The organism is Enterobacter cloacae complex sp. EB5 (genome assembly GCF_031432835.1).
Taxonomy (GTDB): domain Bacteria; phylum Pseudomonadota; class Gammaproteobacteria; order Enterobacterales; family Enterobacteriaceae; genus Enterobacter; species Enterobacter hormaechei_C.
Map to the genome: position 1 here is coordinate 1 of NZ_CP133860.1, position 56,472 is coordinate 56,472.

Annotated in this window: 59 protein-coding genes, 2 tRNA genes and 3 pseudogenes; 42 read left to right on the top strand and 22 right to left on the bottom strand. The window is 51.9% G+C overall.

Features of this window, described 5'->3' with window-relative positions; translation table 11 throughout:
• Positions 1-47: 47 nt before the first annotated feature.
• On the top strand, positions 48-467 hold the full coding sequence (locus RHN82_RS00005; RefSeq protein WP_032646882.1) for a hypothetical protein: 420 nt from the start codon (positions 48-50) through the stop codon (positions 465-467).
• Positions 468-1,113: 646 nt separating this feature from the next.
• Here the strand turns inward: RHN82_RS00005 and RHN82_RS00010 are convergent.
• From RHN82_RS00010 to RHN82_RS00030, 5 genes and pseudogenes are all read right to left on the bottom strand, one after another.
• Complete coding sequence (locus tag RHN82_RS00010) at positions 1,114-2,265, bottom strand: response regulator (RefSeq protein ID WP_032646884.1); 1,152 nt, start codon at positions 2,263-2,265, stop codon at positions 1,114-1,116.
• Positions 2,262-2,726: a hypothetical protein gene (locus RHN82_RS00015; RefSeq protein ID WP_032646885.1), complete on the bottom strand. Its 465-nt coding sequence runs from the start codon at positions 2,724-2,726 to the stop codon at positions 2,262-2,264. Before RHN82_RS00015 ends, RHN82_RS00010 begins: the two co-directional genes overlap by 4 nt.
• Complete coding sequence (locus RHN82_RS00020; protein ID WP_310398601.1) at positions 2,727-3,995, bottom strand: GHKL domain-containing protein; 1,269 nt, start codon at positions 3,993-3,995, stop codon at positions 2,727-2,729. It lies immediately after the preceding gene.
• Between the two features lie 61 nt (positions 3,996-4,056).
• Positions 4,057-6,060 carry a hypothetical protein gene (locus tag RHN82_RS00025; RefSeq protein ID WP_310398602.1) on the bottom strand — a complete coding sequence of 668 codons (2,004 nt, stop codon included), beginning with the start codon at positions 6,058-6,060 and terminating at the stop codon, positions 4,057-4,059.
• A gap of 486 nt (positions 6,061-6,546) precedes the next feature.
• Positions 6,547-7,344 (bottom strand): annotated as a pseudogene (locus tag RHN82_RS00030) (IS5 family transposase).
• Positions 7,345-7,799: 455 nt separating this feature from the next.
• On the opposite strand from RHN82_RS00030, the gene RHN82_RS00035 reads away from it, so the two are divergent.
• The 11 genes and pseudogenes from RHN82_RS00035 (at position 7,800) to add (ending at position 15,091) form a co-directional block, all read left to right on the top strand.
• Positions 7,800-8,129, top strand: a complete 330-nt coding sequence (locus tag RHN82_RS00035) for a hypothetical protein (RefSeq protein ID WP_063153803.1) — start codon at positions 7,800-7,802, stop codon at positions 8,127-8,129.
• The gene (locus RHN82_RS00040; RefSeq protein ID WP_063160427.1) at positions 8,129-8,281 is read left to right on the top strand and encodes a DUF1317 family protein; all 153 of its coding nucleotides are present in this window, start codon (positions 8,129-8,131) and stop codon (positions 8,279-8,281) included. The genes RHN82_RS00035 and RHN82_RS00040 overlap by 1 nt, the downstream gene beginning before the upstream one ends.
• A gap of 206 nt (positions 8,282-8,487) precedes the next feature.
• Positions 8,488-8,703, top strand: a pseudogene (locus tag RHN82_RS00045) (TraR/DksA family transcriptional regulator).
• Positions 8,704-8,946: 243 nt separating this feature from the next.
• Positions 8,947-9,159 carry a phage protein NinX family protein gene (locus tag RHN82_RS00050; RefSeq protein WP_227788393.1) on the top strand — a complete coding sequence of 71 codons (213 nt, stop codon included), beginning with the start codon at positions 8,947-8,949 and terminating at the stop codon, positions 9,157-9,159.
• Positions 9,137-9,376, top strand: coding sequence for a DUF4222 domain-containing protein (locus tag RHN82_RS00055; protein WP_059347404.1), 240 nt, complete (start codon positions 9,137-9,139; stop codon positions 9,374-9,376). The genes RHN82_RS00050 and RHN82_RS00055 overlap by 23 nt, the downstream gene beginning before the upstream one ends.
• A 9-nt stretch (positions 9,377-9,385) precedes the next feature.
• On the top strand, positions 9,386-9,658 hold the full coding sequence (locus RHN82_RS00060; RefSeq protein WP_058685323.1) for a hypothetical protein: 273 nt from the start codon (positions 9,386-9,388) through the stop codon (positions 9,656-9,658).
• A gap of 103 nt (positions 9,659-9,761) precedes the next feature.
• The gene (locus RHN82_RS00065; RefSeq protein WP_022650951.1) at positions 9,762-10,010 is read left to right on the top strand and encodes an excisionase family protein; all 249 of its coding nucleotides are present in this window, start codon (positions 9,762-9,764) and stop codon (positions 10,008-10,010) included.
• Between the two features lie 32 nt (positions 10,011-10,042).
• Positions 10,043-11,323 carry a site-specific integrase gene (locus RHN82_RS00070; protein ID WP_045345348.1) on the top strand — a complete coding sequence of 427 codons (1,281 nt, stop codon included), beginning with the start codon at positions 10,043-10,045 and terminating at the stop codon, positions 11,321-11,323.
• Positions 11,324-11,367: 44 nt separating this feature from the next.
• Positions 11,368-12,774: pseudogene (gene malX, locus RHN82_RS00075) on the top strand (maltose/glucose-specific PTS transporter subunit IIBC); the annotation flags it as partial.
• Positions 12,775-12,823: 49 nt separating this feature from the next.
• A complete protein-coding gene (locus tag RHN82_RS00080; RefSeq protein WP_047051382.1) occupies positions 12,824-13,996 on the top strand; it encodes a MalY/PatB family protein in 1,173 nt (390 codons plus the stop codon).
• A gap of 96 nt (positions 13,997-14,092) precedes the next feature.
• On the top strand, positions 14,093-15,091 hold the full coding sequence (gene add / locus RHN82_RS00085; RefSeq protein ID WP_015570661.1) for an adenosine deaminase: 999 nt from the start codon (positions 14,093-14,095) through the stop codon (positions 15,089-15,091).
• Positions 15,092-15,147: 56 nt separating this feature from the next.
• Here add and RHN82_RS00090 read toward each other — a convergent pair whose 3' ends face one another.
• Positions 15,148-16,188: an oxidoreductase gene (locus tag RHN82_RS00090; protein ID WP_047051384.1), complete on the bottom strand. Its 1,041-nt coding sequence runs from the start codon at positions 16,186-16,188 to the stop codon at positions 15,148-15,150.
• A 239-nt stretch (positions 16,189-16,427) separates the two neighbouring features.
• On the opposite strand from RHN82_RS00090, the gene blr reads away from it, so the two are divergent.
• The 12 genes from blr to gstA all read left to right on the top strand — a co-directional run bounded on the left by blr (position 16,428) and on the right by gstA (position 26,612).
• Entirely contained in the window at positions 16,428-16,553 is a 126-nt protein-coding gene (blr, locus tag RHN82_RS00095) for a division septum protein Blr (RefSeq protein ID WP_151884424.1), read from the top strand.
• 229 nt (positions 16,554-16,782) lie between these two features.
• Entirely contained in the window at positions 16,783-16,998 is a 216-nt protein-coding gene (gene ydgT / locus RHN82_RS00100) for a transcription modulator YdgT (protein WP_000217941.1), read from the top strand.
• An 85-nt stretch (positions 16,999-17,083) separates the two neighbouring features.
• Positions 17,084-17,524 carry a DUF2569 domain-containing protein gene (locus RHN82_RS00105; RefSeq protein WP_015570663.1) on the top strand — a complete coding sequence of 147 codons (441 nt, stop codon included), beginning with the start codon at positions 17,084-17,086 and terminating at the stop codon, positions 17,522-17,524.
• Between the two features lie 76 nt (positions 17,525-17,600).
• On the top strand, positions 17,601-18,182 hold the full coding sequence (gene rsxA, locus RHN82_RS00110) for an electron transport complex subunit RsxA (protein WP_003857582.1): 582 nt from the start codon (positions 17,601-17,603) through the stop codon (positions 18,180-18,182).
• On the top strand, positions 18,182-18,760 hold the full coding sequence (gene rsxB, locus RHN82_RS00115) for an electron transport complex subunit RsxB (RefSeq protein ID WP_047051387.1): 579 nt from the start codon (positions 18,182-18,184) through the stop codon (positions 18,758-18,760). Before rsxA ends, rsxB begins: the two co-directional genes overlap by 1 nt.
• Positions 18,753-20,774 (top strand): electron transport complex subunit RsxC, encoded by a 2,022-nt coding sequence (rsxC, locus tag RHN82_RS00120; protein ID WP_047051388.1) that lies wholly within the window; start codon positions 18,753-18,755, stop codon positions 20,772-20,774. Before rsxB ends, rsxC begins: the two co-directional genes overlap by 8 nt.
• Positions 20,775-21,827, top strand: a complete 1,053-nt coding sequence (gene rsxD, locus RHN82_RS00125; protein ID WP_047051389.1) for an electron transport complex subunit RsxD — start codon at positions 20,775-20,777, stop codon at positions 21,825-21,827.
• Positions 21,828-21,837: 10 nt separating this feature from the next.
• On the top strand, positions 21,838-22,458 hold the full coding sequence (rsxG, locus tag RHN82_RS00130) for an electron transport complex subunit RsxG (protein WP_003857590.1): 621 nt from the start codon (positions 21,838-21,840) through the stop codon (positions 22,456-22,458).
• A gap of 2 nt (positions 22,459-22,460) precedes the next feature.
• Complete coding sequence (locus RHN82_RS00135) at positions 22,461-23,147, top strand: electron transport complex subunit E (protein ID WP_003857592.1); 687 nt, start codon at positions 22,461-22,463, stop codon at positions 23,145-23,147.
• A complete protein-coding gene (gene nth, locus RHN82_RS00140) occupies positions 23,144-23,779 on the top strand; it encodes an endonuclease III (protein WP_015570668.1) in 636 nt (211 codons plus the stop codon). Before RHN82_RS00135 ends, nth begins: the two co-directional genes overlap by 4 nt.
• Before the next feature lie 613 nt (positions 23,780-24,392).
• Positions 24,393-25,901: a dipeptide/tripeptide permease DtpA gene (dtpA, locus tag RHN82_RS00145; protein ID WP_003857596.1), complete on the top strand. Its 1,509-nt coding sequence runs from the start codon at positions 24,393-24,395 to the stop codon at positions 25,899-25,901.
• Positions 25,902-26,006: 105 nt separating this feature from the next.
• A complete protein-coding gene (gene gstA / locus RHN82_RS00150; protein ID WP_003857598.1) occupies positions 26,007-26,612 on the top strand; it encodes a glutathione transferase GstA in 606 nt (201 codons plus the stop codon).
• Between the two features lie 89 nt (positions 26,613-26,701).
• Here gstA and pdxY read toward each other — a convergent pair whose 3' ends face one another.
• The 5 genes from pdxY to anmK form a co-directional block, all read right to left on the bottom strand.
• A complete protein-coding gene (gene pdxY, locus RHN82_RS00155) occupies positions 26,702-27,562 on the bottom strand; it encodes a pyridoxal kinase PdxY (RefSeq protein WP_047051391.1) in 861 nt (286 codons plus the stop codon).
• Positions 27,563-27,628: 66 nt separating this feature from the next.
• Positions 27,629-28,903: a tyrosine--tRNA ligase gene (gene tyrS, locus RHN82_RS00160; RefSeq protein WP_017384594.1), complete on the bottom strand. Its 1,275-nt coding sequence runs from the start codon at positions 28,901-28,903 to the stop codon at positions 27,629-27,631.
• A 125-nt stretch (positions 28,904-29,028) separates the two neighbouring features.
• The gene (gene pdxH, locus RHN82_RS00165; RefSeq protein WP_047051394.1) at positions 29,029-29,685 is read right to left on the bottom strand and encodes a pyridoxamine 5'-phosphate oxidase; all 657 of its coding nucleotides are present in this window, start codon (positions 29,683-29,685) and stop codon (positions 29,029-29,031) included.
• 57 nt (positions 29,686-29,742) lie between these two features.
• A complete protein-coding gene (gene mliC / locus RHN82_RS00170; RefSeq protein ID WP_047051395.1) occupies positions 29,743-30,066 on the bottom strand; it encodes a C-type lysozyme inhibitor in 324 nt (107 codons plus the stop codon).
• 93 nt (positions 30,067-30,159) lie between these two features.
• A complete protein-coding gene (anmK, locus tag RHN82_RS00175; RefSeq protein ID WP_047051398.1) occupies positions 30,160-31,284 on the bottom strand; it encodes an anhydro-N-acetylmuramic acid kinase in 1,125 nt (374 codons plus the stop codon).
• A 255-nt stretch (positions 31,285-31,539) separates the two neighbouring features.
• Between anmK and slyB the strand changes: the two genes are divergently transcribed.
• Positions 31,540-32,007, top strand: coding sequence for an outer membrane lipoprotein SlyB (gene slyB, locus RHN82_RS00180; protein ID WP_003857604.1), 468 nt, complete (start codon positions 31,540-31,542; stop codon positions 32,005-32,007).
• Between the two features lie 192 nt (positions 32,008-32,199).
• Complete coding sequence (locus RHN82_RS00185) at positions 32,200-33,564, top strand: GGDEF domain-containing protein (protein ID WP_047051399.1); 1,365 nt, start codon at positions 32,200-32,202, stop codon at positions 33,562-33,564.
• Between the two features lie 35 nt (positions 33,565-33,599).
• Here RHN82_RS00185 and slyA read toward each other — a convergent pair whose 3' ends face one another.
• Entirely contained in the window at positions 33,600-34,040 is a 441-nt protein-coding gene (gene slyA / locus RHN82_RS00190; protein WP_006808997.1) for a transcriptional regulator SlyA, read from the bottom strand.
• A gap of 187 nt (positions 34,041-34,227) precedes the next feature.
• On the opposite strand from slyA, the gene RHN82_RS00195 reads away from it, so the two are divergent.
• From RHN82_RS00195 to RHN82_RS00205, 3 genes are read left to right on the top strand one after another with little or no spacing between them, the layout of a single operon-like run.
• Entirely contained in the window at positions 34,228-34,464 is a 237-nt protein-coding gene (locus RHN82_RS00195; protein WP_003857607.1) for a DUF1656 domain-containing protein, read from the top strand.
• Positions 34,465-34,466: 2 nt separating this feature from the next.
• On the top strand, positions 34,467-35,327 hold the full coding sequence (locus RHN82_RS00200; protein ID WP_047051522.1) for an HlyD family secretion protein: 861 nt from the start codon (positions 34,467-34,469) through the stop codon (positions 35,325-35,327).
• The gene (locus RHN82_RS00205) at positions 35,327-37,360 is read left to right on the top strand and encodes an FUSC family protein (RefSeq protein ID WP_047051524.1); all 2,034 of its coding nucleotides are present in this window, start codon (positions 35,327-35,329) and stop codon (positions 37,358-37,360) included. The genes RHN82_RS00200 and RHN82_RS00205 overlap by 1 nt, the downstream gene beginning before the upstream one ends.
• Here the strand turns inward: RHN82_RS00205 and sodC are convergent.
• From sodC to RHN82_RS00220, 3 genes are all read right to left on the bottom strand, one after another.
• Complete coding sequence (sodC, locus tag RHN82_RS00210; RefSeq protein ID WP_047051402.1) at positions 37,339-37,857, bottom strand: superoxide dismutase [Cu-Zn] SodC; 519 nt, start codon at positions 37,855-37,857, stop codon at positions 37,339-37,341. The genes RHN82_RS00205 and sodC overlap by 22 nt on opposite strands.
• Positions 37,858-37,938: 81 nt before the next feature.
• Entirely contained in the window at positions 37,939-38,835 is an 897-nt protein-coding gene (locus tag RHN82_RS00215; protein ID WP_047051404.1) for an aldo/keto reductase family oxidoreductase, read from the bottom strand.
• A 48-nt stretch (positions 38,836-38,883) separates the two neighbouring features.
• A complete protein-coding gene (locus RHN82_RS00220; protein WP_003857614.1) occupies positions 38,884-39,123 on the bottom strand; it encodes a DUF1289 domain-containing protein in 240 nt (79 codons plus the stop codon).
• Between the two features lie 147 nt (positions 39,124-39,270).
• Between RHN82_RS00220 and eptA the strand changes: the two genes are divergently transcribed.
• The 5 genes from eptA to rnt all read left to right on the top strand — a co-directional run bounded on the left by eptA (position 39,271) and on the right by rnt (position 43,951).
• On the top strand, positions 39,271-40,896 hold the full coding sequence (gene eptA, locus RHN82_RS00225; protein ID WP_047051405.1) for a phosphoethanolamine transferase EptA: 1,626 nt from the start codon (positions 39,271-39,273) through the stop codon (positions 40,894-40,896).
• A 41-nt stretch (positions 40,897-40,937) separates the two neighbouring features.
• Positions 40,938-41,537 (top strand): TetR/AcrR family transcriptional regulator, encoded by a 600-nt coding sequence (locus RHN82_RS00230; protein ID WP_047051408.1) that lies wholly within the window; start codon positions 40,938-40,940, stop codon positions 41,535-41,537.
• 53 nt (positions 41,538-41,590) lie between these two features.
• Entirely contained in the window at positions 41,591-42,688 is a 1,098-nt protein-coding gene (locus tag RHN82_RS00235; protein ID WP_015570682.1) for an alkene reductase, read from the top strand.
• A gap of 99 nt (positions 42,689-42,787) precedes the next feature.
• Positions 42,788-43,195, top strand: coding sequence for a lactoylglutathione lyase (gloA, locus tag RHN82_RS00240; RefSeq protein WP_003857623.1), 408 nt, complete (start codon positions 42,788-42,790; stop codon positions 43,193-43,195).
• A 96-nt stretch (positions 43,196-43,291) separates the two neighbouring features.
• Complete coding sequence (gene rnt, locus RHN82_RS00245; RefSeq protein WP_047051409.1) at positions 43,292-43,951, top strand: ribonuclease T; 660 nt, start codon at positions 43,292-43,294, stop codon at positions 43,949-43,951.
• A 78-nt stretch (positions 43,952-44,029) separates the two neighbouring features.
• Here rnt and grxD read toward each other — a convergent pair whose 3' ends face one another.
• Positions 44,030-44,377, bottom strand: a complete 348-nt coding sequence (grxD, locus tag RHN82_RS00250) for a monothiol glutaredoxin 4 (protein WP_003832760.1) — start codon at positions 44,375-44,377, stop codon at positions 44,030-44,032.
• Positions 44,378-44,715: 338 nt separating this feature from the next.
• On the opposite strand from grxD, the gene RHN82_RS00255 reads away from it, so the two are divergent.
• Together RHN82_RS00255 and sodB are read left to right on the top strand one after the other, a co-directional pair.
• Positions 44,716-45,474, top strand: coding sequence for a C40 family peptidase (locus RHN82_RS00255; RefSeq protein WP_047051413.1), 759 nt, complete (start codon positions 44,716-44,718; stop codon positions 45,472-45,474).
• Between the two features lie 122 nt (positions 45,475-45,596).
• Positions 45,597-46,178, top strand: a complete 582-nt coding sequence (gene sodB, locus RHN82_RS00260) for a superoxide dismutase [Fe] (protein ID WP_017384606.1) — start codon at positions 45,597-45,599, stop codon at positions 46,176-46,178.
• A 37-nt stretch (positions 46,179-46,215) separates the two neighbouring features.
• Here the strand turns inward: sodB and RHN82_RS00265 are convergent, their stop codons facing one another.
• Both RHN82_RS00265 and RHN82_RS00270 read right to left on the bottom strand, forming a co-directional pair.
• Positions 46,216-47,382: an MFS transporter gene (locus tag RHN82_RS00265; RefSeq protein ID WP_047051414.1), complete on the bottom strand. Its 1,167-nt coding sequence runs from the start codon at positions 47,380-47,382 to the stop codon at positions 46,216-46,218.
• A 161-nt stretch (positions 47,383-47,543) separates the two neighbouring features.
• Positions 47,544-47,633 carry a YnhF family membrane protein gene (locus RHN82_RS00270; protein ID WP_003857632.1) on the bottom strand — a complete coding sequence of 30 codons (90 nt, stop codon included), beginning with the start codon at positions 47,631-47,633 and terminating at the stop codon, positions 47,544-47,546.
• A 297-nt stretch (positions 47,634-47,930) separates the two neighbouring features.
• On the opposite strand from RHN82_RS00270, the gene purR reads away from it, so the two are divergent.
• Positions 47,931-48,956 (top strand): HTH-type transcriptional repressor PurR, encoded by a 1,026-nt coding sequence (gene purR, locus RHN82_RS00275; RefSeq protein ID WP_003857634.1) that lies wholly within the window; start codon positions 47,931-47,933, stop codon positions 48,954-48,956.
• A gap of 17 nt (positions 48,957-48,973) precedes the next feature.
• Here purR and punR read toward each other — a convergent pair whose 3' ends face one another.
• Positions 48,974-49,885: a DNA-binding transcriptional activator PunR gene (punR, locus tag RHN82_RS00280; protein WP_003857638.1), complete on the bottom strand. Its 912-nt coding sequence runs from the start codon at positions 49,883-49,885 to the stop codon at positions 48,974-48,976.
• A gap of 113 nt (positions 49,886-49,998) precedes the next feature.
• On the opposite strand from punR, the gene punC reads away from it, so the two are divergent.
• Positions 49,999-51,198 (top strand): purine nucleoside transporter PunC, encoded by a 1,200-nt coding sequence (gene punC, locus RHN82_RS00285; RefSeq protein WP_047051415.1) that lies wholly within the window; start codon positions 49,999-50,001, stop codon positions 51,196-51,198.
• 298 nt (positions 51,199-51,496) lie between these two features.
• On the top strand, positions 51,497-52,645 hold the full coding sequence (cfa, locus tag RHN82_RS00290) for a cyclopropane fatty acyl phospholipid synthase (protein ID WP_047051416.1): 1,149 nt from the start codon (positions 51,497-51,499) through the stop codon (positions 52,643-52,645).
• A gap of 30 nt (positions 52,646-52,675) precedes the next feature.
• Here cfa and RHN82_RS00295 read toward each other — a convergent pair whose 3' ends face one another.
• The gene (locus tag RHN82_RS00295) at positions 52,676-53,317 is read right to left on the bottom strand and encodes a riboflavin synthase (protein WP_017384610.1); all 642 of its coding nucleotides are present in this window, start codon (positions 53,315-53,317) and stop codon (positions 52,676-52,678) included.
• Positions 53,318-53,542: 225 nt separating this feature from the next.
• Between RHN82_RS00295 and mdtK the strand changes: the two genes are divergently transcribed.
• From mdtK to RHN82_RS00310, 3 genes are all read left to right on the top strand, one after another.
• Positions 53,543-54,916 carry an MdtK family multidrug efflux MATE transporter gene (gene mdtK / locus RHN82_RS00300; protein WP_047051417.1) on the top strand — a complete coding sequence of 458 codons (1,374 nt, stop codon included), beginning with the start codon at positions 53,543-53,545 and terminating at the stop codon, positions 54,914-54,916.
• Between the two features lie 153 nt (positions 54,917-55,069).
• Positions 55,070-55,146: transfer RNA gene (locus RHN82_RS00305), tRNA-Val, on the top strand.
• 4 nt (positions 55,147-55,150) lie between these two features.
• Positions 55,151-55,227 (top strand) — tRNA-Val (locus RHN82_RS00310).
• Positions 55,228-55,405: 178 nt separating this feature from the next.
• On the opposite strand, the gene RHN82_RS00315 is transcribed toward RHN82_RS00310, so the two are convergent.
• Both RHN82_RS00315 and glgS read right to left on the bottom strand, forming a co-directional pair.
• Positions 55,406-55,876: an Hsp20 family protein gene (locus RHN82_RS00315; protein WP_026080712.1), complete on the bottom strand. Its 471-nt coding sequence runs from the start codon at positions 55,874-55,876 to the stop codon at positions 55,406-55,408.
• Positions 55,877-56,047: 171 nt separating this feature from the next.
• Positions 56,048-56,248 carry a cell surface composition regulator GlgS gene (glgS, locus tag RHN82_RS00320; RefSeq protein ID WP_049019332.1) on the bottom strand — a complete coding sequence of 67 codons (201 nt, stop codon included), beginning with the start codon at positions 56,246-56,248 and terminating at the stop codon, positions 56,048-56,050.
• Between the last annotated feature and the right edge of the window lie 224 nt (positions 56,249-56,472).

Genomic DNA, 56,472 nt, shown 5'->3' on the forward strand with positions numbered 1-56,472 from the left:
GTCAGCTGTGATGTTAGATGATTTGACAACTTTGTTAGGAGGTGGCCTTGGCTAAGCATCTGGATAATAGAGACATTAACGCCATCGTGAATCTAATTCGAGGATGGCAGGAACCAAAACTGTCCTGGTCAGCAATTTGTGAGGCGGCAGAACCATTGGTCGGAAAGTTGCCGTCAAGACAGTCCCTTAATGCACATGAGGCAATAGTGACTGCCTATCAAACAAAGAAAGAGGCGCTTAAAGGCCGTGGCCCCAAAAATCCGCGTCCAGCTAGTTTGAACATTGCAGCCGCTAGGATTGTGAATCTTGAAAGCGAAATCGAAAAGCTTAAGGAAGAGAACCGGAGGTACAAACAACAGTTTGTGATCTGGCAATACAATGCATACAAACATGGAATGACAGAACATCAACTTAATGCGCAGCTGACAAAGATTGACCGTGAGCGTTCTGATGGAGAAAAAAGATAACTGTTAAGTCCGGTGACGAGTTTTGTGTTTTGTATAGGTTAATTTTTTTAGCTTAAGTAGAGGATGAGATAATTAAGACAATAAAGAGATAAGAAACAAAATGGTAAAATTGGGCTTTTAATAGGGAAGGATTTGTTCTTGGCTAGGGCTATACGCTACAAGGGATAGCTTGCTTAAATAACAAAGTTAGAATGAATATTTTATTTAAACATAGGCCCCTAACGTTGGAGCCTTTTAATAATCTATTAGCTTAAACTATAACAAGTCAATCAGTGAAAAGCAATGATGCTCTGTGCTCTTGAATGTTTATATCATGGTGTTTTCTTTGATTTCCGCACATAAAACAAGAACAAGCACAAGGTGTACGGTAAATTTTCCCTACAATTTTAGGTGCCTTAGCTATCGTACTTCTATATCTATTTCGCTGGGATTTTAAACGAAATAGGTGATGGCGACGCCAGGCCCGACTTCTAACCATTTAGATTTACTCCAATTTTCTAGCGCGGCGTCATACCGCGCCCTTATCAGTCTTTGGAGAGTGATATCAAACTGATTATTTACTAATGCCTCTAAATTTTTCAATGATATTAATCACTATCAAACAAAATTGATTATGCTTACATTATACATCTAACATTAATTTTTGTCATTGCAAATAAAGAATGAATATTAGAATTATTACAGGAATATATATAATCTTGACTAATGGAGCAATTAAATTCATCACGGAGTCAATGCTCTCAGCGAAGATATTAGTGCTCCTCATGTCAAATAGATCAACTTCTGAGTTCTCTATTGCATTAAACCAGCTGCGCAATATATTATTCTTTTCAGAAAAGAAAGTACTATGCCCACCTTTAAAAAAACGATTTACTAACTTCTCGTGATAGCCATTGAATCCTATTCTACCTGCATTACCGAGTCCAAAACAAAACATATTGCTAAATATAAGGGCTTTATCGTCATAGGCACAATCATTAATCAGTTTCAGAGTTTGCGTTTTATCTATAAAAGCAGAAATGTCGTAATCTTGTTTTAAAACGCTGCCACATAGAATTATATTGTTAATTGCTGGAGGGAACAAGAAATTAGCATTGTTCAAAGCTGTTATCGTCATGTATGTTCCAAAACTATGTGAAATGAAATTAAGTTCAGCAGTCGGGTGTTCTTGGCATGTTTTTATTACAAAATCCACATAGGCATCCAATATTTTTTTTCGAGTCTGCGGCAGAAGTATTTTAAAAGCTGAATAGTGAGGATATCTGAAAGGAATAATATCTTTGGCTGTATCTTTAAATATTTCGGTTACTTGTGATTGCCATTTCCCACTAGTCATAATCCCATGAGTCAATATGATGATTTTATCATGACCAGCTCTCTCTGCTACACTTGTAGTGTGTTTAAGTATCCATTTTAGTTTTTGCGATAGGACATCCTTCCAGATGTCGATATTATAATCATAAATGTTAAAATCAAATTTTTGGAACTTAGGTCTTTCATTGTCTGACAAATCTGAAAATTGTGTTAATCCAATGACATGGCTGGGCGTTAAAAAATATGGACTCGTCAAGTTGTATAAAATCTTGGAGCCACCATCTGGGATTGGATGGCCTGATTTTCGTAACGGCAAACTCAAATCAAGTAAGAGAATGTCATATTTTGTTTCCCTTAAGAGAGTAAGTGCATCATTAACATTATCAACAGTTTTAATACTTAATGACATGACACCTTCTTTGATTAAGAAGGTTATTATGTCCTGTGCTTTATTATCATCATCTTCAACAATGAGAATATTCATTTCAGTTCCATGTTTAAAATAAAGTTATCTAATTTTGACTTCCAGGAGTCTGATTGGAAATCAAATAAAACCGAGCCCTTTATAATATCTGGATAAAGTCCATTTATTTCATCAAATATATCATCGATTGAAGTTAGTTGATTGTGCCTTCCAAAAACTTCAAATTGAGTAACTAGTATGACGGGCGAGTAAAGTTTTCTATAGGCCATAGAAGAAATTATTTCCTTACCAGCTAAAGGCCTGTTTCTGCTTTCACTAACTGTAGCGGACTTGTCATTTGAATCAAAAGTAGGCATGGTCATATCTAAGAGGATTAATGAGAAGACATTCTCAAATATTTGCTTTCTAGTTGAATTAAATGAATAGCTCTGGCTTATATCCGCATCAGGGAATTTATTTTTTATATATGCACTAAGGATGTCTTGTTTATAAATATTATCATCAGCAATAAGAATTTTCAATTATTTTTCCTTAATTGGTTCAATGTCTTCGATAATAATTAAAACTTCAAATTTCTTATTCGAATATACAACGGTAACTTTATTTTCAACTTTTAGATGATGTGTAATTATTTTTTTTACTTTATAGATACCACTGCCATTATCTTTAGTTGAATTATCAATCCGATTTTCAGCAAGATCTTCATTTATTTGTACGATTTTCTTGCATTGTTCTTCTTGTAAATCAAAATCTAAGGTGTTTGTAAAACTCAGTTGTAATGAATTATTATGTTCATTAATATTGTAAGTGATGTGATAATTATCACGAGGATTTGAATGTTTTAGTGCATTATCTATAATTAAGGTTAAAATCATAACTGTGTCGGTAAAATATTGACCGAGAAAATTAGATGTAGAGTTGTTATATCCACTTAAATTGAATTTCAACCAGGGGTAGTATTGACTGGCAGCAGATTCTGCTTTTTTAAGTGCAACGTTTAAATCGAAATTTGTTTTAGTTTGTTTAGCCCAGTCAAACCACGTTCTTAATTGGATAAATGATTCTTTCAACTCATCTTTTGATTTTGAGACCGCGCGCTGAATTGCAATGACATCTAATCCATCACTCTCAAGTTTATCCTTGAGATTTTTTATTTCTTCAAACATGTCCTTTTCAATTGAATCAACGAACTCTCCTCTTGCAATAGCCATTTTCTCATTCGTCTGCTTGTCAAGATAAAGGAATACATCATCAATTAACGTTTCTGCAGATAGAGAGTCGATTCTACTTGCTACAGATGCTTGATAGTCAGGTTCAAGCGAAAACTCGAATAGTTTAGAGTTGTAACCAAACTCACCTGTATCTATATGAACTTTATTTTTTGCTTGGTTGATTATTGCGTTTGCCTTTTTATTAAACTCTACCAAAGCATTATCTATGCCATCAAGGATTGAATCCTTAAAATATCCAAAGTCTGTACGCCAAACTGGGTTGGGTGAGAATTTATTTTCATCATGTTTTTTAGCTGAGATATTGTTACGTTTGAGAGGCGCCCAAAGTAAATTAACAAATCCGCCATGTCTTATTCCCATGTTCAATGACTGATCGAGGCCATATAGCTTATCCAAAGTATAAGCATTTGTAATTTTATATAATAATGCCATTACGCCATTGAAAAATTCGTTATCAGAACTATAAAATAATGCATCAGATTCTTCATCTGCATCCTGTATTTGATATGATAAATCACGTTCTTCATATTTTTTCAATATATCTAAATCATTTTTCACTTCGTCATTAATTTTGTTTCTTATACTGGTTTTGTCTATGTATATTCTGCCGGCGCCAGCCTCATGGGGAACATAAGTTAATAACAATTTTATTCAGAAGAGATCGTGCTTCCTCAAAAATGAAGTTGCGTTTTTCAATATTATAAGAGGCTAAATTAGACAACAAAATTCTATTTATGGATACTCTAAATAAGAGTACTTCACTATCAGTGTTGAAAAATGTACTCATGCCATCAAGCACTTCTAAATTTAATATTCTCTCTAATAAAAAAGTGTTTATATTTGGATTTTCAAATTTAATTTCATGATGTTCAAAAATGCCAAGATTATTAAAGTAATTCTCGCAAATATCTGATAAGGGTTGGGTGTAATCGTTAGAAATATATTGGTTGTAATAGTGTAAGATTATAGCGGAGTTCAATAGTTTATTATTGTCAGTAGTGAAGGTAAGATTTTTTATAATGTCGTTAACTATAATTTTTATTGGTAAAGTTTTAGGGTTTGTCTCCTTTAATAATTCCGTGGCCATAATTTCATTAGCCTTATCAGTATTGCCTAGTTTGTAATAGCACTGTATTATTTTAGAGCGTGCATATGATTCATCACGCGAATTTAGCATTTTATAGTATTTTAGTGCTTGCTCATATTCTGTTAAGTGATATAGGTGATCAGCCGTATATTTGTTTTTTCGCCACTCCGGTATTGACTCGTTATTGATGATATCTTTGCTGAGTTCATCAAGGTCCATTATGTTATTGTTAAGTGAACATAAGTCTACAAAGCTGTATTTTTTATGAGTGTTACTATCACCTTCACCGTTATAACTTGCCAGAACACAGTTCAGGATAAATGACCAGTTATAATCATTGAGTACTTGACTTATTTTCATCAACTGGGCTAAGGAGTTCTCAGTGTCATTATCTAATGTAATATTAATTATTAAATTGATAACCTCACCCAAGACATTATTAAAGGAACAGTATTTCCCAAGTTGTATTAATGATTTCGCGTAAGGAATATAAATAACAGATAAGTTAGGTTCTTCAACCAGTGTACGCTCACATAAATTTACTACTTCTTCATATGACTCCTCAAGGTAAAGCATTATGATTTTTTGGTATAAAACCTGACCCTCATTTATTCTGTTACCATTAAAGTTACGCATGTTACTTACTAAGTTTTTTAGCTCTTTATCATCGATGATTAAATTTAATTGTTCTAAGGTAGATTCTGATTCATCGGACAGTAAATTACAATTTTTCAAATATAGAACAAATCTCAGATAAGAAATATATTGGTCTATTATTCTTATGTCATAATCATTTTTATATATGTTAATTATTGATTCATAGTTGGCTGAAGGGTCGAATAAATGCCTGTAGCAAATTGTATCGATTGCATGAAAAACGCCATCCAACCTCACTTCCTCAATCATTTTTCCAATTGAAAAAACGTACCTTTCAGCCGAGATATTCCTGTTGCATCTTACCACCTCATATCCTATGCGAGATTTAGAATATGAATGTTCGAGTAATTGCATTTCTTTAGAAATACGATTGAATTCTGCCAAATCTTTTTTGAAATAGACTAGTATCATTTTGTTTGTTAAACTCCAAAAAGTTTTTCCAAACTTATGTTCTATTTCATCTAATAGTTTTGCTGCTTCACTAAATGATGAATTCATCAGTGATTTAACGAATTTATTTCTCATTACTAGAAATTCATTAATTTCATTTGAGAAATATGATAATGTGGTTGTTACCCAATTTATAACATCCGTGCTTGTTTCTTTTTCAATGGTGTGTATCTGACTGATTTTAAATATATTTTCGTCATTGGATATATATCTTGCGCGCATTAACTTATCGGCATCTTCAATGCTTAAGAAGTTTTTGTAGGCATGTATTGCTGCTGTAGTAGAAGTCTGTCTTAGTAGTGATAATTCATTAAATATAATTGATGTTTTTTCTTCATTTGTTTTATTTTGCTTCATTATTTTTTCAAATTTTCTTTTTTGGCTTTCCATCTTGCTTCTCACAGAGGTAAATCTTTTGTTCGTTTTCATTATGATTCCTTTTGTAATAGGATCTACTAATTTGGAGATAAATCATAAGGAATATATTTTCATTTAGTCTAGCCGGAAATTTAGTGATTTTATGAAATATATAACTGTTAGGATGATCAGCAGCGTATTGTTTTAGTGCAAAATTTTAAGACTTTTTTTGATTTTACTATCGATAGGTTAATCAATTTAAGACTAGGGTATGCTACCGCCCTCACTTATTGGTGTTGCCTAAGTGATTGAGTATGTCGCTGTTACTGACTATAACTCAGAGTTGAACGCATAAGAAATGAAAAGTTAGTCACTGGCGCGGATTTCTTTATTTCGCAGGGGGAGGATGTTTTTTTGAGCAGTTCTTTAGATGGTTTCAATAAGTGAAAAAGTATTCAGCGTGCGGTTTCCAAGAGGTTTCAACGCAATCTTCGAATGACTAGGCTCGGGGTTAACAGGCACTTCACAGTCCATCAGACTAGGCTGTGTCCCTTAATTTCATACCTGTTGATAAAAGAGCCGGATACAGCCCAGTGTCACCATCGCCAGATAATTTCTCGCCGTTTTGTCATAACGTGTTACTACGCGGTGGTATTCTTTCAGGCGGCCAAAACATCGTTCAACAGCATTGCGCTTGCGGTAAATAACACGATCGAGCTGTGAACGACCATCCGACGCCATTTTTCATTTGATTTTCGAGGAATAACTGCCTTTATACCTTTATTTTTCAGTTCATAACGTAATGCATGCCCTGAATATGCCTTGTCAGCCAGTACCGCATGACCACGGCGCTTCATAGTACCGGTCTGGCGCTGAATGCCAATGTTATCCAGAAGACGTTGTGCGAACTGACTCTCGTGGGCTTGTCCGGGGCTCAGCACGATGTTAACGGGAGGCCACTTCCGTCTGTAACCAGATGGATTTTGGTGCCAAACCGCCGCGAGAGCGACCCCGGCTATTATCTCCGGTGATATCGGGATGTTTTTTGCGCTCTAGAGCCGTTGCTGACCAGTCAACGAGTCCATGAGCGTCAATAGATGAGAGTAACTTATTGAAAATAATGCTAATCACTCCCGATTTTGACCATCGATTAAAGCGGTTGTAAACGGTTTCCCATGGGCCGTATCGTTCAGGCAAATCGCGGCATGGCGCTCCTGAGTACAGTATCCAGAACATGCCGTTGATGATCATGCGATGTTCTGCCCATGGCCGTCCTGCACGTGGTGAATCCGGTTGCGCAGGCAATAAGGGCTGAATGGGAGTCCATGCATCATCGGGTAGAACGTAGCGAGCCATAGTTCAACATATTCTGGAAACAGATAGTTACTATAACTCAGATGATTAAGGGACACAGCCTAACCTATCCACTTAGTAGTCGCTGATAACAATGTAATGTTTCACAGAGTATGTTATAAAAAACTTTACATATAACATTACGCTTTGTAGGTTTTGTCGAAAAGATTTTGATAATTTTCTCTACTATATAAGCATTTATCGTTTCCATGAAATTATTAATGGTATATCAGGTAAACCTAACCGTTCTAAAACCGGCGGCGAAGATGGTTATTGTCGTAACCACCTCAGAGCGAGATGAGGCGACAGGTCAGAATCGGCTAATCGCATCTCATGGAGTTGAGGAGGAAACCGGAAAGAAGGTGATCCTCCCGCCAGAGCACCCATCAGACATCGGAGCGCAGTTCAATACTGACCTGCAATCCTGGGTTATCCAACCTTAAATTCAGGAAACAAACATGCAATCACCTCCTCAAGGGGCGGGATACTTTCGTGCGCCCAAAAAACTGGAAACAAAGGAGCAGGTCATCGCTCGGGTCTGCGCTTACCTTGAGGAGAGCCTGGGTAAGCAGCGGGTTGAGAACCGGACTTCAGAAGAGATTCAGCAGGCGGAGGATGATTACTGGACCGATAAGCTTCTACGTCGCTACGAAGCCAAGCTATGGCACGACAACTTTATGGCCTCTTTCCAGCCTCAATACGAAGCCTGTGGACCTAAACTCCCCTCTCGCACTCGCTATGGGCAGATTGATTATTTCGGCCGCGGCGGCGCGGTAAGGAGTGAATGATGAATGACGCTCACGATGACATCAGGGTTGGCACACTGTGCCTTCCCTTCATTGGTAACGGCTGGCTAATGCCATGGGGTGAAGTGGTCAGCAATCCACTAAAGGCGCAGCGGCTCGCTGAGGAATATCGAGAAAGGCAGGAGGCGGCATGAAATACGGAAGCGTGTGCAGCGGAATCGAGGCTGCCAGTAAAGCGTGGCGATCGTCTCTGACGACATGCTCAACGACGAGCAGAAGGCCGAAATAATGGCGGAGCGAGCCGCATGAAATCGTTAATCACCCGGGAGCTTAAAGCTCCCTTTTTATTGCTGGCGTTCACCTTCAACCGAATTAACCGACAGTTCCGGGAGCATTGACCATGGACATCATCGACACCGCAGCAGAGATTGAAGAGCTTCAGCGTAACGCTGCCCTTTCCGCTCACCGGCTAAACCGCAACGCTTTATCAGCTTAACGTTGTGAAGAATGCGATGAACCGATTCCCGAGCAGCGGCGCGCTGCCGTTCCCAGCTGCCAGACCTGCGCGGAGTGCCAGGGTGTTATCGAATTAAGGAATAAGCAGAGGGGGATGTGATGTGGCCTATATGCAAACACTGCGGCCGTATGTGCTGGAGCGGATGGTGTATCAAATGCGGCAAGCGGGGGTGATGTGATGGATTACAGCAAGTTGAGTGATACGGAAATAAACGCAGCAGTTGCTGATGAGCTTAATAAGCTACATCAGGAAATGCTGTTTATGTTTAACCCTGCTGGATACGTTTATCGGTTGTGATACGGAAATATTGAAAGCCCATACAGTGACGGGGAGCCAGAAGAGGTGATTTTTGACCCTGTAAATTCATGGTCAGATGCAGGGAAAATCATCGCGGATAACGAAATTAATATCCTTTGGAACTGGAACGAAGAAGGCCTGCATGGTGCTACCGCATTGCCACTCTATGAGTATGAACATGAAAATGCGCTTCGTGCAGCTATGACAGTATTCCTCATGATACAGGGCTCTTCAAATGTTCAGGATAATCCAGCCTAATACCTGGTACGCCGATCTCCACGGCGCGCCCTGCAAAATCCTCCGTGCTACCCACGAAGTAATCCACTACATCCGCAACGGTCGCACCTGCATCGCCAGCATGGGCCGCTTTCAGCACGAATTCGAGCCGCTGACCAAAGCACAGGCCGCGCGGATCGCTGAAGAAATCGAAACAGCAGAACACCTGAAGAAGCTGCGCGCCCAGCGTGCGGCATGAGGAGAGGCTATGCGCATTGAAGAGTTACCGAAGCTACCGAAGCTGTTCCGGGTCATTGAGGTTGATTTGGATGTCCTGAGAAACGGCATTGCCGGCGGTGGCGGCGTGATATTCGACCTTGATGCTGTCGTTAAACGCAAGGTTCGCCGGGTTAAGCATAGCGGCGGCTGGAAATGGCAACTGGTTCGGGAATGGCACGATCAGGAGTTGTGGGATTACTGCTTCGAGCAGGACCGAGAATGCCTTGAGAACCTCAACTACGACCTTGGCTTATTGCGTTGACGCAACTGATAGCCAGTTATGAGCTGGATATTGGGTGCGAAAGCACTGCTCCGTTATCCCTTTTGCCCGGTACGCCGGGCTTCTTTTTTGCCTGGAGAAAACCATGAGCGACATTATTCAGTTGGTACCGAATAAATGGGTCACAGAGGAACTTTTAACTGCGACAACCGGCATGTCAAAGCACATGATTCAGCATGCTCGCCGGTCTACCTGGATGGAGGGAAAGCATTATCGCCATGTTGCCCCTGATATGGCACCTAAGCAAAACAGCCCAATCATGTATAACCGCGATGAGATAAACCACTGGATCGAGCACCAAAGCCCAGCGAAACGCCGGAGAATATCTGCTTAAATGTCCTTTGGCACATCAAACGAGGAATGATTATGGCAGCATACCCAACAGGCGTAGAGGTTCATGGCGAATCGTTACGCATATGGTTCATATATCAGGGAAAGCGTGTCAGGGAAAATCTCGGCGTTCCTGACACGCCAAAAAACAGGAAAATGGCAGGCGAGCTTCGGGCTTCAGTCTGCTTTGCGATAAAGACAGGCACATTCAATTATGCCTCACAATTCCCGGATTCATCGAACGCAGAGAAATTCAGCACTGTCAGAAAGCAGATCTCCCTACTTGAACTGAAATCGAAATGGCTCGGACTTAAGGAGATGGAGCTTAGTCTCGGGACTTTGCGGCGTTACGATTGCCACCTCACAACAACCATCGAAACTATTGGTGAGCACAGGTACATCGGCAGCCTGAACACTGAAGATATCCTTAGCGCCAGGAAGGAGCTACTGAACGGCTGGCAGAAAACCAGGCATGGACTGAATCATCCACCCAAAAAAGGAAGAAGCGTTCCTACCGTCAATAGTTATATGGCATGTCTTGGCGGGATGCTTGGCTTTGCTTTCAAAAGTGGATACCTGAAAACCGATCTGATGGCAGGTATTACCCCTCTCGCAAAAGAAAGACCCATTCCAGATCCTCTTACTTCTGATGAGTATCAGAGAGTGGTTGCGGCCTGCCCAACGCTACAGTTTCAGAATATGGTTATCTTTGCGGTAAATACAGGCGTCAGGCATGGCGAACTAAGCGCGTTATCCTGGGAGGATGTGGATACTGTCAACTGGACTGTTACAGTGTCACGGAACTATTCCCTGAAGGGAAACTTCACCCTGCCAAAAACCAACGCCGGGATTCGAACAATACAGCTGACCCAGCCAGCAATTGATGCCCTCAAGGCGCAAATGCCACTGACCAGAATGATGGCATCCCACAAGGTAAGCGTCAGCCTACGGGAATACAAGAAAAAGAGAACTGACGAATGCACCTTTATATTCTCCCCGTCCATTACTTCAATGAACGGCAAGAAGACAATGTGCTACGTTCCCGGGTCTATTAATTCGGCCTGGCGCACTGCCCTGCGTCGTGCAGGCGTCCGGCAAAGACGATCTTATGAAACCAGAAACACATATGCTTGCTGGGCACTGGTAGCTGGAGCGAATCCAAACTTCGTTGCGCACCAGATGGGCCATTCGTCAGCGCAAATGCTCTTCACGGTTTACGGTAAATGGATGACCGAGAATAACCATGACCAGGTGGGCATTTTGAACGCGTCTTTTACTCAAAATGCCCCACTGATGCCCCATAGAAAAACCGCATAACCTCAAGTATCTGATTTTAAATATCAATATCACTTCAATCATGATTCATCTGGATGAGCAAGGTCGGATCGTTTGCCTTTAGCTTCCTGCCGGTAATGTTCTGTATCGCCATTCCGCTGGGTCTGGCGCGCGAAAACAAAGGCGTGGCGGCGTTTGCGGGCTTCGTTGGCTATGCGGTGATGAACCTTGCGGTTAACTTCTGGCTGACTGCCAAAGGGATCCTGCCGACAACCGACGCGGCGGTACTGAAAGCCAATAACATTCAGAGCGTGATTGGTATTCAGTCCATCGATACCGGGATCCTTGGAGCTGTGATCGCGGGGGTGATTATCTGGATGCTGCACGAGCGCTTCCACAACATCCGCCTGCCCGATGCGCTGGCCTTCTTCGGCGGCACCCGCTTTGTGCCAATCATCACGCTGGTTGTGATGGGTCTGTTTGGTCTGATCATCCCCCTGATTTGGCCAATTTTTGCCATGGGGATCACCGGTATCGGCCGCATTATCAACGGCGCGGGTGATTTCGGCCCGATGATTTTCGGTACCGGTGAACGTCTGTTGCTGCCGTTTGGTTTACAGCACATCCTGGTTGCCCTGATCCGCTTTACGGAAGCCGGCGGCACCATGGACGTTTGCGGTCATTCCGTTAGCGGCGCGCTGACCATCTTCCAGGCCCAGCTGAGCTGCCCGACCACTCACGGCTTCTCTGAAAGTGCGACGCGTTTCCTCTCTCAGGGTAAAATGCCTGCCTTCCTCGGCGGCCTGCCGGGCGCTGCGCTGGCGATGTACCACTGTGCCCGTCCGGAAAATCGTCATAAAATTAAAGGCCTGCTGATCTCCGGCGTTATTGCCTGCGTGGTGGGCGGTACGACAGAACCAATCGAGTTCCTGTTCCTGTTCGTGGCACCGGTACTGTACCTCATCCACGCCGTACTGACGGGCCTGGGCTTTACCGTGATGGCTGTGCTCGGTGTAACCATCGGTAACACCGACGGTAACGTGATTGACTTCGTGGTCTTCGGTATCCTGCACGGCCTGTCCACCAAGTGGTATCTGGTGCCGGTTGTGGCCGCCATCTGGTTCGCGGTTTACTACGGGATCTTCCGCTTCGCCATCACCCGCTTTAACCTGAAAACGCCTGGCCGCGATACCGATACGGCCACCAGCGTTGAACAGGCGGTGGCTGGTACCGTTGGGAAATCCGGATATAACACGCCGGCTATTATGGCGGCGCTGGGCGGTGCGGATAACATTACCTCTCTGGATAACTGCATCACCCGCCTGCGTTTGTCGGTGGCGGACATGTCCAAAGTGGATACCAACGCACTTAAAGCTAACCGGGCTATTGGGGTGGTACAGTTAAATCAACACAATTTGCAGGTCGTCATTGGCCCGCAGGTACAGTCAGTGAAGGATGAGCTGGCAACCCTGATGCGAACCGTCGAAGCCTGATGTCTCGCCCCCCTCGTCATGAGGGGGTTTTACTTTACGGAGCACCGTCATGTTTGATTTTTCTACCGTCGTGGATCGACACGGCACCTGGTGTACCCAGTGGGATTATGTCGCTGACCGTTTTGGCGCTGCCGACCTGCTGCCCTTCACCATCTCTGATATGGATTTTGCCACCGCCCCCTGCATTACCGATGCGCTGCATCAGCGAATAAACCACGGGGTGTTTGGTTACAGTCGCTGGAAAAATGACGAATTTCTGGCCGCCGTGGCGCACTGGTTCCGGCAACGCTTTAACAGTCAGATTGATACCGAAACCGTGGTGTATGGGCCGTCGGTCATTTATATGGTCTCGGAGCTGATCCGCCTCTGGTCCTCGCCTGGCGACGGCGTGGTGGTCCATACCCCGGCTTACGATGCCTTTTATAAAGCCATCGAAGGCAACCAGCGTACCGTTGTTTCCGTGCCGATGCAGAAAACAGCGCATGGCTGGGGGGGCGATATGGCCGCGCTGGAAGCGGCGCTGTCAAAACCGGAAAACAAGGTGCTGCTGCTGTGTAGCCCGCAAAACCCGACCGGCAAAGTCTGGACGCGGGAGGAGCTGACCACAATGGCGGCCCTGTGTGAACGTTATGACGTAGCGGTGATCAGCGACGAAATTCATATGGACATGGTATGGGGCACGCATCGTCACACCCCGTGGAATGAGGTTGCGCGTGGTAAATGGGCGCTGCTGACCTCGGGTTCCAAAAGCTTCAACATTCCGGCGCTGACGGGCGCCTGGGGGCTTATCGTCGATGACGACAGCCGTAACGCCTATCTGAATGCATTAAAAGGTCGGGACGGACTCTCTTCCCCTTCCGTGCTGGCGCTGACCGCGCACATTGCTGCTTACCGGCAGGGCGAACCCTGGCTGGACGCGCTGCGGACCTATCTCGAAGAGAATCTGCGGTTTGTTGCTCGCGAATTAAACAGTGCTTTTCCGACACTCAACTGGCAACCGCCCGAGGCCACCTATCTGGCGTGGATCGATCTTAGCCCACTCGGTATAGATGACAAGACGCTGCAAAACGTGCTGATTGAACAGCAAAAAGTGGCCATCATGCCGGGATATACCTATGGGGATGAAGGTAAAGGCTATGTGCGTCTGAACGCTGGCTGTCCGCTTAGTAAACTTGAACAGGGCGTTCAACGCCTTATCGCTGGCATCAACACGCTGCTGTAAATTATTTGCGCAACGGAATATTCCCTTGCGCAAATAGCTTTTTACCCCGTTTTGTTTTTATAATATGGCGCACTTTAACCAGCAAAGAGTGCGACCATGATTGATACACGCCTGCCTTTAACTGATATTCACCGCCACCTCGACGGAAACATTCGTGCCCAAACCATTCTCGATCTTGGCCGCCAGTTCAATTTAACCCTCCCCGCCGAAACGCTTGAAACCCTGATCCCCCATGTTCAGGTCACGTCGAACGAACCGGATCTGGTGAGTTTTCTGAGCAAGCTCGACTGGGGCGTGAAAATGCTGGCCTCGGTGGATGCCTGTCGCCGTGTCGCCTTTGAAAACATCGAAGATGCCGCGCGCAACGGCCTGCACTATGTCGAACTGCGTTTTTCCCCGGGCTATATGGCGATGACCCACAATCTCCCCGTAGCGGGCGTGGTTGAAGCGGTCATTGAAGGCGTGCGTGAAGGCTGCAAAACCTTTGACGTTCAGGCGCGTTTAATCGGCATTATGAGCCGTACCTTCGGTGAAGCGGCCTGCCTTCAGGAACTGGAAGCATTACTGGCGCATCGCGACCAGATCACCGCCATTGACCTGGCCGGTGACGAGCTGGGCTTCCCGGGCAGCCTGTTCCTGTCTCATTTCAACCGCGCACGTGATGCAGGATGGCATATTACCGTTCATGCGGGGGAAGCCGCGGGGCCGGAAAGCATCTGGCAGGCCATTCGTGAGCTGGGTGCGGAACGTATTGGTCACGGCGTGAAAGCCATTGAAGATCGCGCGCTGATGGATTTCCTCGCCGAACAACGTATTGGAATCGAATCCTGCCTGACCTCCAATATTCAGACCAGTACAGTGGCGTCGCTGGCGCAACACCCGCTGAAAACCTTCCTCGAACATGGGGTACTGGCTTCGCTGAACACGGACGATCCGGCGGTTCAGGGCGTGGATATTATTCACGAATACAACATCGCCGCACCGCAGGCCGGGCTGAGCCGCGAGCAGATCCGTCAGGCGCAAATCAACGGGCTGGAGATCGCCTTCCTGACGCCTGAAGAGAAACAGGCGCTGCGCGATAAAGTTGCTCAGTAGTCCTCTTTACTGCCGGGTGGCGCTGCGCTTACCCGGCCTACGAAAGCGTTTGGTACTTATGCCAGACAGAGCGTTGCGCGATGTTTGGCAGATTCGATCCCCAGCTCAATGAGCTCCATAATCTGGATTGCCTGGCTTGCGGGAACCGGATTTTCACCTGAACCGTTCAGCGCGTCACGAATGGCGGCGTAATACGCCGGATAGTTCCCCGGCAGGGTCAACACCGTCTCTTCAACCAGCGCCTCCCCCTCCGCACGCGTCACCACCCCGTCCCGCATGTCGTAGCCCCAGTCCTCCTGCGGTAAGCGTTCGCCATTTTTGAGGCGCTCTTCCTGCGGATCCAGGCCGAACTTCACATAGCTGCCGCGCGCCCCGTGAATGATATAGCGGGCCGATTCCGCCGCCGCAAGCATTGTCCCGTGCAGCACAATGCGCCGCTGCGGATAACTCAAAATGGCATGGAAATAGTCGGTGGTCTGCGCCCCCGGCCTGAGCTGCGCTAAATCGACCGTCATGCTCACGGGCAGACCAAACAGATGAACGACCTGATCGAGAAGATGCGGCGCCAGGTCATACCAGATGCCGCTGCCCGGTCCCGCCTGCTCGCGCCAGCGATCTCGCACCTGCGGACGATAACGATCGAAATGCGACTCAAAAAAAGCAATCTCGCCGAGCGTGCCTTCGTTTATCAGCGACTTAACCGTCAGGAAATCGCTGTCCCAGCGCCGGTTGTGAAATACCGATAATAACCGACCCAGGCTTCGCGCCAGCGCATCCAGCTCGCGCGCCTGTGACAACGTCACGGTAAAGGGCTTATCGACAACAACATGTTTGCCTGCCTCCAGCGCCGCTTTCGCCAGGGGGAAATGAGTGTCGTTAGGGGTAGGAATGATAATAAGGTCAATATTAGGATCGTTAAACAGATGCTTAGGCTCCGTTACCACCGGCACGGCTGGCCAGTCGGCGCGGACCTTAGTCTCATCGCTGCTTGTGATAGCCGCCAGTTCCATTCCCGGCGTGCCGGCAACCAGCGGTGCATGGAAGGTTTTGCTTGCGTACCCGTAGCCAATAAGACCGACGCGGATGTTTTCACTCATCGTGTGCCCCCTCGCTGTGCGCTTATTTATCACTGGCCTTGTGCTTAACGCACAGATTAATAATGTGCCCTGTGAGTTAAAATAGCATCTCGCGACAGCGTTTTTTGTTACCTCGCATTAAAGTGTGTATAGGGGGCCGGGGAATCGTTCCCAAAGCGCTTGCTCTGGCGAAAAGGGCGCTGTAACATTTGTAATCTGTATTTATGGATAAATTACAAACACAAATTATGTCGTCAATAATTAATCGAATCATTGAATTAGCGGGATGGATTGTCCTTGGCGTTTCAGTCGTGTTGCTTGGCATTGCCAGCCATATCGATAACTACCAGCCGCCGGAGCCTGTTACTGTCGCACAACAAAAGTAAGCCGTAGCGTCATAAAGCGTGACACATTACGTCATGGAACATATTGCCAGCCGTAATGAACGGGGTTACCCTTCTCTTCCAGGCATCTGCTGGTGCCTGATTCTTCGCAAAGAAAACTCCTAATTTCGTCGCGTTACCCGAGTGGACAGTTTACGTCTTTATTAATCCGTTTATTATTCGAACGCATTACCTTTATGGGTATTACCCTTTTATATGGAAACTTATTAATATGACAGTTCAGGACTATTTATTAAAATTTCGCAAGATCAATTCCCTTGAAAGCCTGGAAAAACTGTTTGACCATCTGAACTACACGCTGTCGGATAATCAGGACATCATCAATATGTACCGCGCTGCTGACCATCGTCGCGCCGAACTGGTCTCTGGCGGTCGTCTGTTCAATGTGGGGGAAGTGCCTAAATCCGTATGGCGTTACGTTGTATAAGAAAGTAGCCTTCGGCGTGAAATGTTATATACTCTCCGCCCTGCAAATTTCTGTATAACATTTCGCGCAGACTATGGGAGAGCGTATGACCGCATTGCCTGGAGAGAGAATTGGGGGCTGGTTAATCGCCCCGCTGGCATGGCTGCTGGTGGCATTATTAAGCGCTTCGCTGGCGCTGTTACTTTACACCACCGCACTGGTTACGCCTCATGCTATCCAGACACTGATGTCCCAGAGTGCGCTCAATATTGCGACGTGGTTTGTGTCGTTCGTTTTCGCGATCGCGATGTGGTACTACACGCTGTGGCTGACTATCGCCTTCTTCAAACGCCGCAAAAGCGTGCCGAAACATTACATTATCTGGCTGCTGGTCTCCGTGCTGCTGGCCGTCAAAGCATTCGCTTTCTCGCCAGTGTCTGACGCGCTGGCGGTTCGCCAGTTACTGTTTCCGCTACTGGCGACGGCGCTTCTGGTCCCTTATTTCAAGCGTTCGACGCGCGTTAAGAAGACCTTTGTCAACCCGTAATAACCTTACAGTTAACCTGTTGTGGCCTGTTGTCGTTTATCCGATAATAGGCGGCTATTTTATTTCAGGCTAAATAATGACCGATTACTTACTGCTCTTTGTCGGAACTGTGCTGGTTAATAACTTCGTACTGGTGAAGTTCCTTGGCCTGTGCCCGTTTATGGGCGTCTCCAAAAAGCTGGAGACGGCAATGGGCATGGGGCTGGCCACCACCTTCGTGATGACGATGGCCTCCATTTGCGCATGGCTGATCGATACCTGGATCCTGATCCCGCTCGACATGCTCTACCTGCGCACCCTGGCCTTTATTCTGGTCATTGCGGTCGTGGTGCAATTTACCGAAATGGTGGTGCGTAAAACCAGCCCTGCCTTGTATCGCCTGTTGGGTATTTTTCTGCCCCTCATCACCACCAACTGTGCGGTGCTGGGCGTGGCGCTACTGAATATCAACCTCGGGCATAACTTCCTGCAATCGGCGCTGTACGGTTTTTCCGCCGCGGTCGGTTTCTCTTTTGTTATGGTCCTGTTCGCCTCGATTCGCGAGCGTCTGGCCGCGGCGGATATTCCCGCGCCGTTTCGCGGTAACGCCATCGCTCTGGTGACCGCAGGTTTAATGTCTCTGGCCTTTATGGGCTTTAGTGGTCTGGTGAAGTTGTAATGAGTGCTATCTGGATTGCCATCGCGTCCATCAGCGTACTGGGACTCGTCTTTGGCATCATTCTGGGTTATGCCTCCCGCCGGTTTGCGGTGGAGGACGATCCGGTTGTTGAAAAAATTGATGAACTTTTACCCCAGAGCCAGTGCGGGCAGTGCGGCTACCCAGGCTGCCGCCCTTACGCTGAGGCGGTGGGCGTGCAGGGAGAAAAGATCAACCGCTGCGCACCGGGTGGCGAAGCGGTCATGCTTAAAATAGCTGCCCTGCTGAACGTCGATCCCCAGCCTGTCGACGGCGATGAACAGGCCCAGGAGCCCGTTCGTGCCCTTGCTGTTATCGACGAAGCCAACTGCATTGGCTGCACCAAATGTATTCAGGCGTGTCCTGTTGACGCCATTGTGGGCGCAACGCGCGCGATGCACACCGTTGTGGCGGATCTGTGCACCGGCTGTAATCTCTGCGTGGCGCCCTGCCCGACGCAGTGTATAGAACTACGCCCGGTTGAAACGACTACCGAAAACTGGAAATGGGACCTTCAGGCCATTCCGGTTCGCAATATTCCTGTGGAACAACATGCTTAAGTTATTTTCTGCCTTCAGAAAAGAGAAGATCTGGGATTTCGACGGCGGCATTCATCCGCCTGAGATGAAATCGCAGTCTAACGGCACACCGCTGCGCCAGATCCCACTGGCGACCCGTTACGTTATGCCCCTTAAACAGCATATCGGCGCGGAAGGCGAACTGTGCGTGAAAGAAGGCGATAGCGTTCTTCGCGGCCAGCCGCTGACCTTTGGTCGCGGACGGATGCTGCCGATACATGCCCCGACTTCCGGTAAGGTGGTGGCTGTTGCCCCCCATACCGTTGCCCATCCGTCGGCGTTGTCTGAGCTGAGCGTGATCATTGAAGCCGATGGTGAAGACCGCTGGATCGAGCGTGACGGCTGGAGCGACTACCGTTCCCACAGTCGTGAAGCGCTGATTGAACGCATTCATCAGTTCGGCGTGGCGGGTCTGGGGGGCGCAGGCTTCCCGACCGGCGCTAAGCTTCACGGCGGCGGCGATAAAATCGACACGCTGATCATCAACGCCGCCGAGTGCGAACCGTACATCACCGCCGATGACCGTCTGATGCAGGACTGTGCCGCGCAGGTGGTGGAAGGTATTCGCATTCTTGCGCATATTCTGCAACCCCGCGAAGTGCTGATCGGTATTGAGGACAATAAACCGCAGGCCATTTCGATGCTGCGTGCGGTACTGGCGGACAGCCACGATATCGCCCTGCGCGTGATCCCGACCAAATACCCGTCCGGCGGGGCAAAACAGCTGACGCAGATCCTGACCGGCAAACAGGTCCCCCACGGGGGCCGTTCGTCCGACATCGGCGTGCTGATGCAAAACGTGGGAACCGCCTACGCGGTGAAACGTGCGGTGATTGACGGCGAGCCATTGACCGAGCGCGTCGTCACGCTGACCGGCGAGTCCGTCTCCCGTCCCGGCAACGTCTGGGCGCGTCTGGGTACGCCGGTGCGTCATCTGCTGGAACAGGCTGGCTTCTGCCCGGGTAGCGATCAACTGGTCATTATGGGTGGCCCGCTGATGGGCTTTACCCTGCCGTGGCTGGATGTCCCGGTGGTGAAGATTACCAACTGCCTGCTCGCCCCTTCCCCAACGGAGATGGGCGAAACGCAGGAAGAGAAAGGCTGCATACGCTGTAGCGCCTGTGCGGACGCGTGCCCGGCAGATTTACTGCCGCAGCAGTTGTACTGGTACAGCAAAGGCCAGCTGCACGATAAAGCCCAGGCGCATAACCTGGCTGACTGTATTGAATGCGGTGCCTGCGCCTGGGTCTGCCCCAGCAATATTCCGCTGGTGCAATACTTCCGTCAGGAGAAAGCCGAAATCTACGCCATCTCCATGGAAGAAAAACGTGCCGCTGAAGCGAAGGCCCGTTTTGAAGCGCGCCAGGCGCGACTGGAGCGCGAGAAACAAGCCCGTCAGGAACGCCATAAGCAGGCTGCCGTGCAGCCTGCGGCGAAAGATCAGGATGCCATTAACGCAGCCCTGGCCCGCGTGCGCGAGAAGAAAGCCACTGCCGCCCAGACGGTTGTGATCGCTCCGGGAGAAAGACCGGACAACAGCGAAGCGATTGCGGCCCGCGAAGCGCGGAAAGCCGAAGCACGCGCGCGTCAGGCGGAGAAAGCGCAAAACGCCAAACCGGAAGCCGATATCGACCCGCGTAAAGCAGCGGTGGAAGCGGCTATCGCCAGGGCAAAAGCCCGTAAAGCCGGTCAGCAGACAGTGGTGGTTGAACAGGAAGCGACGGATCCGCGCAAGGCGGCCGTTGAAGCCGCTATCGCCCGCGCCAAAGCACGTAAAGCGGCACAAGTTCAACCTGCCGAAGAGAGTGAAACGCCTGTCGACCCGCGTAAAGCCGCCGTTGAAGCGGCCATCGCCCGTGCCAAAGCAAGAAAAGCGGCACAGCAGGACGAACTGCCTGCGGCCGCTAATGACGATCCACGCAAAGCCGCAGTCGCCGCCGCGATTGCGCGCGTTCAGGCAAAGAAAGCCGCGCAGCAAGCCGTTAACGAGGATTAAATGGTTTTCAGAATTGCAAGTTCCCCTTACACCCATAACCAGCGCCAGACATCGCGTATTATGATGCTGGTGTGCCTGGCCGCGCTGCCAGGTATTGCCGTACAGTGTTGGTTTTTCGGCTGGGGTACGCTTTTCCAGTTAGTTCTGGGTTGCGCCAGTGCCGTCGCAGCAGAAGCCGCGATCCTGAAGCTGCGCAAAATGGAAGTGACTCGCATCCTGAGCGATAACTCCGCCCTGTTGACCGGCCTGTTGCTGGCCATCAGCATTCCCCCGTTCGCCCCGTGGTGGATGGTGGTATTGGGAACGGTGTTTGCGGTGATCATCGCCAAGCAGCTGTACGGCGGACTTGGCCATAACCCGTTTAACCCGGCGATGATTGGCTACGTGGTGCTGCTGATCTCCTTCCCGGTACAGATGACCAGCTGGCTGCCGCCGCATGAGATCGCCGCCACGGTGCCCGGCTTTATGGATGCCCTGCACGTTATCTTTACCGGCCACACCGCACTGGGCGCAGATATGAACACGCTTCGCATGGGCGTGGACGGCATCAGCCAGGCCACTCCGCTCGATACCTTCAAAACCTCCCTGCGTGCCGGACAGAGCGTGGAGCAGGTGATGAAATCGTCTATTTACAGCGGCGTACTGGCGGGTGCTGGCTGGCAGTGGGTCAATCTGGCCTACCTGTTGGGTGGCGCGTTCCTGCTGCAACAGAAGGCGATCCGCTGGCATATTCCGGTGAGCTTCCTGGTGACGCTGGCCGTCTGCTCAACGCTCGGCTGGGTGATATTACCTGAGTCGCTGGCCAGCCCGCAGCTCCATCTGCTCTCCGGCGCGACCATGCTCGGGGCATTCTTTATTCTGACCGATCCGGTCACCGCCTCTACCACCAACCGTGGTCGTCTGATTTTCGGCGCGCTGGCAGGCTTGCTGGTCTGGCTTATTCGCAGCTTTGGCGGCTATCCGGACGGCGTGGCATTTGCCGTGCTGCTGGCTAACATCACCGTTCCGCTCATCGACTACTACACGCGGCCACGCGTGTACGGTCATCGCTAAGGGTCACGCCATGCTAAAAACAATGCAAAAACACGGCGTCACGCTGGCGATCTTCGCCGCCGCCCTCACCGGGCTGACCGCGCTGGTAAATGAACTGACGAAAACCACCATTGCAGAGCAGGCAATGAAGCAGCAAAAAGCGCTGTTCGATCAGGTGATCCCATCCGACCTCTACGATAATGACCTGCAAAAAAGCTGCTTTGTCGTGCAGGCTCCGCAGCTCGGTAAAGGACCCCATCGCGTTTATATTGCCCGCAAGGGCGATAATCCCGTGGGTGCCGTCATGGAAGCCACCGCGCCGGACGGTTACTCCGGTGCGATTCAGCTGCTGGTGGGCAGCGATTTTTCCGGCACCGTGCTGGGTACGCGCGTGACGGAACATCACGAAACGCCGGGCCTTGGCGACAAAATTGAAACCCGCTTAAGCGACTGGATCTTACACTTCGCCGGAAAGATGATTCATGGCGAAGACGATCCTGCTTTCGCGGTGAAAAAAGATGGCGGCGAGTTTGACCAGTTCACGGGCGCCACGATTACCCCGCGCGCGGTGGTCAACGCCGTCAAGCGCGCCGGGCTGTATGCCGAAACGCTGCCCGCGCAGATCAATCATCTTTCCACCTGTGAGGAGTGACCATGAGCCAGGTTAAAGAGGTTATCGTCCAGGGTCTCTGGAAGAACAACTCCGCGCTGGTACAGCTGCTGGGGCTGTGTCCGCTGCTGGCGGTGACGTCTACCGCCACCAACGCGCTCGGGCTGGGGCTGGCGACCACGCTGGTGCTGACCCTGACTAACTTTTCCATTTCTGTTTTGCGCCGCTGGACGCCGTCGGAAATCCGTATTCCGATCTATGTCATGATCATTGCGTCGGTGGTCAGCGTCGTGCAAATGCTGATTAACGCCTACGCATTTGGCCTGTACCAGTCGCTCGGGATCTTCATTCCGCTTATCGTGACTAACTGTATTGTCGTAGGCCGCGCTGAAGCCTTCGCGGTGAAAAACAATCCGGCCATATCCGCGCTGGATGGGTTTTCCATCGGCATGGGCGCGACTGCCGCCATGTTCGTCCTCGGCTCTCTGCGTGAAATTTTGGGCAACGGTACGCTTTTCGACGGTGCGGATGCGCTGCTTGGCGGCTGGGCGAAGTCGCTGCGTATTGAGGTGTTCCATACGGACACCCCGTTCCTGCTGGCCATGCTACCGCCTGGGGCCTTTATTGGCCTTGGGATGATGCTGGCGTTAAAATACCTGATTGATGAAAAACGTAAACGCCGCGCCGCTGAACGCAGCGTACAGGAAGGGATCCCCGAGAAAGCAGTATGAATAAAGAGAAACGCATTGCGATCCTGACGCGCCTGCGCGATGAGAATCCTCATCCTACGACAGAGCTGAACTTTAACTCGCCGTTTGAACTGTTGATCGCGGTGCTGCTCTCTGCACAGGCGACGGACGTGAGCGTCAACAAAGCCACAGCCCTGCTCTACCCTGTCGCCAATACGCCGCAGGCCATGCTGGAGCTGGGCGTTGAAGGTGTGAAATCCTATATCAAGACCATTGGCCTGTTTAACAGCAAGGCCGAAAACGTCATTAAGACCTGCCGGATCCTGCTGGAGCAGCACGGCGGTGAAGTCCCGGAAGACCGCGCTGCGCTGGAAGCGTTGCCGGGCGTCGGGCGTAAAACGGCAAATGTGGTGCTGAACACGGCGTTTGGCTGGCCGACCATCGCCGTGGATACCCATATCTTCCGCGTCTCTAACCGCACTCGGTTCGCGCCAGGTAAAAACGTGGAAGAGGTGGAAGAGAAGCTGTTAAAAGTGGTCCCTGCGGAATTTAAGGTAGATTGCCACCACTGGCTGATCCTGCACGGACGCTATACCTGTATTGCCCGTAAGCCACGCTGCGGCTCCTGCATTATCGAAGATCTCTGCGAATACAAAGAAAAAGTCTATCCCTGAGCGTAAACCACCTTACTTCTTGCCTGTTCAAGCCCTTAATATTAACAAGGGCTCTGATATCTTCCCGATTGACCATAAATTGCCCTCCCTTTCTCCTTTACGCATTGTCGTTTCTTCGGTCATTTAACACTCAAACAGGTTAATAGTTTTTTCATCACCAAAAATTTCTATACATCTGTGATCGCGATCACTCTGATAACCTGATGTTGGATTTTTGTTGTTAAAACCCGCCCAACCCCTTTGTCAGGCAAGAATTCATCGACTCCACGCCGCACATAAGACCAGTCATTTTTCAGAATATGGGCTATATCACTGCTAATCACCCAAAATAGCAGAACATATCGCCATGCAGCCATTAAACAGGGTCGTTTACAGTGAAAAAAACCACCATTTTTGAACGGATGAGATTTAACGCTGTATAACATTTGCGTGAACCGATGATTATACCGCCAGAGTTATATGTAACAGATTATTACAAACGTATTGCCAGATGGGGCTGGATAGTGAACATTACCCGCCGTTTCCCCTCCCAATATAACTATAAAGCGGATGGACTACGGTCATCACGCTATGAACACCCCCGTTAATATGGGATGTAAAAAAAGAGGTATATGTGTCTACTGCAAACAATAAACCAACAGATGAAAGCGTAAGTCTTAACGCTTTCAAACAGCCTAAAGCGTTCTATCTCATTTTCTCGATCGAATTATGGGAACGTTTTGGTTACTACGGCCTGCAAGGGATCATGGCGGTTTACCTGGTTAAACAGCTGGGTATGTCTGAAGCCGATTCCATCACCCTGTTCTCTTCCTTCAGCGCCCTGGTGTATGGCCTGGTCGCTATCGGCGGCTGGTTAGGCGATAAAGTTCTCGGTACTAAACGTGTCATTATGCTGGGCGCCGTTGTTCTGGCGATTGGCTATGGGCTGGTTGCCTGGTCCGGGCACGATGCAGGTGTGGTTTACATGGGTATGGCTACCATCGCGGTAGGTAACGGCCTCTTCAAGGCGAACCCGTCTTCCCTGCTCTCTACCTGCTACAGCAAAGATGACCCGCGTCTGGACGGTGCATTTACCATGTACTACATGTCCATCAACATCGGTTCCTTCTTCTCTATGCTGGCAACCCCATGGCTGGCCGCCAAATTCGGCTGGAGCGTAGCGTTTGCGCTGAGCTTCGTGGGTATGCTGATCACCGTTGTGAACTTCCTGTTCTGCCGTAGCTGGGTTAAAGACTATGGTTCAAAACCAGACTTCGAACCCGTGCACATGGGCAAACTGCTGGCAACCATCGTCGGCATTGTGATCCTGGCCGCTGTCGCCACCTGGCTGCTGCATAACCAGGGCGTTGCACGTGCCGTGCTGGGCGTGGTTGCGCTGGGTATCGTGATTATCTTCGCGAAAGAAGCCTTCGCGATGCAGGGTGCGGCACGTCGTAAGATGATTGTGGCGTTCATTCTGATGCTGGAAGCGATCATCTTCTTCGTTCTGTACAGCCAGATGCCAACGTCTCTGAACTTCTTCGCTATCCGCAACGTTGAGCACTCCATCCTCGGTATCGCGTTCGAGCCGGAGCAGTATCAGGCCCTGAACCCGTTCTGGATCATGATTGGTAGCCCGATTCTGGCCGCTATCTATAACAAGATGGGCGACCGTCTGCCTATGCCGCACAAGTTCGCTATCGGTATGGTGCTGTGCTCTGGCGCATTCCTGGTGCTGCCGCTGGGGACGAAATTCGCCACCGACGCGGGTATCGTATCTGTTAACTGGCTGATCCTGAGCTATGCGCTGCAATCCATCGGTGAACTGATGATCTCCGGTCTGGGCCTGGCGATGGTTGCACAGCTGGTCCCTCAGCGTCTGATGGGCTTCATCATGGGTAGCTGGTTCCTGACCACCGCTGGCGCGGCTATCATCGCAGGTAAGATTGCGAACCTGATGGCGGTACCAGACAACGTTACCGACCCGCTGGTTTCCCTGAATGTCTACGGCACCGTGTTCATGCAAATTGGTATCGCGACCGCCGTGATTGCCGTGCTGATGCTGCTGACCGCACCTAAACTGAATCGTATGACGCAGGACGACGACAAATCCGCTAAAGCGATTAAAACCGCGAACGCGTAATGTCATCGGGAAACGACTGAACAGAAGCCGCTAATTGATTAGCGGCTTTTTTTTTATCCGAACGCGCACTAACATAGCTGGAACCTCAGCAAAAAGGAGTTACCGATGAAACTGTTCTATAAACCGGGCGCCTGCTCTCTTGCTTCCCATATTACGCTTCGCGAGAGCGGTAAAGATTTCACGCTGGACGGCGTTGACCTGATGAAAAAGCGCCTGGAAAACGGGGATGACTTTTTTGCGATTAACCCAAAAGGGCAGGTTCCGGCCCTGCTGCTGGATGATGGCACCCTGCTGACCGAAGGGGTGGCGATTATGCAATTCCTGGCGGACAACGTACCGGATCGTCAGCTCCTTGCCCCCACCGGCAGCATTGCACGTTATAAGACGCTTGAGTGGCTGAACTATATTGCCACCGAACTGCACAAAGGCTTTACGCCCCTGTTCCGCCCGGACACGCCGGAAGAGTACAAACCTACCGTGCGCGCGCTGCTGGAGAAAAAGTTGCAGTACGTTAACGACGCGCTGAAAGATGACCAGTGGATCTGTGGCTCGCGTTTCACCATCGCCGATGCCTATCTGTTTACCGTTCTGCGCTGGGCGCGCGCGGTTAAGCTGAACATGGAAGGGTTAGACCATGTCGCGTCGTATATGACGCGCGTGGCGGAGCGTCCTGCGGTGGCGGCGGCGCTGAAAGCGGAAGGGTTGAATTAACCGAAGGCCTGGGTTGCCGGGTGGCGCTGACGCGTACCCGGCCTACCAATTCCGTAGGCCCGTGCAAGCGCAGCGCCGCCGGGCGGTGTCTAAAGCTGCGTTGCGCTGAAATAGTGCTCCGGCTTCGCGATGCGATCCTGCGCCGCGACGACCTGGAGCTCATATTCCTGCATCGTCTTCGTCGCAATCATGATTTCATAAACGGCTGCGGTGACGTGCTCCAGCGCATCGCGCAGGCTCGCGCCCTGCAATAGCTTCACCAGCAGCAAACCGCTGGTCACATCCCCGACCCCGACAGGCTGACGTGCACCGAAATCCACCAGCGGTCGACTGATATGCCAGGCTTCTTCCTTCGTCACCAGCAGCATCTCAAAACGGTCCTGGCTCAACCCTGCGCGTGCCAGGTGTTTAACCAGCACAATCTCTGGCCCCTGGGCGATCAGCTCGCGAGAGGCGCTTACAGCCTCTTCTACGCTGTTGACCGGATGCTCACACAGGATCTCAAGTTCAATCAGGTTGGGGGCAATAATATCGCTGGCGGGCAATGCATGGCGGACATGAAACTCCGCAACGCCCGGCGCTACAATGCAGCCTTTTTCCGGATGTCCCATCACCGGATCGCAGAAATATTTCGCCGCGGGGTTTGCCGCTTTCACCTGGCGCACAATGCCGAGGATATGTTCCCCCTGCTCCGCCGAACCCAGATAGCCGCTCAGTACGGCATCGCAGCGTTTAAGCTGGTCGATATCCGCAATCCCCTGAACGATTTCCGTCAGATGCGACGGCGGCATCACGCAGCCGGTCCATTTACCGTACTGGGTGTGATTCGAAAACTGGACGGTATTGAGGGGCCAGACGTTAACGCCGAGGCGGCGCATCGGGAATTCCGCAGCGCTGTTGCCAGCATGTCCAAACACAACGTGGGACTGAATGGCGAGGATGTTCTTCATGTTGTACTTACCAAACCCTGTCAAAACAAAAGGGGCGTGGTTTCCCACGCCCCTGCATACTTTTAATTACTTCCAGCAGACCAGGCAGTAATTTTTCTTACCGCGACGCAGCAGCGTGTAGCGACCATAGAGACGGTCGTTCTCGGTAAAGGTGTATTCCGGATCGGCCTGTTTTTCGCCATTAATGGTGATGGCGTTAGAGGCGATGGTTTTACGCGCCTGACCGCGAGACGGCTGGAGCTCGGAGTCCACTAGCGCCTGCATCAGATCGGCGCCTTTTTCCATCTCTACCATCGGCACGCCATCCTGCGCCAGCTGTTCGAAATCCGCTTCGCTTAAATCGCTCAGGGTCCCGTTGAACAGGCTCGCCGTAATGCGCTTCGCCGCCGCCAGACCTTCTTCACCATGAACCAGTTTGGTCACTTCGTCCGCCAGCACGTACTGGGCGCGTGGTGCTTTACCGCTGTTCTTGTCTTCTTCTTCCAGCGCATTGATTTCTTCGATATCCATAAAGGTGAAGAACTTCAGGAAGCGATAAACGTCGGCATCCGCCGTGTTGATCCAGAACTGGTAGAACTTGTACGGGCTGGTTTTCTTCGGATCCAGCCATACCGCGCCGCCTTCGGTTTTACCGAACTTGGTACCGTCGGCTTTGGTGATCAACGGCACGGTCAGACCAAACACCTGATTCTGGTGGAGGCGACGGGTCAGATCGATACCGGAGGTGATGTTACCCCACTGGTCGGAACCGCCAATTTGCAGAGAGACGCCGTGCAGCTTGTTCAGGCAGGCGAAGTCATATCCCTGCAACAGGTTGTAGGAGAACTCGGTGAAAGAGATCCCCTGATCGTCACGGTTAAGACGCTGCTTCACTGCTTCTTTGTTAATCATCTGGTTAACAGAGAAGTGTTTGCCGATGTCACGCAGGAACGTCAGCACGTTCATGCCACCAAACCAGTCGTAGTTGTTCGCTGCAATCGCAGAGTTGTCACCGCAGTCGAAATCCAGGAACGGAGCAACCTGTTTCCGGATCTTATCCACCCACTCCTGCACGGTGTCTTCGGTATTCAGCTTACGCTCAGCGGCTTTGAAACTTGGGTCGCCAATCAGACCGGTCGCGCCGCCAACCAGTGCGACAGGCTTATGGCCGGCCATCTGGAAGCGTTTCAGGCATAACAATGGAACAAGATGCCCCAAATGCAAGCTGTCAGCGGTGGGATCGAAGCCGCAATAGAGCGCGATCGGGCCTTGCGCCAGTCGCTCTGCTAACGCTTCCTCGTCCGTCACCTGGGCCACGAGGCCCCGCTCTTGCAATTGTTTAATCAAGTTACTGCTTGCCATCAAATTCTCCATGTATAAACGACTGCACCTTTGCCGGTACACGACTTTTCGCCTGATGCGAAAGGACCATAGAATAAAGCGCCAGCGCGGTGTGCGCTAGCGCTTAAATCAACAAATTTTGGGGATTACGGGGCCAGTCTGTCGATTTTCCAGCCACCGTTGCGGCGCTGGTATAAAAAGCGGTCGTGCAGGCGGTGTTCACCGCCCTGCCAGAATTCCATCTGCTCAATGGGGATGCGGAACCCGCCCCAGAAACTCGGCAGCGGTACTTCACCCTGCTGAAACTTCTGTTTGAGTTCGAGGAATTTACTCTCCAGCACGCCGCGGGCTGAGATTCGGCTGGACTGTTTAGAGACCCAGGCGCCGATCTGACTGTCGCGCGGGCGGCTGTGGAAATATTTCACCACTTCGAGCGTAGAGAGGCGCTCCGCCTTGCCGGTGACCATCACCTGGCGCTCAAGCATATGCCACGGGAAGAGCAGGCTAATACGCGGATTATTTTCCAGGTGATGCGCTTTACGACTGCCCAGGTTGGTGTAGAACACCAGCCCTTTCTCGTCATAGTGCTTGAGAAGAACGATGCGTTGATACGGCTGACCGTTTTCATCAACCGTGGCAACGACCATTGCCGTCGGGTCGGCCAGTTTCGCTTCGCAGGCCTGCTTCAGCCAGCGTTCAAAAAGCACCAGCGGTTCGGCGGGAAGATCCTGGCGGCGCAAACCGCCTTTGGTGTATTCACGGCGCAGATGCGCAATTTGCTGTAGTTCGTCGTTATCTGACATGGCGTTAGCTGAAAGTGAGATTGGGTGGCGCTATTGTGCGCGCCCCCTTCAAAAATCTCAACGCTTCGGATTTTCTAGCTGACAATTGTTCAGCACAATGCGGTCACGCTTGTAGACGGTGGCGCTGTCGCCTTTCGACCAGAAGACGTAGATCCCGTCTGAGTAGCGCGCACCGGAGGCCGACATTCCCTGCTTCAGCGTCAACAACTTATTGTCATAAACAAAGCTGGCTTCCTGACGCGTGTTGTTCAGCTTCACCGTCAGCGGTTTTTCATCACAACGATATTCCAGCGTATCGGTTTGCATACGCTCAACGAACTGGTTATAGACGCTGCATCCGGTCATAAGAAAAGGTACAGCAATGAGAAGAAGTTTTTTCATGGGCAGATTCCGAAGACTATCCTGGTCCTGGAGGGCCTAACCGCCCTCCTGTTTTTCCCTATTTTACGGGTTACGCCTCCCGCTGAATTTCAGTTAACTCTGATTATGGCGCGGGTTTGCAGGGAAAATGGCCCCGAGGACGCTCGCCTCCCGCGCACCGGTTACGGAGGGTAAATTCCCGGGCAGACCGGCAACCGTACGCCAGGCAAGCCAGGCGAAGGCCAGCGCTTCCATATCGTCTCCGCTGATCCCGGCTTCATCAGTGGTCGTGACTTCGGTGCCCGGCAGCAAGGCGGCGAGGCGTGCCATCACCAGCGGGTTGCGGCTTCCGCCTCCGCATACCAGCAAGCGCTCACACCCGCCGCTCAGCAACACCTGTTCAGAAATCGACACCGCGGTGAGCTCCGTCAGCGTAGCCTGCACATCCTGAGGCGCAAGGCCGGGGAAGCGCGTCAGCTGACGTTCAAGCCAGCCGTAGTTGAAATATTCTCGCCCCGTGCTTTTCGGCGCAGGCAGAGCAAAGAAAGGATCGCTTAACAGGGTTTGCAGCAAGGGAAGGATCACTTTCCCCTGGCTGGCCCACTGCGCGTCTTTGTCGTAGGCTTTACCGCTCTGACGCCAGATCCAGGCATCCATCAGCATATTACCGGGTCCGGTATCGTACCCCCGCACGGGCTGCCCGGGAATAAGCATCGACAGGTTGGCGATCCCGCCGATGTTCAGGACCATCCTGCGCTCAACCGGGTGCGCCAGCAGCGCCTGATGAAATGCCGGAACCAGCGGCGCCCCCTGCCCGCCGAGGGCCATATCGCGACGACGGAAATCGCCCACCACCGTCACGCCGGTTTTTGCCACAATCTGGTTGTTATCGCCAATTTGCATCGTGTGCGGCGCCTCACCGACAGGTTCATGCCAGACGGTCTGCCCATGGCAGCCTATTGCCACGATATCCTGCGGGTGGAGTCTTTCCTGCTGCATCAGGGCCAGTACCGCCTCAGCAAACAGCGCCCCCAGACGCACATCCAGTTGGCCCAGTTGGGAAAGCGTCAGCTGTTGTCCCTGGCAGATGTTCAGGATCTCTTCTTTTAACGAGACCGGAATTGGCCAGGTCAGGCTTGCCTGCTGCGCCACCATGTTTTCATCAATGGCGGCCAGAACGACATCCACACCGTCAAGACTGGTACCAGACATCACACCGATATAGCGACCCGATTTCATGCGCTTTCCTTACGTTACATGGGCTAAGTGCAAACACTCCATCATAAATAACGCTGCTTTGCTATGCGGTGATAATAATTTTTAACAATCTCAGACCTGTAGCACAGGCGATGTTTGTTTATGTCCCGTTAAGCCCTGTTCGGGTAAAATTTATCTATTCGGCATGCAAAGATATGAACTGTGGTCAGGAATGCCATATAATTTAGCCATAACGGATGCCCCAACCGGGCGTTTTTTGGTGAACAGGAGAGTCAAATGATTTTACGTGTACTGGGCGTTTCGCTGATTGGTTTAACACTGGCGGGTTGTGTGAATGACAGTTCACTCTCCGGCGACGTATATAGTGCTTCTGAAGCTAAACAGGTACAGAACGTGACATACGGTACTATCGTTAATGCCCGTCCTGTTCAGATTCAGGGTGGCGATGACACGAACGTGGTGGGCGCAATCGGTGGTGCTGTGCTGGGCGGTTTCCTGGGTAATACCATTGGCGGCGGCACCGGACGTTCTCTGGCGACCGCAGCGGGCGCAGTTGCAGGCGGCGTAGCGGGTCAGGGCGTTCAGGGTGCGATGAACAAAACTCAGGGCGTTGAGCTGGAAATCCGTAAAGACGATGGCAGCACCATTATGGTTGTGCAGAAACAGGGTAACACCCGCTTCTCTGCTGGCCAGCGTGTTGTTCTCGCAAGCAACGGCAGCCAGGTCACCGTCTCCCCGCGCTAATATCCTGATGGATGTGGTCTGTTCAGACCACATCCATTTAGCAAAATCATCATTCTCAACAATATATTTGCACAATACATTCACGCGGTGAATTATTCATTTCATCTGTTCTTGTCCGGGCGCAAAGTATTTTTTATTCCCCTCCCTTAGACTCTTCGCAATCTCTTTTTCTTTTTTATTTTTTAAGTCTCTATGCTTGCGATCTGTCGATTTGTAAAGAACCGTTTTGTGGCCTTCGCGCTTGGGTGCATTGTTATCATTGCCGTATTACAAGGTTTTTTTATAAAACTTGTTGAATGGGTTCCTTCGTTTTCACCTTTGTTTTTCCCTACGCTGACGATATTTCTTCTGGTGTTCCATCTGTTTATTGCCTGTTTTATGGCAATGAAATACTGGTGCGACAGAAGGCGATTATATCTTGTTCCCATTGCCCTGGCCTTTGCCGGCTCAGCGTTACTGATGGTGGGGACACTGTCCAGCTTCCCGGCCTGGCTTGATCTCTATCAGTTCAACGTGGCGAACTATAATGACGCCATGATTTTCTATATGTTCCGCCACTTTTTAATGGCGGTGCTGATAATCATCGCGGCATTGCTGTATACCCTGCGTACGTCCGCTCTCTCACGCGGCGCCCATGTTGCCGTTGTGGCCGGGACGGTGCTTTTTACCGGCTGTATGCTTGGGCTGGCATTTTTCTATTCCAGTCATTCCACGCTGCTCACACTGGACCTGGTAGACAATGAAACCCGACAGTTTATGGTTCTCTGGAGCCAGGCGATCAATATCATTTTGATTGTTCTCTGGGTAGTAACATTAATCACGTTGATGGTCATTACCCGCGTGAGGAATTTGTTTTGGGTCGGCGGCAATTTTTTATGCGTCTGTTATATCGTCACCCTGATCATGCTATTGTTAGGCGGACACGCTGAAGATATTTCATGGTACCGGGCACGGTTATTTGAAACCGTCGCTACGTTAATCATTATTTTCATCTTACTTTCCGACGTATTTAATTTGTATCGTGACTCGCATGTAAAATACCAGCAGTCTTATCAAAACTCGATCCGCGATCCCCTCACCCGTCTGTATAATCGCAGCTATTTCTATGATTCATTAAATCACGCGCTGAGTATAGCAACGATGGCGCACCCGGTATCGGTGGTTGTAAGCGATCTGGACCGTTTCAAGCGCATTAACGACTGCTACGGCCATTTGCAGGGGGATAAGGTTTTACAGTTTGTCTCAAACCTGTTGACCGATTCAGTGCGACCGCAGGATATCGCGGCGCGGATCGGCGGCGAAGAATTTGTGCTCATGCTGACAAATACCCCTTCCGATCTTGCGCAACAGGTTGCCGAACGCATACGTCTCAAATTGAGCGGTTTCGACAATGTCAGCAGCGGCGGTTATCTTCCGGAACCGATTACCATCAGTATGGGGGTATTCACCGCTACCTCGCCGGAAACCAGCGCTGAAACCTGTGTGGAAAGCGCGGATAAAGCCATGTACGAGGCAAAAGAGACGGGACGCAACCGGGTGGTGGTGTTCAAATCTTGACAAAGGCCTTGCACGAGCAAGGCCTGTGAACAACGTCAGTCACGCGACTGTAAATCGTGGATGTTTTGCTCAAGACGGGCGATGAGCCCGATCAGCATCTCCAGCTCAGCGGGGGAAATACCGGCCAGGATCTCCCCTCGCGTTTTACTGATGACGGTTTCCATCTCAGTAATAATCGGGGCCGCTTTTTCCGTCAATTTGATCCGCTTGGCGCGACGGTCGCTGGCGCAGGTTTGTCGGGAGATGAGTCCCTTCTCTTCCAGCTGGTCAAGGGTACGCACCAGAGACGGCTGCTCAATACCAATCGCTTTTGCCAGTTGGATCTGTGACTGATCGGGCGGAAGCTGATGGATGTTATGCAGCGTAACCCAGTGCGTCTGTGTGAGCTCCAGAGGTTTCAGGCGATGGTCAATCAGAGCACGCCAGATGCGTACCAACCTTGCCAGATCAGAACCTAATGGCGATTCCAATTTCATCTCCTTATAATTAGCTTGCTAAGTGATTATAGTGATTTTAGAATAGTTTGCAGTATTTGTATTGCCAAAACAAATGCAATCACGGTATTCATCATTCCTTAAAGGATGATTTACACTGAATGGTAATGCGCCATCGCATTGAAATCTGCCAATGTGGCCCTCATTCCACCGCAAAGGATCGCTGCTTGTGACGTTGTTTTCCTTCTCCGCAGGGTTGCCCCTCCAGGATCTGATTGTTGGCGCATCGGTCTACTTTCCGCCACTGTTTAAAGCCGTGATGGTCGGTTTTGTGATCTGGCTCATTGCGCATCGTCTGCTGCGCGACTGGATGTATTCCGGTGAAATCTGGCACCCGATGTTAATGGATCTCTCCCTGTTTACCCTTTCCGTCTGTCTTGGCCTTGCCGTGTTAACCGTGTGGTGAGAATAGCATTGAAAACGTTAAAATATTTTTCCACTCTTTTCGTCTTAGCGCTGGCGCTGATGGCCGGCTGGTGGCTCTGGAATTATTACATGCAGTCGCCCTGGACGCGTGACGGCAAGATCCGCGCGGAACAGGTCAGCATCACGCCACAGGTGTCCGGCAGTATCAGCGCGCTGCTGGTGAAGGACAACCAGTACGTTCATGCGGGCGATGTGTTATTCCGAATCGATGAGACCCCGTTTCACATTGCGGTGCTTAATGCCCAGGCGCAGCTCGCAAAAGCACAATCCGATCTGGCAAAAGCCAATAACGAAGCCGAACGCCGCCGCAATCTGTCGAGAAATTACATCTCTGCGGAAGATCTCGATACCGCCAATATCAATGTAAAAGCCATGCAGGCCAGCCTGAAGGTTGCAGAGGCAACGCTGAAACAGGCCGAGTGGCAACTGACCCAGACCGTGGTCAAAGCGCCGGTGGATGGATGGATCACGAGCCTGTCGACCCGTGTGGGGGATTACGCCACCACAGGACAGCCGGTCTTTGCCCTGGTCGATAGCCACTCTTTCTATGTTGTAGGTTATTTTGAAGAGACCAAGCTGCGCCATATCCGCGAGGGAGCGCCTGCCCGGATCACGCTTTACAGCGGCGCAGAAACGTTACAGGGTCACGTTAGCAGCATAGGTCGGGCAATTTACGATCAGAGCGTGGAAACCGATTCTGGCCTGGTGCCCGACATTAAACCCAACGTACCGTGGGTGCGTCTGGCTCAGCGGGTGCCTGTTCGCGTCGAGTTTGATCAACTGCCGAAAGACATTACCCTGGTCTCTGGCACAACCTGCACCGTCGCCATCGGACCGCGATGATGAACCTGGGGGCTTTCTCCTGGCGCAATACGCCGTGGATAAAAGCGACACGGCCGCAGTGGCGTTACGCGCTGCGCAACGGCATTGCCATGTGCCTTGCGCTTACGGTTGCCTATTATCTGAACCTGGATGAGCCTTACTGGGCGATGACCTCTGCGGCGGTCGTCAGCTTCCCTACCGTCGGGGGCGTTATCAGTAAAAGCCTCGGGCGCGTGGCGGGTAGCCTGCTGGGGGCAACCGCCGCACTGCTTCTTGCCGGCCATACCCTGAACGATCCCTGGCTATTTCTGTTAAGCATGTCGGCATGGCAGGGGCTGTGTACCTGGGCCTGCGCCCATTTTACCAATAACGTTGCCTATGCGTTTCAACTGGCGGGTTACACCGCGGCCATTATCGCCTTTCCGGTCGTCAACGTGCTGGACACCACCGAGCTGTGGGATATCGCCCAGGCACGCGTGTGTGAAGTGATGGTCGGCATTCTGTGCGGGGGCGTCATGATGATGATCCTGCCCAGTACCTCAGATGGCACTACGCTTATCACCGCCCTTAAAACGATGCACGCACGTTTGCTGGAACATGCCAGCCTGCTCTGGCAGCCTGACAGCAGCGATGACATCCGCCTCGCGCACGAAAAGGTCATCGGCCAGATCCTGACCATGAACCTGTTGCGCATCCAGGCTTTCTGGAGCCACTACCGTTTTCGTCGCCAGAATACACTTCTGAACTATTTACTGCACCAGCAATTGCGGATGACGAGCGCGATCTCGAGCCTTCGCCGGATGTTGCTGAACTGGCCTGCACCGCCAGCCCATACCCGGGAGATTATTGAGGCGCTGCTCGCCGCCCTTGCGCGTCCGGATGCCGATATCTATACCGTGGCCCGCATTATCGCGCCGCTCGCCCCAACGGATGAATATGACTACCGGCATCGCGCCTTCTGGCAGCGTCTGAACTATTTCTGCCGCCTGTATCTGCGCAGCAGTCGCTGGTTAAAAGCCGTCGAAAATGCCACGCCCGTCACCGAATTTTCCGTTCCCGGTAGTCCTGCTCTGGCGCGCCATACCGACGCAATGGAGGCGCTGTGGAGCGGTTTTCGTACGTTTTGCGCTTTGACGGCCGTAGGCGCATGGGCCATCACCACCCAATGGGATGCGGGCAGTGCGGCCCTGACGCTTGCGGCAATCAGCTGCGTGCTCTATTCCGTCGCCGCTTCCCCCTTTAATTCCCTGACGCTACTGCTGCGTACGCTGGTACTACTGTCGCTGTTCAGCTTCGTGGTGAAATTTGGTTTGATGGTGCAGATAACCGACCTCTGGCAATTTCTGCTGTTTCTCTTCCCGCTATTAACCACCATGCAGTTGCTCAAACTGCAAATGCCGAAACTGGCCGGTCTGTGGGGTCAGTTGATTGTTTTTATGGGCTCATTTATCTCTGTAACGAATCCACCGGTTTACGATTACGCTGATTTTCTCAACGACAATCTGGCGAAGATCCTCGGCGTGGGGCTGGCATGGCTGGCTTTCGCCGTGTTACGCCCGGGCTCGGACGCGCGTAAAAGCCGCAGGCATATTCGGGAGTTGCGCAGGGGTTTTGTCGATCAGCTGAGTCGCAGGCCGCATCTGCGCGAAAGCGAGTATGAATCGCTGGTTTACCATCATGTCAGCCAGCTGAACAACAGCCAGGACTCACTCTCCCGTCGCTGGCTACTGCGCTGGGGCGTGGTGCTGCTAAACTGTTCGCACGTGGTGTGGCAGCTGCGCGCCTGGGAGACGCGTTCCGATCCGCTGTCGCAGGTCCGTGATAACTGTATTTCTATGCTCCGCGATGTGATGAGCGAGCGCGGGGTGCAGCAGCGCCCCCTGAGCGTCACGCTCGCCGAGCTTAAGCGTATTTGCGACACGCTGGCGCACCATCATCAGCCTGCGGCCCGCGATCTGGCGTCCATTATCTGGCGGCTGCACTGCTCCCTGTCACAGCTTGAACAGGCGCCGCCACCCGGAACGATTGGCGATCAGATCACTCCGCAGGCATAGCGCGCCCCGCCGCCGCCAAGCGGTTTAGGTTGATCGGACATGTTATCGCCGCCCACGTGGATCATCAGCGCCTTGCCTTTGACCTCGTCAAGCTTTTTGAGTCGTGGCGCCACAACGGGATCGGTGGCTTTACCGTCGTTATTCACCACCAGCACCGGCAGATCGCCGAGGTGCCCCATTCCTTCCGGGCCTTCATGCTTACCGGAGTTCTGCGGGTCGAGATGCCCCCCTGCGGCTTCCGCAGCTGAAGGTTTCCCCTCTTTCATCGCGGGTTGACAGCTGCCTTTGGCATGAACGTGAAAACCATGTTCGCCGGGTGGAAGAGCCTTGAGATCGGGAGCAAATTCCAGCCCTTTATCGGTTTCGGTGATTTTCACCGTCCCGATGGACTGACCTACCCCCTGAGAAGTGACGAGATTCATTTCAACGTCCTCGCTGGCTGCCTGCGCCCCTGCGCAAACAACCAGCGTGACCATTGCCAGAGCAAAACGCTTCATATGACCTCCACGGGTTATTTTTTGCACCTTAAGTCTATACCAGAGGCGCAGATTTCACCGGAAAGTCAGGCGCAGGCGTGCTCAGGGTACGTCGTAGCCCAGTGCTGCCTTACGAATGCGGAACCACTGCTGACGCGTCATATTCAGCTCCTCAGCAACAAGCGCAGCGCGGACGCGCTCAATTTTGCCGGAGCCGATAATCGGCAGAGGTTTAGACGGCAGGCGCAGGATCCAGGCGTAAACCACCTGCTCGATACTCTCCGCATTCAGTTCGCGCGCCACCGTTTCAAGCTCGTTACGCAGCGGCTGGAATGCCTCATCGTTAAACAGGCGGCCGCCTCCCAGACAGGACCATGCCATTGGACGGATGCGCAGCTGTTGCAGTTGGTCGAGCGTGCCATCCAGCAGCAGCGGCTGATGAACAGGCGAGATCTCCACCTGATTCGTTGCCAGCGTAAACGGCAGGCGAGACTGCAAGAGCGCAAACTGTGCCGGGGTGAAGTTAGACACGCCAAAATGGCGCACTTTGCCGCTCTGGTGCAGCGTCAGGAAGGCTTCCGCAACCTCATCCGCATCCATCAAGGGATCGGGACGGTGGATCAGCAGCAGGTCGATGCGATCGGTAGCCAGGTTGATCAGTGACTGCTCAGCGCTTTTAACGATATGCGCGCTGTTAGTGATGTAATGTCCAAGCGCATGCTCCGGTTTTGCTGTGGTGGCAATACCGCATTTGGTCACAATCTCCATACGTTCACGCAGCGCTGGCGCTCGCTTCAGCGCTTCGCCAAAGGCGGCCTCGCACTGATAGCCGCCATAAATATCAGCGTGATCGACGGTGGTGATCCCAAGATCGAGATGCTCTTCTATAAAGTCCGCCAGCTGGACCGGAGACATATTCCAGTCCATAAGACGCCAGTAGCCCATAACAAATCGGGAGAATTCCGGGCCCTGCGGGGCAAGGGTAATACGCTGAACCATAACATTTTCCTCAAGGAAGTCTTGTTACCAGTATACGCAATTACCCTGCTAAAACAGTGAAGGTTGCTGAGGTTCTTCGGGTTCAACCGCTTTGTTTGCACGAATTTTACGCAGCAGACGCTGTCGGCAGAGCCGTAAGACCTCCTGCTTTTGCGCGTCGCTGAAATTTTGCCAGTTAAAACGTTCATCGCGCGTGCGCATGCAGCCACGGCAGTATCCTCGTTCATCAACCTGGCAAATACCCCGGCACGGGCTCTGGACAGGGAAAAATTCCAGTTGCTCTGCCACACCTACCTCCAGAACGTCATTATTCCCTACAGTGAAGACCCTAAATGGCTTGCATGCAAGGATGTCCGCCACAAACAGGACATTAAGGTTTCGCTAATCTTCCCTTCTTATACTCGCCGCATTGATATAACGAATGGTCTGGTCATCATGTGGTTCACTAAAAAGTTACACTGTAACGATATAAAATTTACTCTGGGCTGTGCACTTTTCTTCACCGTACTGAATGCACTGTTTATCCAGCGCAGCTGGTCAATCATTGCGCCTGCGCATCTGCACGATGTCCTGTTTGCTGCCAGCGTGCCGCTGGTACTGTTCTGCGGCTGGGTGATTGTCTTCAGCCTGTTAAATATCCCCTATATTCGTAAGCCGCTCCTGATTGTCCTGACCCTGGGATGTGCCGCCGCGACCTGGTTTATGTATTCCTATGGTACGGTTATCGATCAGAACATGATTGTGAACGTGTTCGAGACTAATTCTCAGGAAGCGACTGCCCTGGTGACGCCGCAGATGATCCTGTGGCTGGTCGTAGCGGGTCTGGTTCCATCTGTTGTGTTAGCCCTGACGCGCATTCGCACAGGAAAATGGTGGTATGCCCTCCTGACGCGCTTCGCCGCTATGCTGGGTGCGCTGCTGGTGATCATCCTGGTCGCGTCAGTGTTCTATAAAGACTATGCTTCGCTGTTCCGTAATAATAAAAGCATCGTCAAAATGGTTACCCCGGCGAATTATGTCAGCGCCATGGTGAAATACAGCAAAATGCGCTGGTTTGCCGGCGACCAGACGCTGGTCCGCATTGGCGAAGATGCTCATAAAGGCGCGCTGATTTCCGGCCAACGCAAAAAAACCGTACTGGTTGTAGTGGTGGGCGAAGCCTCCCGCGCCGCAAACTACTCGTTAAATGGTTACCCGCGTGAAACCAACCCCGAGCTGAAAAAGCAGGATGTCATCAACTTCCCGCGGGCCTCCTCCTGTGGCACGGAAACCGCCGTTTCCGTCCCCTGCATGTTCTCCGGCATGACGCGGAAAAAATATGACGCGGACCTCGCCCATCATCAGGAAGGTCTGCTCGATGTCCTTAACCATGCCGGGTTCAACCTGCTGTGGCGCGACAACGACGGCGGGTGTAAAGGCGCCTGCGACCGCGTGCCGCACACGGACATGACCCAGTGGAAACTGGATCAGTTCTGTAAGGACAAATCCTGTATCGACGACGTCAACCTGTACCGCCTGGACAACGTGCTGGATGGAATAAAGCAGGATACGGTTCTGGTTATTCACCTGATGGGCAGCCACGGTCCGGCCTATTACAAACGCTACCCGGACAGCTTCCGCAAGTTCACCCCAACCTGCGATACCAATGAAATACAGGATTGCGATCATCAGTCGCTGATCAATACCTATGACAACACGATTCTTTATACCGACAGCGTCGTCAGCCGAACCATCGACGCGCTGAAAGCCCGGCAGGCCAACATGAACACGGCGCTCATTTACCTCTCCGATCACGGTGAATCGCTGGGTGAAAGCGGAATTTACCTGCACGGTACGCCGTATATGCTGGCCCCGGAGCAGCAAACGCATATTCCGTTTATGTTCTGGCTCTCCCAGGATTATGCGAAAAACTTTGGCGTAAACACGGATTGCCTGCGTGACCATGCCGCAAAAGAGGCGGTTTCACAGGACAATTTATTCGCCACCGTTCTGGGCATGATGGACGTGAAATCAGCGGTTTATCAACCGCAGCTGGATATTCTGTCGCAGTGTCGTCGCTAAGCGGGCTTGCATTAGACCGAACGGTCTATTAGAGTAAGGGCATGAGCAGACACACTGAACACGATACACGAGAACATTTGCTGGCTACCGGCGAGCGCCTTTGCATGCATCGCGGGTTTACCGGAATGGGGCTGAGCGAGTTATTAAAAACCGCTGAAGTACCTAAGGGATCGTTTTATCACTATTTTCGATCCAAAGAGGCGTTTGGCGTTGCCATGCTGGAGCGGCACTACGCCAGCTACCATCAGCGCCTGGCAGCCCACTTCGCCAGCGGTGAAGGTGACTACCGGGATCGTGTTCTGAACTACTATCAGGAAACGCTGACGCAGTTCTGTCAGCAGGGCATCATCAGCGGCTGCCTGACGGTAAAACTGTCTGCCGAAGTGTGCGATCTCTCTGAAGATATGCGCACCGCCATGGATAAAGGGGCCAGCGGCGTTATTGCCCTGTTGGCTCACGCGCTGGAGAGCGGGCGCAATGAAAAAACGCTCTCCTTCTCCGGCGATCCGCTCACGCAGGCACAGGTGCTCTATTCCCTCTGGTTAGGCGCCAACCTGCAAGCAAAAATGTCTCGCAGCGCCGTGCCGCTCGAAAGCGCGCTGGCGCATGTGAAAAACTGTATAACCGCGCCTGGCGTGTAGCCGGCGTTTTTATTTACCCTTTTACTAGTCGACTGGTCTACTCAGGAGCCATTATGTCCGCTGAAAAGCTGTTTACCCCACTGAAAGTGGGTGCCGTTACTGCCCCAAACCGCGTGTTTATGGCCCCACTCACCCGTCTGCGCAGCATCGAGCCGGGCGATATCCCAACGCCATTGATGGGTGAGTATTATCGTCAGCGCGCCAGCGCGGGCCTGATTATTTCCGAAGCCACGCAGATTTCTGCCCAGGCAAAAGGCTACGCCGGTGCGCCGGGTCTGCACAGCCCGGAACAGATCGCCGCGTGGAAAAAAATCACCGCAGGCGTGCATGCTGAAGATGGTCGTATTGCCGTTCAGCTGTGGCACACCGGTCGTATCTCACACAGCAGCATCCAGCCTGGCGGTCAGGCGCCGGTTTCGGCCTCTGCCCTGAACGCCAATACCCGCACTTCCCTGCGCGATGAAAACGGTAATGCGATCCGCGTTGACACCACCACGCCACGCGCGCTGGAGCTGGACGAGATCCCGGGTATCGTGAATGATTTCCGTCAGGCCGTCGCCAACGCCCGTGAAGCGGGCTTCGACCTGGTTGAGCTGCACTCTGCGCACGGTTACCTGCTGCATCAGTTCCTGTCCCCGTCTTCCAACCAGCGTACCGACCAGTACGGCGGCAGCGTTGAAAACCGCGCGCGTCTGGTGCTTGAAGTGGTCGATGCTGTCTGTAATGAGTGGAGCGCAGACCGCATTGGTATTCGTGTCTCCCCGATCGGTACTTTCCAGAACGTCGACAACGGTCCGAACGAAGAAGCCGACGCGCTGTATCTGATTGAAGAGCTGGCGAAACGCGGTATCGCCTATCTGCACATGTCCGAGCCGGACTGGGCAGGTGGCAAGCCTTACAGTGAAGCCTTCCGCCAGAAAGTGCGCGAGCGCTTCCACGGCGTGATTATCGGGGCGGGCGCGTATACGGCAGAGAAAGCCGAGGATCTGATCGGGAAAGGCCTGATCGACGCCGTGGCCTTTGGCCGTGACTACATTGCTAACCCGGATCTGGTTGCCCGTTTGCAGAAGAAAGCCGAACTGAACCCACAGCGCCCTGAAAGTTTCTATGGCGGCGGCGCGGAAGGTTATACCGACTACCCTTCACTGTAATCCCGCTTTGTACATTGATAGCGGCGACCTTTCGCCGCTATACTAAAACATCGTTTCTGTTCAAAAAGATAATCCATTCCACTGTTTAATGAGGAAATTATGCGCCTACTTCACACCATGCTGCGCGTTGGCGACCTGCAACGTTCCATCGATTTCTACACTAACGTGCTGGGCATGAAGCTGCTGCGCACCAGCGAAAATCCGGAATATAAATACTCTCTGGCGTTTGTTGGTTACGGCCCGGAATCTGATGAAGCGGTCATCGAGCTGACTTACAACTGGGGCGTGGACAGCTACGAGCTGGGTACGGCTTACGGTCACATCGCGCTGGAAGTGGATAACGCCGCCGAAGCCTGCGAACGTATCCGCAGCAATGGCGGTAACGTCACCCGTGAAGCCGGTCCGGTTAAAGGCGGTACCACCGTCATTGCGTTTGTGGAAGATCCGGACGGTTATAAAATCGAACTGATTGAAGCCAAAGACGCTGGTCGCGGTCTGGGCAATTGATCCCGCAGGGCGCACTATGCGCCCGTTGTTTTGCTGCATCCCCTCTCAAAATTTGCCATAATGCGCACTGCTTTTTCCCCCTTGTAAGAGACCCTGATGTCCGATAACGCTCAATTTACCGGTCTGTGCGACCGTTTTCGTGGTTTTTATCCCGTTGTCATTGATGTAGAAACAGCCGGATTTAACGCTAAAACCGATGCGCTGCTTGAAATTGCCGCCATCACGCTGAAGATGGATGAACAGGGCTGGCTTGTACCGGACACCACGCTGCATTTCCACGTTGAACCCTTTGAAGGGGCAAACTTACAGCCAGAGGCGCTGGCCTTTAACGGTATCGATCCGACAAACCCGCTGCGCGGGGCGGTAAGCGAATACGAGGCGCTGCACGCCATTTTCAAAATGGTGCGCAAAGGCATGAAAGAGAATGACTGTAGCCGCGCCATCATGGTGGCCCACAATGCCACCTTTGATCACAGCTTCACTATGGCTGCCGCCGAGCGCGCCTCGCTGAAGCGTAATCCATTCCATCCGTTTGTGACCTTCGACACCGCCGCGCTGAGCGGCCTGGCGCTGGGGCAAACCGTGCTCTCTAAAGCCTGCATCACGGCGGGTATTGCGTTTGACGGCACCCAGGCGCATTCCGCGTTATACGACACCGAGCGTACGGCGGAGCTGTTCTGTGAGATCGTCAACCGCTGGAAACGTCTCGGCGGCTGGCCGCTGCCGATGGGCGACGAGGCCGATCCTCAATCGTAGGTTGGGTAATTAACAGCCCCACAGGACAAAAAAAAGCGACCAACATAATGTGGTCGCTTTTTTATATCCGCAGAAAACTTATTCTGCGTCCGGCTCTTCGGTTTTATACTTCGCCGCAGTCTCTTTGATCAGCTGTTGCAGTTCGCCGCGCTGATACATTTCAATCAGGATGTCGCATCCGCCAACCAGTTCGCCATCAACCCACAGCTGTGGGAAGGTCGGCCAGTTGGCGTATTTTGGCAGTTCAGCGCGAATGTCCGGGTTTTGCAGGATATCAACGTAAGCAAAACGCTCACCACAGGCGGACAGCGCCTGAACCGCTTGCGCGGAGAAGCCGCAGCTTGGCAGCTTCGGAGAACCTTTCATGTACAGGAGAATCGGGTTTTCAGCGATCTGGCGCTGAATTTTTTCAATAGTGGTGCTCATGTCTTGCTTCCTTTAACTTCTGTTACGGCATCAGTCTGACATTGTAGCGGGTCAGGCCGACATCGGAAAATAACATTTTTGTCACGTCTAATTATTTTATCGCTTATCGCATAAAGTTGCATTGCTAATGTTGTTTATCCCCAGACGCGATGCGGTTTTGCTTAAGGAGCGAACAGGAGTGCGTCAGAATGGTGAATTTTTTTGCACTTGCTAACGAAACATAATTTTTGAATGAAAAATGCTATTAACTTCTTCTGATTTTATGGATTAGAATCGACAGGTTTTGTAAATCTCACGCGGGTATGCATTGTGGCCTGCATTTATCAGGGGACTGCCCAGTGGCGCGGATAACTAAAATCTCGATGACGCTCTGTGCTTTACTGTTTACCACACTCTCATTTACGCCAGCGGCGAACGCCTCTGAACAGGCGCGGCATTCTGCTGTACAAAAAACGCATCTGGCAAAAACCACAGAACGTAAGAAAAAAACCACCAGTAAAACAGTAAAGAAGAAAACCACCGCTCAGACCAAAAAGACCGCCTCCAGTAAAACCAAAACTCTCCGTTCCGGCACGCACAAAACCACCCGCACGACCGCCAGCCTGGTGAATGAAAAATGCACCGTGCGCAAAGGCCATAAAACGAAATGTGCAAAAGTGACGAAGCTGGCTGACGTGCATAAAGCGCGTATGCAGAAAGCGCAAAAAACGGCGATGAACAAACTGATGGGGCAAATAGGTAAACCGTATCGCTGGGGCGGCACTTCTCCGCGCACCGGTTTTGACTGTAGTGGGCTGGTTTATTATGCCTATAAAGATCTGGTGAAGTTTCGCATTCCGCGCACCGCCAATGAGATGTACCATCTGCGCGACGCCGCGCCTGTAAACCGTGGCGAACTGCAAAATGGCGACCTGGTGTTCTTCCGCACCCAGGGACGCGGTACGGCCGATCACGTTGGGGTGTATGTGGGTAACGGTAAATTTATCCAGTCACCGCGCAGCGGTCAGGACATTCAGATCACCTCCCTCAGCGAAGATTACTGGGTGCGCCACTATGTGGGTGCGCGCCGCGTGATGACACCAAAAACCATTCGCTAAACCCTGCCCTGCCGCCTCCATGGCAGGGTAAGTTCCTCTTTTGCATACCCTTTCAATTTGCTATTCTGTCCTTATTGTCTGTAGGGTTATTGGCAACGTATAAAACTATAAGGAGAGAAGCAATGTCGTTCGAATTACCTGCACTACCGTATGCAAAAGACGCCCTGGCCCCGCATATTTCCGCGGAAACCCTGGAGTACCATTACGGCAAGCATCACCAGACCTATGTCACCAACCTGAATAACCTGATCAAGGGCACCGATTTTGAAGGCAAAACGCTGGAAGAGATCGTGCGCAGTTCAGACGGTGGCGTATTCAACAACGCCGCTCAGGTGTGGAACCACACCTTCTACTGGCACTGCCTGGCTCCCAATGCGGGCGGAGAACCTGCCGGTGAGCTGGCGGCAGCGATTAACGCCGCGTTCGGCAGTTTCGCGGATTTTAAAGCGAAGTTTACTGACGCTGCCGTTAAAAACTTTGGCTCCGGCTGGACCTGGCTGGTCAAAGAGGCTGATGGCAAACTGGCTATCGTTTCCACCTCTAATGCGGGTACCCCTCTGACCACCAGCGCAACGCCGCTGATGACCGTGGACGTATGGGAACACGCCTATTACATTGATTACCGTAATGCGCGCCCGAACTACCTGGAACACTTCTGGGCACTGGTTAACTGGGAATTTGTTGCGAAGAACTTCGCTGCGTAAGAGACACGCAGAAGGGGAAGCCCTTCTGCGTTTTGGTTTATTCCGCCGTACACACCGCTTCAGGCTGTTTACGACCAGACATCATCACCAGCAGCAGACCGAGTGCGGCAATGATCGCCCCCATCACCGGCACAAAGCTGTAACCCAGACCACCGGAGATCACCGCCCCACCCGCTGCGGCACCCAGCGCATTGCCCAGGTTAAACGCTCCGATATTCACGGACGAAGAGAGCCCCGGCGCTTCGTGCGCAACGCGCATTACGCGCATCTGCAACGGTGGCACCACGGCAAAGGTTGCGGCACCCCACACCACCATGGCAATCGCAGCACCCACTTCGTTACGCGCCAGCCACGGGATCGCCACCATGATGACAATCAGCAGCGTTAAAAAACCTTTCAGCGTCCCGCTGACGGAGCGATCGGCGAATTTCCCGCCGAGATAGTTGCCAATCGAGAACCCGACACCAATCAGCACCAGCATCGCGGTAACAAAGAGTGGCGTTGCGTGGGTAATGTCGTGCAGTACCGGGGAGATATAGGTGTAGAGCGTAAACATCGCTCCGGCCCCCAGCACCGTGGTGAGCAGCGCGGAAAGCACCTGGGGACGCATCAGCACCGCCAGCTCTTTACGTACTTCCGGACGTTCTCCCGCACTGCCTTTCGGCAGAGAGAAGAACAGCGCAACCATCGCGACCACGCCCAGTCCGGCGGTTGCGAGGAAAGACATACGCCAGCCGATGACTTCTCCCAGCCAGGTGGCAGCGGGAACGCCGCCGATATTAGCGATGGTGAGGCCCATAAACATAGTGGCTACCGCGCTGGCCTGCTTATGTTTTGGCACCACGCTGGCGGCAACAACCGAGCCCAGTCCGAAGAAGGCGCCATGGTTGAGGCTGGTCAGAATGCGCGAAAGCATCAGAGTGGTGTAATCCGGCGAAATCGCGGAAAGCACATTTCCGAGAGTAAAAATTGCCATCAGGAAGATCAGCGCGTTGCGGCGAGCGCGGTGCGAAAGCAGCAGCGTCATCAGCGGCGCGCCCACCATCACGCCGATCGCGTAGGCGCTAATTAACATACCGGCCGCAGGAATAGAGACGTCCACGCCCCGGGCGATAACAGGCAATAACCCCATCGGGGAGAATTCAGTGGTGCCAATCCCGAAGGCGCCAATCGCCAGGGCCAGCAGGGGGAAATTGATTTTCATGAATGAACTCCGGATACCGTGCCATAACCCGACACAGAGCTAAGAAGCCAAAAGCATGACATCAATCACAAAAAATGAGAAGTTAACATTTTGGCAAAAGATTTTTGCCGGAGAGAGAACAATAACGGCAAGGGAGGGAGAAAGTTCTCCCTCCGCCAGAATCAGTGCAGCGCAGCGGTTAAACCACCGGCAACAATCAGAGCAAGAACAACAATGGTGGTAAACAGCGAAAACTTCAGATCGGTACTCATCAATTTTTCTCCTTTTATTCACCCTACGAAAAGTGAGCTTGCTCATTTTTACACAGTTCAGGTCAAAAATCTTCCAGGATTTAAACGGATATCCACTTTACCTCTTCCCCTTTTCATCAAGATAGGACAAAATTCCACGCTAAATTTATTAGCGTACCGGCCACTGACCCCCTCCTGACGTCCTGTGTCGTTTTCCCGGCGTGTCGCAACTCATGTTTGCGTAATAAGGGTGAGAGAAGGCAAACGTTTACCTTCAATTTTTTCAGGAGCTTAGGATATGGTCTGGAGTGACATTTAATGGCAACAATTAAAGACGTAGCAAAACGCGCAAACGTTTCCACTACAACCGTATCACATGTTATTAACAAAACGCGTTTCGTCGCTGAAGAGACGCGTAATGCCGTCTGGGCGGCAATCAAAGAACTGCACTACTCGCCAAGTGCCGTCGCCCGCAGCCTGAAGGTTAATCACACCAAATCGATTGGCCTGCTGGCCACCAGCAGTGAAGCGGCCTACTTTGCTGAAATCATCGAAGCCGTTGAAAAAAACTGCTTCCAGAAAGGTTATACCCTGATTCTGGGCAACGCGTGGAACAACATTGAAAAACAGCGCGCTTACCTGTCAATGATGGCGCAAAAGCGCGTCGACGGCCTGCTGGTAATGTGTTCTGAATACCCTGAGTCGGTCCTTTCCATGCTGGAAGAGTATCGCCACATTCCGATGGTGGTCATGGACTGGGGCGAAGCGCGCGCAGACTTTACCGACTCCGTTATTGATAACGCCTTTGAAGGCGGCTACATGGCGGGGCGTTATCTGGTAGAACGCGGTCATCGAGAAATTGGCGTGATCCCGGGACCGCTGGAGCGTAACACCGGGGCTGGTCGTCTGGCCGGTTTCATGAAAGCGATGGAAGAGGCGCTGATCACCGTGCCGGAAAACTGGATTGTTCAGGGCGACTTTGAGCCGGAGTCAGGCTATCGCGCTATGCAGCAGATCGTCTCCCAGCCGCATCGCCCTACTGCGGTGTTCTGCGGCGGCGACATCATGGCGATGGGCGCGCTCTGCGCGGCGGATGAACTCGGCCTGCGCGTCCCGCAGGATATCTCGGTGATCGGCTATGACAACGTGCGCAACGCCCGCTTCTTTACCCCGGCGCTGACCACCATTCACCAGCCGAAAGATTCGCTCGGTGAAACGGCCTTCAATATGCTGCTGGACAGGATCGTCAACAAGCGTGAACAGTCCCAGTCCATTGAAGTTCACCCGCGCCTGATTGAACGCCGTTCCGTTGCGGACGGTCCGTTCCGCGACTACCGTCGTTAATCTCATTACGGGACCAGCTATGCTGGTTCCCGCAACCACTCCCGGTTCAGCGTTTCGCTGTCGCCCAGATAATCCAGAAGCCAAGCCATGGCGGGCGAGACGTCGTTTTGCTGCCACGTCAGACAGCACGCGGCATCCGGAAAGGGGTTTTCCAGCGTCAGGGCCACCCACTCTCCCGCATCGATGCGCGGGCGCGCAAAATGCACCGGCACCATACCAACGCACAGCCCCGCGCTCAGACAGGTGGCTGACGACTCCCAGTCCGGCGCGACCACGCGGCGCTGATTATCAAGCAGCCAGGTAATGCGCTTGGGCAGCGAGCGGGAGGTATCTTCCAGCACCAGCGAGGGCCAGTTGCGTAAGGTGTCATCGCTCAGCGGCCCTTCCAGCGCCGCCAGCGGGTGATCGCGCGCGACCACGCAGGTCCAGCTCAGCATGCCCATGTCGCGAAACGCATAGCGCCCCCCAACCGGGATCGCCTGGGTCGCACCAATCGCCATCTCCGCCCTGCCATCCGCCAGCGCATCCCAGACGCCGTTGAACACTTCCTGCGAAACACGCAGTTCGACGTCGGAAAAATGACGATAGAAATCGACGATCATCTGCCGGGTCCGCTCCGGCTTAACGATGTTATCCACCGCGATAGCAAGATGCCCGCGCCAGCCGTTGGCGATCTGCTGGCACTGCTCACGGGTGATCTGCATTTTTTTGATAACAGACCGGCCCTCCTTCAAAAACCACGCGCCGGCAGGCGTGAGTTCAACGTCACGATGACGCCGCTCGAACAGCGGCACCGCCAGCCACGCTTCCAGCTGACGCACCGTATAGCTGATCGCCGAGGGAACGCGATGCAGCTCCTGGGCGGCGCCGGTAAAGCTGCCGTTACGCGCCACGGCATCAACCACTTCAAGGGAATAATCTGACCACATTTTTAGCCTGCAAATTTTTTGAATGCACCCGCCAAATATTAGCGTTTCACAAGCCGCTTTGCACTCCCTACACTCTGCGCCAACGTACACCTGCCTCCTCAGGAGAAAAAACAGTGCAACCCAGGAAAGGATTTTTAGTCTGGCTCGGCGGCTTAAGCGTGCTGGGCTTTTTGGCGACCGACATGTATCTGCCCGCGTTCGCCGCGATGCAGGAAGATTTGCAAACCCCTGCCGCCGCCATCAGCGCCAGTTTGAGTTTGTTCCTCGCCGGCTTTGCTTTTGCGCAATTGCTGTGGGGGCCGCTCTCGGATCGTTTTGGCCGTAAGCCCGTCCTGCTGCTGGGTCTGGCGATTTTTGCCGTAGGCTGTCTGGGCATGCTGTGGGTCCGCGATGCCGCCTGGCTGCTGGCGCTGCGCTTTATTCAGGCGGTCGGTGTCTGTGCCGCTGCGGTCACCTGGCAGGCGCTGGTGACCGATTACTACCCCGCCTCGCGCACTAACCGGATATTCGCCACCATTATGCCGCTGGTCGGCCTGTCGCCAGCACTCGCCCCATTACTGGGCAGCTGGATCCTCGCGCATTTCGACTGGCAGGCCATTTTCGCCACGCTCTTTGCTATTACGCTGGTCCTGATGCTGCCCGCGTTCGGACTTAAACCGGCGCATAAAAAAGCGACGCATCCGGACGCGAAGCCCGTTACCTTTACCTCTTTACTGCGATCAAAAGCCTATCGCGGTAACGTGCTGATTTATGCCGCCTGCTCTGCCAGCTTCTTTGCCTGGCTGACCGGTTCGCCGTTCATTCTGCATGACATGGGCTACAGCCCGGCGGCTATCGGCCTGAGCTATGTACCACAGACCATCGCCTTCCTGGTGGGTGGCTATGGCTGTCGCGCCGCGCTGCAAAAATGGGAAGGCCAACAGATGTTGCCCTGGCTGCTGGTGCTGTATGCGCTAAGCGTGATTGCGACCTGGGCTGTCGGCTTTATTCCCGGCGCCGGGCTTGCAGAAATTTTGATTCCGTTCTGCGTCATGGCGATCGCTAACGGGGCTATCTACCCTATCGTTGTAGCCCAGGCGTTGCGTCCATTCCCGCAGGCGACAGGCCGCGCTGCCGCGCTGCAAAATACTCTGCAACTTGGCCTGTGCTTCCTGGCAAGTCTCGTGGTCTCGGCGTTGATTGCAACTCCGCTGCTCACCACCACCAGCGTGATGCTGGTCACCGTTGCGCTGGCGGGTTTGGGCTATCGCATGCAGTCCTCAGCCCATCGCGAGCAGAGTGAAAACGCGCAGACAGAAACGTCGCACGCCTGATTGCGTGGGAAACTATGTTAAAAACCAGTGATTAGGTTGCTAACAATTTTCTGTTGAATCACCAAATTTTGCGGCCTATACTGAATTTGGTTCGATTAAATACGATAAATATTAAGTGTTAACGGGAGCCGGAGCGCTCCCGTTTTACCATGGAAGGCATTTCGGCAAGGGTTATCTCCCTTCCTCTGTTCTACGTCGGATATTAGCCTCGCGGGCATTTACCGTGAGATTTCTCACAAACCAAAAAAGCGTCTACGCTGTTTTAAGGTTCTGATCACAGCAAGGTGATGGAGAAGCTATGAGTTCATCGTGTATAGAAGAAGTCAGCGTTCCGGACGATAACTGGTCCCGGATCGTCAGTGAACTGTTGGGACGTGCGGGCATTACGATTAATGGCTCATCCCCCTCCGATCCCCAGATTAAGCATCCCGATTTTTTCAAACGCGTGTTACAGGAGGGATCGTTAGGGCTGGGTGAAAGCTATATGGACGGCTGGTGGGAGTGTGAGCGGCTGGATATGTTCTTCTCCAGCGTATTACGCGCCGGCCTTGAAAAACAGCTCCCTCGTCATTTCAAAGATACTTTACGTATCGCCTCCGCCCGCCTGTTCAATCTGCAAAGTAAAAAACGGGCGTGGATCGTCGGTAAAGAGCATTACGACCTGGGCAACGATCTGTTCAGCCGTATGCTCGATCCTTTAATGCAGTACTCCTGCGGATACTGGAAAAAAGCGACGACCCTGGAAGAGGCGCAGCAGGACAAGCTGCAACTGATCTGCGATAAATTGCAGTTACAGCCCGGTATGCGTGTGCTGGACATCGGCTGTGGCTGGGGTGGTCTTGCCTGGTTTATGGCGAAAAATTACGGCGTTAGCGTAGTCGGCGTCACGATTTCGGCTGAACAGCAGAAGATGGCGCAGGAGCGCTGTCTGGGTCTGGATGTTGATATCCGGCTTCAGGACTACCGCGACCTGAACGAGCAGTTCGATCGCATTGTTTCCGTAGGTATGTTCGAGCACGTGGGGCCGAAGAACTACAAGACCTACTTCGAGGTCGCCGATCGTAACCTGAAGCCTGACGGAATTTTCCTGCTGCACACCATCGGCTCTAAACGCACCGATAATAATGTGGACCCGTGGATCAACAAATATATCTTCCCGAATGGCTGTTTACCCTCTGTTCGCCATATTGCGAACGCCAGCGAACCGCATTTTATTGTGGAAGACTGGCATAACTTCGGCGCAGATTACGACACGACCCTGATGGCCTGGCATGAACGTTTCCAGGCTGCATGGCCTGAAATCGCCGACAACTATTCGGAACGATTCAAACGGATGTTTAGCTATTATCTGAATGCCTGCGCGGGCGCGTTCCGCGCGCGGGATATACAGCTATGGCAGGTGGTGTTTAGTCGTGGGATTGAGCACGGCTTGCGGGTGGCCCGCTAAAAAATAACCCCGGTTACCCGGGGTTATTTTTTATTCTTCTTCCACGGTTTTTATTATCGCCGCCTCTTTCGCCGCCAGCACGCGCTCAACGGTATCCACGACCGCCTGGGTCTGGGGATCAATTTCGATATTCACGCGCTGCCCCAGTTTTTTTGCGCCAAGCGTAGTACGTTGCAGCGTTTCAGGAATTAAATGCACGCAAAAACGCGTTGGCGTCACTTCACCGACGGTCAGACTAATCCCATCGATGCCAATAAATCCTTTATAAAGGATGTATTTCATTAATGACGGGTCCTGCACCTTAAACCAGATTTGACGGTTATTTTCCGAGGTCACGATTTTCGCCACTTCTGCGGTGGTCATAATATGACCCGACATCAGATGCCCGCCAATCTCATCGCTGAATTTCGCCGCGCGTTCAACGTTGACGATATCTCCCACCACCAGCTCACCCAGGTTAGTGATGCGCAGCGTCTCTTTCATTAAATCAAAGCTAATCTGGTTACCGTTAATTTCGGTCACCGTCAGGCAGCAGCCGTTATGCGCTATCGACGCCCCGGTTTCAATGCCATCGAGCATATATTCAGGCAGCTCAACCACGTGAGTGCGGAAATTCGGTTTTTCATCAATGGACACCACTTTGGCAGTGCCCTGCACAATACCAGTAAACATGCTTACAGCTCCTGTTCATTCCGAACGGCGATGACACCGTATAATCCCACCACAATAACAGTTGAAAAAACAGGTTGCCAGTGATGCGCAATTTCTGGCGATTTTTTCACTAGATAATTAGTTAAACCCCGCTACAATAGCTGGCATCCCTCTGTTTTTTCTTCTTGCTGCCAGTAACGGCGGCCTTTTTAGTCTCTCAAATAACTACAATACAAAGGTGTTCACGTGCAGAAGTATATGATCGAAGCGCGTCAGTTATTGGCACTGGCAATACCGGTGATCGTCGCGCAGGTAGCCCAAACCGCAATGGGATTTGTGGATACGGTAATGGCCGGTGGTTACAGCGCCACCGATATGGCCGCCGTGGCGATCGGAACCTCAATCTGGCTCCCGGCCATTCTTTTTGGTCACGGCCTGCTGCTGGCGCTGACGCCGGTTATCGCGCAGCTTAACGGCTCCGGTCGACGCGACCGCGTGGCCCATCAGGTGCGCCAGGGCTTCTGGCTGGCCGGGGGTGTCTCCGTCCTGATTATGATCGTCCTGTGGAACGCCGGCTATATTATTCGCGCCATGCATAATATCGACCCGGCGCTGGCGGATAAGGCGGTCGCTTATCTGCGCGCCCTGCTCTGGGGTGCCCCCGGCTATTTGTTCTTCCAGGTGGCACGTAACCAGTGTGAAGGGCTGGCAAAAACCAAGCCGGGCATGGTGATGGGCTTTATCGGCTTGCTGGTGAACATTCCCGTGAACTATATCTTCATTTACGGTCATTTTGGCATGCCGGAACTCGGCGGCGTCGGCTGTGGCGTGGCGACGGCTGCGGTGTACTGGGTAATGTTCGGCTGTATGCTCACCTACATTAAACATGCGCGATCCATGCGTGACATTCGTAACGACACCTCGTTCAGCGCACCTGACTGGACGCTTATGACCCGTCTCATTCAGCTGGGGTTACCCATTGCGCTGGCGCTGTTCTTCGAAGTGACACTGTTTGCCGTCGTCGCCCTGCTGGTCTCGCCGTTAGGGATTATTGATGTCGCAGGACACCAGATCGCCCTGAACTTCAGCTCTTTGATGTTCGTCCTGCCGATGTCCCTGGCTGCTGCGGTGACGATTCGCGTAGGCTTCCGTCTGGGGCAAGGCTCGACGCTGGACGCGCAAACGGCAGCCCGTACCGGCCTTGGCGTCGGCGTCTGCATGGCAGTCTTTACCGCACTCTTTACCGTGCTGTTGCGTGAGCAAATTGCCCTGCTCTATAACGACAACCCGGAGGTAGTGACCCTGGCCTCGCATCTGATGCTGCTGGCGGCCATTTATCAGATCTCTGACTCCATCCAGGTGATTGGCAGCGGCGTGCTGCGTGGGTATAAAGATACGCGTTCCATCTTCTTTATCACCTTTATCGCTTACTGGGTGCTGGGCTTGCCGTGCGGGTACATTCTGGCGCTCACGGATCTGGTGGTGGATCGCATGGGGCCAGCCGGATTCTGGATGGGCTTTATCATCGGCTTAACGTCTGCGGCCATTATGATGATGCTGCGCATGCGCTTCCTGCAACGTCAGCCGTCTGCGGTAATTTTGCAGCGCGCTGCACGTTAATGACACAGTAGCCGCCAGCTGGCGGCTACTTTCTCTTCACTTTGCGCGGTAATGAAGCAATCGCGTGAAATCAGAGAGAAAAATGCATTTTCCCTCTTGCCACCTTGGGGCTGTGCCACTAATATTCGTCCCCGTTGTCACCGACAACACAATGCGTTCATAGCTCAGTTGGTTAGAGCACCACCTTGACATGGTGGGGGTCGTTGGTTCGAGTCCAATTGAACGCACCATTCTGCGTCTGTAGCTCAGTTGGTTAGAGCACCACCTTGACATGGTGGGGGTCGATGGTTCGAGTCCATTCAGACGCACCAATCTGTTTTCTCGCATATTTCATTCCCTTTCAGCCTCATGCAGAGGCAGCAAACCTTTTAAGCACATCGAAAGTAACCTCCAGCCCGCGCGTACCGGGAAAAGCGGAATGGCATAAGCCCCATCAGATTAGCAAAACGCCCGGCGTTTACCGGGCGTGAAAACAACGTCAGTCAATGATTACGGCTTATGTTCAATCGCCGGGTTGTTGTTGATGGCGATGCGCTGCGGTTTCTCTTCTTCCGGGATATCCTGGTGTAATTCAATCGCCAACAAGCCGTTTTCCAGCGAAGCGCCGGTTACTTTCACATGCTCCGGCAGACTATAGCTGGCCCGGAAGTCGCTGCGGCTGATACCCCGATGGATCCACCCTTCTTCCCCGTTTTCGGTTTTCTCTTCTTCACGTTTACCGCTGATATTCAGCTGACCGCCAACGGTTTCAATTTCAAGTTCGCTCTCTTTCCAGCCCGGCACGCTGAGCGTCAGTTCATAGCGGTTATCACCCACCCGCCGGATATTGTAAGAAGGCGTGGAGGGCAACGGCGTACTGCCGGTTAGCTGGCTAAAAAGGCGATCGATACGGTTAAAACGGTCCGCAAACAGAGAGTCGGAGAGATCGTTCAACATGGGAAAAGCTCTTAGAGTCATCATGTACCTCCTGAACAGTAAAAAGAATATTCAAAAAGTTCATGTCTTACGGGCAGGTATTCCTTCCCCGCTTTCTATATGAGGTTACCGCACAATATTTCAACCTCAGGAGCCTGCAAAATGTAGCTGGAACCTAAAAAACGCAACGGGCCGTTAAGCCCGTTGTTCGTTACATCATCGCAGTTCTATCACTCTCGCCCGCTCAGCCTGCTTTCGGTAATGGTCATATCGCTCCCGGAACCATACCTGCTGTTCATCACTCATATTGCCGGTCACGGCATCGATATCAACTGGCTGGCCCAGGGCGTACATACGGGCAAAACTGCGCGCCAGAAAATCAAAATTCTTTAATGCGTTTATATCTTGTCGCTTCATTAGCATATCCCTCCAGTCATGGTGATTACTGTTCAAGGTCATATGCTTTTCTGATCTCAGTATCCGCCTGAAAAAGATCGTTTTTTGAGCGATGCGTGCGCATCCATCTGCCGGTGTTCACATTTCAGGAACGACAAAACTCTTCAGCCCTGGTCATGATTTTCCCTCCCTTTTATCACTCACGCAGAAAACATAAACGCCAGCCATGCAGTAAGTTCGCCATG

Bases quoted from the DNA above. Each gene is read 5' to 3' on its own strand.
- purR (WP_003857634.1), top strand. From the start codon at position 47,931: ATGGCAACAATTAAAGACGTAGCAAAACGCGCAAACGTTTCCACTACA.
- RHN82_RS00265 (WP_047051414.1), bottom strand. From the start codon at position 47,382: ATGAAAATCAATTTCCCCCTGCTGGCCCTGGCGATTGGCGCCTTCGGG.
- slyB (WP_003857604.1), top strand. From the start codon at position 31,540: ATGATTTTACGTGTACTGGGCGTTTCGCTGATTGGTTTAACACTGGCG.
- gloA (WP_003857623.1), top strand. From the start codon at position 42,788: ATGCGCCTACTTCACACCATGCTGCGCGTTGGCGACCTGCAACGTTCC.
- RHN82_RS00270 (WP_003857632.1), bottom strand. From the start codon at position 47,633: ATGAGTACCGATCTGAAGTTTTCGCTGTTTACCACCATTGTTGTTCTT.
- RHN82_RS00010 (WP_032646884.1), bottom strand. From the start codon at position 2,265: ATGAATATTCTCATTGTTGAAGATGATGATAATAAAGCACAGGACATA.
- slyA (WP_006808997.1), bottom strand. From the start codon at position 34,040: ATGAAATTGGAATCGCCATTAGGTTCTGATCTGGCAAGGTTGGTACGC.
- RHN82_RS00105 (WP_015570663.1), top strand. From the start codon at position 17,084: ATGACCGCATTGCCTGGAGAGAGAATTGGGGGCTGGTTAATCGCCCCG.
- anmK (WP_047051398.1), bottom strand. From the start codon at position 31,284: ATGAAATCGGGTCGCTATATCGGTGTGATGTCTGGTACCAGTCTTGAC.
- RHN82_RS00230 (WP_047051408.1), top strand. From the start codon at position 40,938: ATGAGCAGACACACTGAACACGATACACGAGAACATTTGCTGGCTACC.
- RHN82_RS00215 (WP_047051404.1), bottom strand. From the start codon at position 38,835: ATGGTTCAGCGTATTACCCTTGCCCCGCAGGGCCCGGAATTCTCCCGA.
- RHN82_RS00135 (WP_003857592.1), top strand. From the start codon at position 22,461: ATGAGCCAGGTTAAAGAGGTTATCGTCCAGGGTCTCTGGAAGAACAAC.
- sodC (WP_047051402.1), bottom strand. From the start codon at position 37,857: ATGAAGCGTTTTGCTCTGGCAATGGTCACGCTGGTTGTTTGCGCAGGG.
- RHN82_RS00065 (WP_022650951.1), top strand. From the start codon at position 9,762: ATGAGCGACATTATTCAGTTGGTACCGAATAAATGGGTCACAGAGGAA.
- RHN82_RS00080 (WP_047051382.1), top strand. From the start codon at position 12,824: ATGTTTGATTTTTCTACCGTCGTGGATCGACACGGCACCTGGTGTACC.
- rnt (WP_047051409.1), top strand. From the start codon at position 43,292: ATGTCCGATAACGCTCAATTTACCGGTCTGTGCGACCGTTTTCGTGGT.
- RHN82_RS00055 (WP_059347404.1), top strand. From the start codon at position 9,137: ATGTTCAGGATAATCCAGCCTAATACCTGGTACGCCGATCTCCACGGC.
- eptA (WP_047051405.1), top strand. From the start codon at position 39,271: ATGTGGTTCACTAAAAAGTTACACTGTAACGATATAAAATTTACTCTG.
- RHN82_RS00070 (WP_045345348.1), top strand. From the start codon at position 10,043: ATGGCAGCATACCCAACAGGCGTAGAGGTTCATGGCGAATCGTTACGC.
- mliC (WP_047051395.1), bottom strand. From the start codon at position 30,066: ATGAAAAAACTTCTTCTCATTGCTGTACCTTTTCTTATGACCGGATGC.
- RHN82_RS00205 (WP_047051524.1), top strand. From the start codon at position 35,327: ATGAACCTGGGGGCTTTCTCCTGGCGCAATACGCCGTGGATAAAAGCG.
- RHN82_RS00295 (WP_017384610.1), bottom strand. From the start codon at position 53,317: ATGTTTACTGGTATTGTGCAGGGCACTGCCAAAGTGGTGTCCATTGAT.
- grxD (WP_003832760.1), bottom strand. From the start codon at position 44,377: ATGAGCACCACTATTGAAAAAATTCAGCGCCAGATCGCTGAAAACCCG.
- RHN82_RS00315 (WP_026080712.1), bottom strand. From the start codon at position 55,876: ATGATGACTCTAAGAGCTTTTCCCATGTTGAACGATCTCTCCGACTCT.
- add (WP_015570661.1), top strand. From the start codon at position 14,093: ATGATTGATACACGCCTGCCTTTAACTGATATTCACCGCCACCTCGAC.
- rsxC (WP_047051388.1), top strand. From the start codon at position 18,753: ATGCTTAAGTTATTTTCTGCCTTCAGAAAAGAGAAGATCTGGGATTTC.
- RHN82_RS00035 (WP_063153803.1), top strand. From the start codon at position 7,800: ATGCAATCACCTCCTCAAGGGGCGGGATACTTTCGTGCGCCCAAAAAA.
- RHN82_RS00185 (WP_047051399.1), top strand. From the start codon at position 32,200: ATGCTTGCGATCTGTCGATTTGTAAAGAACCGTTTTGTGGCCTTCGCG.
- RHN82_RS00060 (WP_058685323.1), top strand. From the start codon at position 9,386: ATGCGCATTGAAGAGTTACCGAAGCTACCGAAGCTGTTCCGGGTCATT.
- RHN82_RS00040 (WP_063160427.1), top strand. From the start codon at position 8,129: ATGAATGACGCTCACGATGACATCAGGGTTGGCACACTGTGCCTTCCC.
- rsxD (WP_047051389.1), top strand. From the start codon at position 20,775: ATGGTTTTCAGAATTGCAAGTTCCCCTTACACCCATAACCAGCGCCAG.
- pdxY (WP_047051391.1), bottom strand. From the start codon at position 27,562: ATGAAGAACATCCTCGCCATTCAGTCCCACGTTGTGTTTGGACATGCT.
- punR (WP_003857638.1), bottom strand. From the start codon at position 49,885: ATGTGGTCAGATTATTCCCTTGAAGTGGTTGATGCCGTGGCGCGTAAC.
- rsxB (WP_047051387.1), top strand. From the start codon at position 18,182: ATGAGTGCTATCTGGATTGCCATCGCGTCCATCAGCGTACTGGGACTC.
- rsxA (WP_003857582.1), top strand. From the start codon at position 17,601: ATGACCGATTACTTACTGCTCTTTGTCGGAACTGTGCTGGTTAATAAC.
- rsxG (WP_003857590.1), top strand. From the start codon at position 21,838: ATGCTAAAAACAATGCAAAAACACGGCGTCACGCTGGCGATCTTCGCC.
- RHN82_RS00025 (WP_310398602.1), bottom strand. From the start codon at position 6,060: ATGAAAACGAACAAAAGATTTACCTCTGTGAGAAGCAAGATGGAAAGC.
- pdxH (WP_047051394.1), bottom strand. From the start codon at position 29,685: ATGTCAGATAACGACGAACTACAGCAAATTGCGCATCTGCGCCGTGAA.
- glgS (WP_049019332.1), bottom strand. From the start codon at position 56,248: ATGAAGCGACAAGATATAAACGCATTAAAGAATTTTGATTTTCTGGCG.
- ydgT (WP_000217941.1), top strand. From the start codon at position 16,783: ATGACAGTTCAGGACTATTTATTAAAATTTCGCAAGATCAATTCCCTT.
- RHN82_RS00090 (WP_047051384.1), bottom strand. From the start codon at position 16,188: ATGAGTGAAAACATCCGCGTCGGTCTTATTGGCTACGGGTACGCAAGC.
- sodB (WP_017384606.1), top strand. From the start codon at position 45,597: ATGTCGTTCGAATTACCTGCACTACCGTATGCAAAAGACGCCCTGGCC.
- gstA (WP_003857598.1), top strand. From the start codon at position 26,007: ATGAAACTGTTCTATAAACCGGGCGCCTGCTCTCTTGCTTCCCATATT.
- tyrS (WP_017384594.1), bottom strand. From the start codon at position 28,903: ATGGCAAGCAGTAACTTGATTAAACAATTGCAAGAGCGGGGCCTCGTG.
- cfa (WP_047051416.1), top strand. From the start codon at position 51,497: ATGAGTTCATCGTGTATAGAAGAAGTCAGCGTTCCGGACGATAACTGG.
- RHN82_RS00235 (WP_015570682.1), top strand. From the start codon at position 41,591: ATGTCCGCTGAAAAGCTGTTTACCCCACTGAAAGTGGGTGCCGTTACT.
- nth (WP_015570668.1), top strand. From the start codon at position 23,144: ATGAATAAAGAGAAACGCATTGCGATCCTGACGCGCCTGCGCGATGAG.